Origin of the sequence: Coleofasciculus sp. E1-EBD-02, assembly GCF_040218245.1 — a bacterium.
Classification (GTDB): Bacteria; Cyanobacteriota; Cyanobacteriia; order Cyanobacteriales; family Coleofasciculaceae; genus Coleofasciculus.
Window position 1 is genome coordinate 1 of record NZ_JAVJQN010000080.1, and the last position, 48,647, is coordinate 48,647.

The following is a 48,647-nucleotide window of genomic DNA, read 5'->3' on the forward strand; positions in this document are numbered from 1 at the left end:
ATCCACCATCGCTTTCACTTCTTGGTCAATCACTTCTGCAACTTGGGGACTGATTGAACGGCGCGGGCTGCCTATTCCAGCTAGGAACTGAGATTGGGGCTTGTCAAAGGCAATCGGTCCTAGTTTATCACTCATGCCATAAATTGTGACAAATCGTTCTGCCATATCTGTCGCCTTCTGGATGTCATCACTGGCACCTGTCGAGACTTTGCCAAATACCAATTCTTCGGCTGAACGTCCCGCCAGCATAATCGCAATGCGACCGCGAATTTCATCTTCACCGACTAAAAAGCGGTCTTCTTCTGGGAGTTGCAATGTGTAGCCTAAAGCACCAACACCACGGGGTACTATCGATATTTTCTCGACAATACCTGCTCCCGGTATCAGGGAACCGACTAAGGCATGACCCGTTTCGTGATACGCTACTATCTTTTTCTCTGTATCCGTCAGCACACGGGATTTTTTCTTCAGTCCAGCGATAACTCGCTCAATTGCTTCATTAAACTCTGCCATAGTCACGGTATGCAAAACCTCTGAATCTCTGCAACAGCAACAACAAGCGCTGACGGGTCAGGGAATTACGGTGAAACTGGGGTATTCTCTCACCCTGGGCGATGGGGATTTACCTGAATTGATTGTGGTGAGTCCGGGTGTTCCTTGGGATATCCCGGTTTTAATGGAAGCCAGGAATCGCGGAATTGATACGATTGGCGAGATGGAATTGGCTTGGCGTTATCTCAAGTCTTCTCCTTGGGTGGGGATTACGGGGACGAATGGTAAAACTACGACAACGGCTCTGATTGCGGCGATTTTTCAAGCGGCGGGTTTCTATGCTCCCGCCTGCGGTAATATCGGCTATGCGGCGTGTGAATTGGCGTTGAAGAAGCAGGGGAGCAGGGGAGCAGGGGAGCAGGGGAAGAGAGAATGCCTCTATTCCTAATTCCCAATCTCCAATTGACTGGGTGATTGCAGAAATTAGTAGTTATCAAATTGAGTCGTCACGGGATTTAGCCCCGACGATTGGGGTGTGGACAACGTTTACGCCGGATCATTTGAACCGCCACAAGACCCTGGAAAATTACTACACTATCAAAGCAACGCTGCTGTCGCGATCGCACGATCAAGTCTTTAATGGTGATGATCCGTATTTGCGTCAGTTGGGGACTACTCATTGGTCAAAGGCGCACTGGACAAGCGTCAAGGGTCGTGACACGACGCCTCGTCCCTGGGTGTATATTGAAAATGGCTGGGTGATAGTGGAATCTGAACCGATTGTTCCTGTGGATTCCTTGCGGATGGTGGGGAATCACAATCAGCAGAATTTACTCATGGCAGTTGCGGTAGCGCGGTTAGCTGGGATTGAGAAACAGGCAATTGTTGAGGCAATTACCAATTTTCCCGGTGTTCCTCATCGCTTAGAACATATTATCACCTGGCAGGGTATCGATTTTATTAATGATAGTAAAGCCACGAACTACGATGCCGCGCAAGTTGGATTAGCGGCGGTTGATAGTCCCGCTATTTTAATTGCTGGGGGTGAGTGGGAAAATCCTGTTCAACCAATCCAGCCAATGACTTGTCAAAATTTTTGAGCGGTGCTATTTTGAGTTAGGGTTATTGTGACTATCTGATGCCTATATTAATAATTTATGTAAAAAATAATAGCTATAATTGCCATATATGCTGTAATCTAAGCAATGGAAAAAATAACTATAAAACAATTAATTGCCAGCCCTCCTAAGTTCCCTAGGTTTGGACTAAACATAAATGACAGCAATGGTGTTAGCTGAAAATAAATTACTTCAAGAAATTGTCCAAAATGTTGAGCAAAATAATATTGCCGTTGCCGTTGAAAAAATACGTCAACAAGCAGCCAAATTTTGTCAACTTCCAACGAGTTGGCTACTCAACACAGCAGATGCCCTAGAAACTAAAAACTGGAGTATTTTGTCTGAAAGCTTTATCAACATGGATTTTATTGGTGAGGATGGTTATTTCTTAATCGTCGCACCGTACCAAATCAATCGAAAACGCCAAAAAAATGTCCGTTTAAGTGCACTTTACGGACAAATACACCCGAACGATGAGCCATCCATTGAACAACTCGAAAATCTGGTTCGGGAAAAATTTGGCACAGTGAGGGAAGGGATACCCATAAACCTGTCCTTTACTGAAATAGCCAGTTGCGGTAACGTCAGAGGTGAAGCGGGTGAAGCCTTCATTGTTCCCAATGGATGGTCGTTTACTGGGGGGGTTTCAGGTCCAGCATTAAACAATGCCAAAGAACAGCAACAACGTTTTTTAGGGCGTAGCCACAAATGTATCCGAACCGTCTTTGAAACTGAAACAGCTAATTTATTATTAGCGCCCTTAGAGGACGAGGTGAATAGTCAACGGTATCGCCATATGGACACTCAAGTTCATGAAGCTGGACATGGGAGTGGTTTGGGACTGGATTTCAAGATCAAGCAGAAGCTTTTGCCCGACTACTCCTATAGAGGTGTGGAGGAATGGCGATCGGATAGCCTCGGGTTTGAGTTTGCCGCTTGTATTTTACCACCAGAAGAAGCCGGGAAATTGGTCGCTGTCAATTTCTGTATTCGCTTTGGCTTAGATGCTCATCGGGCAGGAGGTATTGAAAAAGATGTGGATGTGTATGCGAGTCTAATTAGCTTGGAACATCTTTTTAAAAATGATGCTGTTTATATTACTAAAGAGGGTCAACTGGCTTTGCGAAATTTGAGTTATCCTGGGTTACTACAAGCCGTGGAACTTCATCGTGCCAAAGCATTATCTCTAACCCGAAGAGAGTTAAACCTTAAAAATCCTACAGGTATTTTTTCTCTGTACCACATCGACATTCATCCATCGACTCAATCAGTCTTGCAGGGGCTGGTTCGGGAACGGTGTCAAGGAATTTGGACTGAGTTACAGTAATTAATTTACCCTTTTGTGATAGAGTAGCCACAGGTGATTTATCTTGACAGGGTACAGTATTCAGTCCAGCTCTAGCTATGACCGGGTTATCTAGGAGCGTTGAATTGAGATCAGATGTCTAAACAAAAAATTGTTATTACAGCTACCTTTACCAGCGAACCCATTGAGGATTCACTGTCCTATTGGCTCAAAGAAATAGGCGTTGGTTATTCAATAGAGTTTGCTCCTTACAATCAGGTTTTTCAAGAACTGCTCAATCCAGCCAGTCTTTTAGCCAGCAATCAAAATGGCGTTAATGTAATTTTGGTTAGGTTTGAAGACTGGGAAGGAACATTTGGACAAAACGCAACTCAAATCGAGCAAACCATCAAGGATTTTGGCAGTGCTTTGAAAACAGCACAGACGCGATCGCGCAATCCCTATTTGGTCTGTATCTGTCCCCCCTCGCCAACGACTGATCCAGCGGTTGAAGGGTTGCATGAAAGAAGGCAAGACCTGTTAGCAGAAAACATCAAGAATTTAAATAACATACACCTGATCAAAAGTCAAGACTTGACCCGAATTTATCCGGTTAAAGACTACTATGATCCCTATGGTGACGAACTCGGACATATTCCCTACACACCCACCGGGTTCTGTGCCTTGGGGACGATGCTGGCGCGAAAACTATTGGCGTTGAAAACCTCTCCCTACAAGGTGATTGCCCTTGACTGTGACCATACTCTATGGCAGGGGGTTTGTGGGGAGGATGGCGTTGCTGGCGTAACCATTAATTCCTCATTTCGAGCTTTACAAGAATTTATCATTGAACAGCAAAAATCCGGAAAGTTAATTGGTTTGTGTAGCAAGAATCAAGCCGAGGATGTCTTTGCTGTTTTTGACCAACATCCCGATATGTTACTCAAGCGAGAGCATCTTGCCAATTGGCGGATTAACTGGCAATCGAAATCCGAGAATTTGAAGTCTTTAGCGGCGGAATTGCAACTGGGTTTAGATAGCTTTATCTTCATTGATGATAACCCGGTTGAGTGTGCTGAAGTTAGGGCAAACTGTCCAGAAGTCCTGACCCTGCAACTTCCTCAAGAGTGCGATCGCATCCCGCAATTTTTACAACATAGTTGGGCGTTCGACCAACTCCAAACCACTCAAGAAGACGAACAAAGAACCCGTCTCTATCAACAGAATATTCAGCGCCAGCGTTGGCAAGAAGAGGCTCTTTCCTTTAGGGATTTTATCGCCCAACTGAACTTAGAGATCGAGATTTCTCCCCTGGAAAGCGGACAACTGGCGCGGGTGGCTCAACTGACCCAACGGACGAATCAATTTAACTTAACCACAATTCGACGATCTGAAGCCGAAATTCAACACCTTTGTGATTCAGGACAATTAGACGGTCGAGTGGTTCAAGTAAAAGACAGGTTTGGTGATTATGGTTTAGTGGGTCTATTGTTAGTTGAAACTCAAAACCATGCACTATTGGTCGATACATTTTTGCTGAGTTGTCGGGTACTGGGTCGCGGCGTAGAACATAAAATTCTGGCTTATCTGGGAACTCTTGCCCAAGAAAAGGGCGTAGAACGAGTCGAGCTTTTCTATAAACCCACCCCAAAAAATCAACCCATTTTTGATTTCCTGGCTGAGGTTGGCAAAGAGTTTCAGCGGGAAAGAAATGGAGGGTGGTTATTTGAATTACCAGCTAATATAGCCTCTGAAACTATTTTTATCCCGGTCAGTGATGCAAATGCCAAAACGGAGAAAACTAATCTCAACTTAGGAGAAAACGCTTCAAGAGTCAATCCGGCAGCAAGTAGACCCTTAAGTGCAGACTTCTTTGAAGGCATTGCTCAGAACTTATACAGTCCTGAACTCATTCTCCAAGAGATTACCTCTCAACAACAGCGTCAACGTCCTCAATTAGAGATAGAATTTGTCGCCCCTCGGACTCCGATAGAAAAGGTCATTGCCTCTCTATTTGCCGAAGTCCTCACTCTTGATCAAGTGGGGATTAATGATAACTTCTTTGACCTCGGCGGTGACTCGATTCGGGGGGCAATTTTAATCAATAAACTGCAAGCCCAATTAAACGAAATTATTCATTTCGTCGTCTTATTTGATACGAAGACAGTTCAAAGCCTAGGCGCTTATCTAGAAGAAAACTACCCCCAAGCTGTAGCCAAATTAGTGGGGAAAGAAATTAACGGAATTAGTGAATTACCACAAGCGCGAATTGATGCAGCTAAAATTGGGCAAATGCGATTACTGATTCCCCCTCTGGCTGCGCCAGTCGATGAGGATGGGAGCAAAAATCCACCTGCTGTCTTTATCCTTTCCCCTCATCGCAGCGGTTCTACCTTACTCCGGGTGATCCTGGGCGGAAATCCACAGTTGTTCGCGCCGCCAGAATTGGAACTGCTCAGGTTTAATACACTTGGGGAACGAAAAGCCGCATTCTCTGGACGTTACAGCTTCTGGATGGAAGGGACAATTCGCACGATCATGGAAATTCAGGGATGTCCTCCCGAAGACGCGATCGCACTCATGGCAGAATTAGAAGGGAAAAATCTCACCACCAAGCAATTCTATCAACTCCTACAGCAATGGTTGGATGATGATCAAATCTTAGTAGACAAAACTCCCTCTTATTCCATCGACGTAGAAACCCTCAAACGCGCGGAAATCAACTTCCAAAACCCACTCTACATCCATCTGGTGCGTCACCCCTACGCCACAATGCGTTCATACAAAGCCGCCAAAGTTGATCAAATTTTTCCCTATCAACATCCTTTTAAGCCACGAGAACTCGCTGAACTGGTTTGGTTGATTAGTCATCAGAATATTCTCGAATTCTTGCAACAGGTTCCTCAACACCGTCAGTATCAGGTGAAATTTGAAGACTTGGTGAAACAGCCGCAAACAACTGTAGCGGGAATTTGCCAATTTTTGGGAGTGGAATTCCATCCAGATATGTTGCACCCGTATAAAGAGAAAAAGCAGCGCATGACTGATGGCATTTATGCCCAATCGAGAATGTTGGGGGATGTGAAATTTCACGCCTATCAGGGCATTAATCCTAATACCGCAGACAGTTGGCAGCAGTATTATACCACTGACTTTTTAGGCGATATAACGTGGCAATTAGCACAGTCTTTGGGGTATGTCAGAACGAGCCATGGGATTCCTCAGGTTAGCCGGAGAAATCCAACCGAATCTCAGACGTTCCCGGTTTCATTCGCCCAGCAACGGTTATGGGTTTTAGCGCAGTTGGAGCCGGACAATCCTTTTTACAATATGTTTAAAGCGGTTCGTCTGAATGGGCGTTTGGATATAGAGGTTTTAGAACGCAGTCTCAACGAGATTATCCGCCGTCACGAAATTCTGCGGACGACGTTTAGTGCAGTGGAAGGAACACCTGTACAAGTCATTGCTCCCCAAGCAAGCCTAAACCTTTCAGTTGTCAACTTACAAGGATTCTCTGGACAAGAACAATTAGAACAATTACAACTCGTTGCCACCCAGGATCAATTACAACCTTTTGACCTCACCCAAGGATTATTACTGCGAGTCACGTTGGTACAACTTCAGCCAGAGTCGTATGCCTTGTTATTGACTATGCACCACATTATCGGTGATGGTTGGTCACTGGGGGTATTGCTCAAAGAATTGTCAAGTTTGTATCGAAGTTTCTTAGTGGGTGAAGCTTCTCCTCTGGCAGAATTACCGATTCAATATGCAGATTTTACGATTTGGCAACGCCAATGGTTGCAGGGGACAGAATTACAACCCCAAATTAATTACTGGCAGCACCAATTAGCCGATGCACCTCCTCTATTGGAACTGCCGACAGATAAGGTTCGTCCCTCCGTGCAAACGTTCCGGGGTCAGTGTTTTTCCTTCCACCTTGGTGCCAAATTAACCGCATCCCTGAAAGAACTCAGCCAAAAGTCAGGAACGACCCTGTTTATGACATTGATGGCGGCTTATGTGACGCTACTATTCCGTTACAGTGGTCAAGAAGATATTCTGTTGGGAACACCCATCGCGAATCGAAATCATCAAGATATCGAAGGGTTAATTGGCTTTTTTGTCAATACCCTGGTGATGCGAACTCGACTCGAAGGGAATCCCAGTTTCTCTGAGTTACTAACGCAAGTCCGTTCGACTTGTCTAGATGCCTATGCCAACCAAGATGTTCCCTTTGAGGAGATTATCGAAACATTGCAAATCGAGCGCAGTCTCAGCCACAGTCCTCTATTTCAGGTCATGTTTGCCTTGCAAAATGCTGGGATGGATCAGCTTAAAACACCGGAGTTAGAGATTACTTCCTTAAGTCTAGATAATGTTAATGCCAAATTTGACCTCACCTTACAACTGTGGGAAACTAACACAGACCAAGGAAACTGCCTACAAGGGTTTTGGCAATATAACACCGATTTGTTTGATCAAGACAGAATCGTTCGCATGACGGGTCATTTTCAGACGTTATTAGCAGGAATTGTGGCAAATCCTGAAGAATCAGTCGGGACATTGCCCTTACTAACTGAGCGCGAACGTCATCAATTGCTTGTGGAATGGAATGATACTCGTACACCATACCCTGATACCTGTATCCATCAGTTATTTGAGGAACAGGTAGAACGGACACCCAACGCCGTGGCTGTGGTATATGAGGATGAGTCTCTGACGTATCAAGAGTTAAATAAACGTGCCAATCAATTAGCCAATTATCTACAAAGCTTGGGAGTCACGACAGAAACATTAGTGGGGATTTGCGTTGAGCGATCGCCACAGATGATTATCGCCATGCTGGCAATTCTCAAAGCAGGTGGTGCTTACGTTCCTTTGGACTCCAGCTATCCTCAAGAACGTTTGGCTTATATGCTGAATGATTCTCAGGTATCAATCTTGCTTACTCAAGAACAGTTAGTCGCGCAGATTCCAGAAACCAACGCTCAAGTTGTATGTTTAGATACTGACTGGGAAAAAGTTATTAGTAAATCTAGCCAGGAAAATTACACCAGTGAGGCATCAAATCATAATCTAGCTTATGTCATTTATACCTCTGGTTCCACAGGAAAGCCGAAAGGAGTTTGTTGCAATCATCTTGGTTTTGTTAACCTTTACACAGATTTTCAAACCCAAAAACCTCTGGGGGTCGGTGATCGCTGTAGTTTATGGACAAGTTTTAATTTCGATGTCTCAGTTTATGAAGTATTTTCATCACTTTTGTCAGGATCTACACTACATATTGTACCAGAATATGTACGTCCGGATGCAGTTTTTTTTACTAATTGGATGCAGGATAAAAAAATTTCTAGTGCGTACATTCCACCTTTCATGCTAAACAACTTTTCCGATGGTTTAGAACAATTGTCCAATCGGATTTATTTACAGAGATTGTTAGTCGGAGTGGAGCCAATTAATGAGGCGTTGCTCGTATCAATAAGTCAGAGAGTTCCGGGAGTGCAAATCATCAATGGTTACGGGCCCACAGAAACAACAATTTGTTCAACCCTATACCCAATTGAGCTTCAAAGTGCTAGGAACAGAAATACGCCAATTGGTAAACCTGTACAAAATACAAAAATTTATCTGCTGGACAACCAGATGCAGCTAGTTCCTGTTGGTCTAGTCGGGGAAATTTACATCGGGGGTTCGGGTTTAGCACGCGGCTATCTCAACCGCCCCGAGTTAACCCAAGAGAAATTTATTCCCAATCCTTTTAGTGAGGAGCCAGATTCGAGACTCTATAAAACAGGGGATTTAGCCCGTTATTTACCCGACGGCAACATCGAATATTTGGGACGCATTGACAATCAAGTGAAGATTCGGGGTTTCCGGATTGAACTTTCAGAAATTGAGGTGGTTCTCACTCAACACCCCCAAGTCCGCGATGCCGTTGTCATAGCTAGAGAAGACAAGGCAGGAATTAAGCGTTTGGCAGCCTATGTGATTCCCGAAGGAAAACAGCCCAGCAGTGGCGAGTTGCGATCGTTCCTCAAGGACAAGCTCCCCGACTATATGATACCTGCATCCTTCACCGTTCTAGAAAGCCTACCGTTAACTCCTAATGACAAAGTAGACCGTCGTGCCTTACCCGTACCAGAATTTGAGTTCAATGACTCGACTGACTTTGTTTCTCCTCGCACCCCGGCTGAGAAAGTTTTGCTAGGAATTTGCCAAGATGTTTTACGATTAAAAAAGGTTTCCATCCACGACAACTTTTTTGAATTGGGTGGAGATTCAATTATGGGAATTCAAATTATCGCTAGAGCCAAGCAAGCCGGATTAGAATTAACTCCTAAGCAATTATTGGCACATCAAACCATCGCCGAATTAGCCGCCGTCGCCGGTACAAGCCAGGGAATGCAAATCGAACAAGGATTAGTCACCGGTGAAGTTCCCTTAACTCCAATTCAACATTGGTTTTTTGAGCATAATTTAGCTGAACCCCATCACTTTAACCAATCATTTTTGCTCTCGGTTCCCTCGGAATTCCAGCCAGAAGTCTTAGAAAAAATCTGGCAGCAATTGCTAGTTCAGCACGATGCCCTACGTTTACGATTTACCCAAGTTAACCACCATTGGCAACAAATTCACTCAGCCCCAAGCGATGGCTTTACCGTTACCCAAATTGATTTATCCACAATCCCAGACTCTGAGCAACAAGCAGCCATTGAAGCCACCGCCAATTCCTTACAGGCGAGTTTAAATCTAGCCGAAAATCTGGTACGAGTTGCCTTTTTTTGGTTAGGGGTTGACAAAAAGGCGCGATTACTGATAGTCATTCATCACTTAGTAATTGACGGTGTTTCCTGGCGGATTTTGTTAGAAGATTTGCAGACCGCTTATCAGCAAATTATTCAAGGCAAAACGATGCAACTTCCAGCCAAAACCACATCGTTCCAAGATTGGGCAAACTATCTGGTAGACTATTCCCAGTCCGATCTATTAAAATCTGAGTGGCATTATTGGTTGAATGCATCCCAGACTTCAATTTCCCCAATTCCGGTAGACTATAAAGGAGGAGAAAATACGGTAGCCTCGGCGAGTACGGTATCGGTATATTTAGATGAAGCACAAACTCAGGCACTCTTGCAAGATGTGCCAAAAGCTTATAAAACTCAGATTAATGATGTCTTGCTGACTGCCTTAGTGCTGGTTTTGAGCAAATGGACTAACTCTAAGTCTGTGCTGTTCAACTTAGAAGGTCATGGGCGGGAAACTATTGTGGAGGGTGTAGACTTATCCCGTACCGTCGGATGGTTTACGACAATTTTTCCAGTAGTTTTAACTGTTCCCGCCATAGACACAAACAATATCGGAAATACTTTAAAGTCCATTAAAGAACAATTACGGACAATTCCTAACAAAGGGATTGGCTACGGCTTATTGCGTTACCTGAGTGGAGATACAGAAATCTCCACTCAACTACAGACAATTCCACCACCACAAATTAGCTTCAATTATCTCGGTCAATTTACCCAAGTGATGAATCAATCTTCTCTGATGCAATTGGCAAATGAATCTAGTGGAGAAAACCATAGCTTACAGGGAAAACGTCCTCATCTAATAAATATTAATGCCATCATTACTAACAAACGGTTGCAAATCGATTGGCAATACAGCACCAATGTTCATCAACCGAGTACCATTAATAAAATTGCCAAAGAATTTATCGAAACACTGCAAACTATCATTGTTCACTGTTCATCTCCTGAAAATCTAGGTTATACTCCGACAGATTTTCCATTATTACAAATTAATCAACTCGAACTTGATCAATTATTAGAAAACTTATGAAATCAGAACCCAGCAAAATGAACAAAGAAAATATTGAGGATATTTATCCCTTATCTCCCCTGCAACAAGGGATGCTGTTTCATAGTTTGTATGAGCCTGAGTCGGGCGTATATTTTACCCAAGTCAGTTGGTCTTTGACTGGGAAGTTGGATGTACCAACCTTTGAGCAAGCTTGGCAGAAAATTGTAGAAAAATATTCAATTTTTCGCACAGCTTTTATTTGGGAGTCTTTGAGCCAGCCAGTGCAAGTCGTGTATCGAAAAATAAAGATTAAGGTCGAAACCGATAACTGGCAAAAGCTATCTCCACAAGAGCAACAAAAGCAATTAAAAGTGTTTTTGGCTTCTGAGCGTCAAAATGGATTTCAACTGTCTCAAGCTCCCTTGATGCGCCTACATCTGATCCAATTAGAGCAAAATAGTTATCAATTTATTTGGAGTCATCATCATTTATTGCTCGATGGCTGGTCATTACCTTTGGTGATTAAAGAATTTTTGGACTTTTATCAAGTAATTGACCATGGGAAAAGTTTCCCAGAAAAACCAGCTATCAGCTACCGCAATTATATTGCTTGGCTACAGCAACAAAATCAAGAATCGGCGGAAAAATTCTGGAGACAAAAACTTAAAGGGTTTACTACACCCACGCCTTTAACAGTGGAGAAACGGCAAAGAAACCCAGAAACGAGCAACATCAGCTTTGGTGAACAAGAACTCCAGTTTACCGAGTCAACAACAGCCGCCGCCCAGTCTTTTGCACGACAGCATCGCTTGACCCTGAATAATTTGGTACAAGCCACCTGGGGATTATTACTCTCTCGTTACAGTCAAGAAACTGATGTCGTTTTTGGTGCAACTGTATCGGGGCGTTCGCCATCTATTGCTGGTATCGAATCGATGGTGGGGCTATTTATCAATACTTTACCCATGCGAGTTCAAGTTTCAGCAGATACCCCAGTGCTGGATTTATTAAAAGATTTACAGCAACAGCAAATTGAGTCCGATCACTATTCCTATAGTTCATTGATAGATGTTCAGGGCTGGAGTGATATTCCCAGGGGTACATCTTTATTTGAGACTATTGTTGTCTTTGAGAATTATCCAATTGATAATGCACTAAAATTACAAAATGACAGTTTTTCCATAAACAATCGTCGGGCTTTTGAACAAACAAATTATCCGCTAACATTTGTTGTTCTCCCTCGTCAGCAATTGCGGGTAAAAATTAGTTATGATACTAGCCGATTTGATCAGGCTACAATTGTTCGGATGTTGGGACATTTCCAAACATTGCTGGAGGGGATTATTGTCAACCCCCAGCAAATCATTTCTCAGTTACCTCTGCTGACAGAAGCTGAAAAACACCAATTATTAGTAGAGACGTTGCATGCAACGTCTCTACAGGTAAATGAATGTATCCATCAGTTATTCGAGGAACAGGTAGAACGGACACCCAATGCAGTTGCCCTCGTCTTTGACAATCAAAAACTGACCTATTTTGAGTTAAATCGTCGTGCTAATCAATTAGCCCAGTACTTACAATCTTTAGGCGTCGGTGCCGATGTACTGGTGGGGTTATGTTTAGAACGTTCTTTAGAGATGATAGTGGCAATATTAGGCATTCTCAAAGCAGGAGGGGCTTATGTGCCACTTGACCCAGATTATCCCAGTGAACGTTTGGGCTTCATGATTGAAGATGCTCAACTTTCGGTAATACTGACGCAACAGAAATTCGTAGAGACGTTCCATGGAACGTCTCTACCGCCCCAACATCAACCCCAAGTCGTTTGCTTAGATACCGACAGGGAAACCATTACTCAAAACAGCCAGTCTAACCCGAAAAACACCGCAGAAGCCAGTAATCTCGCCTACGTGATCTACACATCAGGTTCCACAGGAAAACCCAAAGGAGTTTTAGTCAACCACTCCAATGTGGTGCGTCTGTTTACTGCCACAGATGCAATGTATCACTTCAATGAAAAAGACGTGTGGACACTGTTCCACTCCATCGCCTTTGACTTCTCCGTGTGGGAAATCTGGGGAGCATTGCTATATGGTGGAAAACTGGTAGTCGTGCCTTATCTAGTAACTCGTTCCCCAGAATCGTTCTATCAGTTACTCTCTCAAGAGGGTGTCACTGTTCTCAATCAAACCCCTTCCGCCTTCCGTCAGTTAATTCAAGCCGAACAGTCACTGACAAAGACAAACAATTTGAAGTTACGCTGGGTAATTTTCGGGGGAGAAGCCTTAGAACTCAACAGTTTACAGCCTTGGTTTGAACGACACGGCGACATGACGCCTCAGTTAGTGAATATGTACGGGATTACCGAAACCACCGTACACGTCACAATTCGTCCCTTGAGTTTAGCCGATTTGGATGGGGCAGCTAGTGTGATTGGTCGTCCCATACCCGACTTACAGATGTATGTACTCGATCAATACTTACAGCCAGTACCCATTGGCGTTCCAGGTGAGATGTACGTCGGAGGTGCTGGAGTCACACGGGGTTATCTCAACCGCGACGAATTGACCACACAACGGTTTATCTCTAGCCCCTTTAACAACTCCACACTCTACAAAACGGGGGATTTAGCACGTTATTTACCCAACGGCGAGTTGGAATATTTGGGGCGCATCGACAATCAAGTAAAAATTCGGGGCTTCCGGATAGAATTGGGCGAAATAGAAGCATTACTAACCCAACACCCGGATGTTTGGGAAAGCGTAGTAGTGGTACGGGAGGATGAACCGGGTGACAAACGTCTAGTGGCTTATGCTGTACCCCAGTCAGAATCATCGCCTACCATCCAACAACTGCGACAATTCCTGGAAACGAAACTACCCGCCTATATGGTTCCCAATGCTTTTGTCATCCTGGAGTCGCTACCGTTAACGGACAATGGCAAAGTCAACCGCCGCGCATTACCGCAACCGGATTTAAGCGATCGCGAACACCAATACGTCGCCCCCCGAACACCCACCGAGGAAATGCTAGCTCAAATTTGGGGACAAGTGCTGAAAGTTGAGAAAGTCGGCATTAACGATAACTTCTTTGAACTGGGAGGACACTCCTTACTCGCCACCCAACTGGTGTCACGTATTCGTAATAGTTTTCAGGTAGAACTGCCTTTACGGGAGTTGTTCAACGCAGCAACAGTCGCTCAATTAGCCGATTGTATTGAGCAGTTGAAGCGACAAAGCCCAGAACTCACAGTTCCACGGATCTTACCCAGGCGCAAAAAAGGCAGTAATACTAGCTGAAGAAAGCGCGATCGCTCTTTTTCTGTGCAGCGACAAAACTTAAATCTAACTGTTCCACCCATTTGACCAAGGCTCATTCTTAAAAATGACTATAAAAATGAATACTGAAGAACCCCTCATCTCTACTGAAGAATTACCCCTATCCTATGCTCAACAGCGGCTGTGGTTCTTAGACCAACTCGAACCCAACAGCGCCCTCTACAACATTCCGATCAGGTTGCGTCTCGTCGGAACGCTCAATGTTGCCGCCTTAGAACAAAGCTTACAAGAGATTATTCAGCGTCACGAAGCCTTACGCACTAACTTTGTCACTGTTGATGGAGAACCGACTCAAGTCATCCACGACGAAACAACCTGGACTGTATCGGTTACAGACTTAACCCATTTATCAACCAACGAACAAGAAACGGCGGCAAAACAACTCACGCACCAACAAGCAATTCAACCCTTTGACCTAGCCAATGACTCATTAGTCAGAGCCAGATTAATTGTGTTATCTGAGACCGAACACTGGTTACTGATATGTATGCATCATATTGTCTCTGATGGCTGGTCAACCGGTGTGTTTGTTCAAGAACTCACAGCCCTATACAATGCTTATTCTCAAGGACAGCCTTCCCCATTAACGCCATTGCCCATTCAATATGCGGATTTTGCTATATGGCAAAGAGAGTGGTTACAAGGAGATGTCCTCGAAAGCCAACTGAGTTATTGGAGCAACCAACTGGCAGATGCACCCGCCTTATTAGAGTTACCCACAGACCGACCTCGACCGGCGGTGCAGACCTTCGCAGGGGCACATCAACGGTTTACTCTTTCTGCACAACTGACTAAAAAGCTAACCCAACTAAGTCAGGAACAAGGGGTAACGTTGTTCATGACATTGTTAGCCGCGTTTGATACATTACTTTACCGCTACACTGGGCAAGAAGACATATTGGTTGGCTCACCCATTGCTAATCGGAATCAGAGCGAAATCGAAGGGTTAATCGGCTTTTTTGTCAATACCTTAGTATTGCGTACTAACCTTGAAGGCAATCCCAGTTTTAATGAACTCCTGAGTCGGGTCAGGGAAATGGCGACGGAAGCCTACACCCATCAGGACTTGCCTTTTGAAATGTTAGTGGAGGCATTACAACCGGAAAGAGACCTAAGTTATACCCCTCTATTCCAGGTCATGTTTGTTCTCGATAATAATCCTTGGGATTCCATCGAATTAACCGGATTAACGGTCAATCCACGTCCAATAGAATGGGCGATCGCTAAATTTGATTTGTCTTTATCAATGCAGACGACAGCGAGTGGATTGGTGGGGGTATGGGAATATAATACTGACCTGTTTGATAGCAGCACTATCGAACGAATGGTAAATCATTGGGTCATCTTACTAGAAGGAATTGTTGCCAATCCTCAAGCTCCGATTTCCCAATTGCCTCTGTTAACGGAGGGTGAGCGGCAAACGTTATTAATTGATTGGAATAATACTGTAGAGACGTTGCATGCAACGTCTCTACAGGTGGATCAATATATTCATCAGTTATTTGAAGAACGGGTTGAACAGACTCCTGATGCCGTCGCCGTCATCTGGGAAAATCAACACCTGACTTACCGTGAATTGAATTGTCGTGCTAACCAATTAGCCCATTACTTACGTTCATTAGGTGTAGTTCCAGACACCTTAGTCGGGTTATGTGTGGAACGTTCTTTAGAGATGATAGTGGGTATTCTGGGAATCCTCAAAGCAGGTGGTGCATACATTCCCCTTGATCCAGCCTATCCCAAAGAGCGATTCACGTATATCCTCGAAGATACCCAACTGAGCCTTCTCCTCACTCAAGAAACACTACTCATTCAACTGCCCGACTTAGACGGAAAGGTAATCTGTTTAGATCGAGATGGGTCAGTCATATCTGAACAGATTACCACCAACCCAATTACAGCCGTTCAACCCCATAACCTGTCCTACATTATTTACACATCGGGTTCGACAGGTACACCCAAAGGGGTAATGATTGAACATCGATCACTGGTCAATTTTATCCTGACAGCCAGCCAAGAATACGGTTTTACATCAAAGGATAAACTTCTGCAATTTAGCTCGATCTGCTTTGATATATCCGTTGAGGAGATATTTACCTGTCTTTCAGTCGGTGCAACATTAGTCTTGCGAACGGAAGCCATGCTGAACTCCAGTGATGAGTTTTGGCGGTGTTGCCAGGAATGGCAATTAACAATAATCAGTCTTCCCACCGCCTATTGGCATCAGTTAGTTTCTGAACTCTACCCCCAAGATGACCGAATTTATCTGGCTCTCAAAAAGGTAATTATAGGAGGAGAAGAAGCGCAATTAGACAAAGTAAAGCGTTGGCAGAATAGTGTTGCCCATTTCCCTAATCCACCACAGTTATATAATGCTTACGGTCCCACAGAAGCAACCGTTGCGGCAACTTTATACCAAGTTGATTCAGTTGCTACCCATGTTCCAATTGGGCGGTCTTTGAGCAATATTCAGGTCTACATTCTAGACAAACATCTGCAACCTGTTCCCATTGGTGTACCGGGAGAATTACATATTGGCGGCGCCGGATTAGCGCGTGGCTACCTCAACCGTCCCGAGTTGACTGATGAGAAATTTATCGCCAACCCGTTTAGCACCGCTCCTGATTCCCGTCTTTACAAAACTGGGGATCGAGTTTGTTATTTACCGGATGGCAATATTAAATATCTGGGACGGATTGATAATCAAGTTAAAGTTCGTGGCTTCCGGATAGAGTTGGGGGAAATTGAGGCAGTTTTGGGTCAACATGATGCTGTCCAGGCATTCTGTGTGATTGTCCGCGAAGATAGTCCTGGGGATAAACGCCTCGTGGCTTACATTGTAACGCCATCCCAGGTGACACCGAACATCAGCGAACTGCGGCAATTTCTGAAAGCCAAGTTGCCCGATTATATGGTTCCTAGTGCGTTTGTGGTGTTAGAATCCTTGCCATTAACACCGAATGGGAAACTTGATCGTCGGGCATTACCAGTACCTGATTTAAGTGGACAGTCTGCGACTTATGTCGCCCCACGCACTCCCACTGAGGAAATGCTAGCTCTTCTTTGGAGCCAAGTTCTAACAGTAGAGAAAGTGGGTATTAATGATAACTTCTTTGAACTGGGAGGACACTCTTTACTCGCCACCCAACTGGTGTCCCGCATTCGCAACACATTTAAAATTGAACTGCCCTTGCGTCAATTATTTGCCACAGCAACCGTAGTGGAATTGGCACAAGCAATTGAGCAGTTACAGCAACAAAACTTAGACCTGATCGCCCCACCCATCTTACCCCGAACCGAGGAGAAACAATTACCCCTATCCTATGCACAACAGCGTTTATGGTTCCTAGAACAGTTTGCCCCCAACAGCGCCTTATACAACATCCCGATGGCTTGGCATCTCGTCGGCACACTGAATGTTGCCGCCCTCGAAGGGAGCCTACAAGAAATAATAGCTCGCCATGAAGCCTTACGCACTAACTTCGTTACTGTTGATGGAGAAGCCACACAAATTATCCCCAGGACAACAAATTGGAGTTTATCAGTTGTTGAATTAACCCACTTACCGACAATTGAAAAAGAAATTCAAGTACAAAAAATAGCCAAACAACAAGCCATTCACACCTTTGACCTAACCAGTGAACCCTTAATCAAAGCCACATTAGTGGTTATAAATGAAACAGAATACTGGTTATTAATAGGCATGCATCACATCGTCAGTGATGGCTGGTCAATGGGTCTGTTGATGCAAGAACTGGCAACCTTGTACGAGGCTTATACTCAAGGTCAACCCTCCCCCCTCACCCCACTGCCAATTCAATACGCCGACTTCTGTCTCTGGCAAAGAGAATGGTTGCAAGGAGAAGTACTCCAAAGTCAATTGAACTACTGGGAAGAGCAACTGGCAGGGGCACCGACTCTATTATCACTCCCCACAGACCGACCTCGACCCGCTGCCCAGAGTTTTGAGGGTGCAACTAAATCCTTTGAGGTGTCCTGGGAACTGACGAAAAAACTAACCCAATTAAGCCAGGAGCAAGGAGTCACCTTGTTCATGACACTGTTGGCAGCATTTTTGACCTTGCTGTACCGTTACACCGGGCAAGAAGATATGTTGGTGGGGACACCTATTGCTAACCGGAATCGGAGTGAAATAGAAGGGATAATCGGCTTTTTTGTCAATACCTTAGTGCTACGGGGCAACCTATCAGGGGAGCCAAGTTTTAGTGAACTCCTGGCTCGTGTGAAGAAAGTAGCAATGGAGGCATACACACATCAGGACTTGCCCTTTGAAATGTTGGTGGAGGCATTACAGCCAGACCGAGATCTGAGCCATCCCCCCCTATTCCAAGTAATGTTTATCCTCCAGAATACGCCGACATCTGAGGTAGAGTTAACCGGATTAACAGTCACTCCAGTGAAGGTTGAACGTGACATCGCCCCCTTTGATTTGACCTTAGGAATGGAGAATACGCCTTCGGGGTTAGTGGGTGTGTTTGAGTACAACACGGACTTGTTTGAAGCCAGCACCATTGAGCGGATGATCGGGCATTTTGTCAGATTATTAGAAGGGATTGTGGCTCATCCTCAACAGCGAATTTCCCAATTGCCGTTATTGACAGCAGGTGAGGAGCAACAGATATTAGTTGAGTGGAATGATACAGATGCCGAGTCTCCCGCCTCTTTGTGTATTCATCAGTTATTTGAACAGACGGTGCAACGGACTCCTGATGCAGTCGCCGTTGATTTTGACAATCAACAATTAACTTATCAGCAGTTAAATAAAAAGGCGAATCAACTCGCCCACTCCCTACAATCTCTCGGTGTGGGCGCAGAAGTTTTGGTAGGGATTTACCTAGAGCGATCGCTATCGATGATGGTGGCATTATTAGCCATTCAAAAAGCTGGCGGTGCTTATGTTCCTTTAGATCCAGATTATCCCATCCAACGATTAGCTTATATCTGTGAAGACTCAAAAATTAAACTCCTCCTCACCCAGGAGAAACTCCTCAATTCTTTACCGATAGAATCCGTCCAAGTCATCGTATTAGACACAGAATCCGAGGAACTAAACGCTCAAAGTCAAGAAAATCCCGTCAGTGAAGTCAAACCGGAAAACCTCTGTTGTCTGCTCTACACCTCCGGCTCAACTGGAAAACCCAAAGGAGTGATGCTGACTCATGCAGCATTAGTCAACCATAGCAGTGCCATCAGTGAAGTCTTTGGTTTAACCAATAAAGACCGGGTTCTGCAATTTGCCTCCTTAGGCTTTGACGTCGCCGCCGAAGAAATCTTCCCCACTTGGTTTAAAGGTGGCACAGTGGTATTAAGACCCACTCAAATGTTCCCGGACTTAGCCCGTTTTGCTCAATTTATCGAACAAGAAAAACTAACGGTTCTGAATATCACCCCAGCCTATTGGCATGAATGGACAGTCGCCGTATCTAAAGCCGAAGCAACAATCCCAGAAAGTTTACACTTAGTCGCCGTGGGAGGGGACAGCGTTCTGCCCGAAACCGTGAGACTGTGGAAGAAATTAGTAGGAGAGCGAGTCAATTGTCTGAATGTTTATGGTCCGACAGAAGCTTCAGTAACAGCCGTTGTCTATGATTTACTCAATCCCCAATTAGAACAAATCAATAATGTTCTGATTGGTCGTCCCATTGCCAATACCCAAACCTATATCCTCGACCCCCATCTGCAACCTGTCCCCGTGGGCGTGATTGGCGAATTACATTTAGGTGGGGTGCGTTTGGCACGAGGCTATCTCAACCGCCCAGAATTAACAGCAGAAAAATTCCTAGCCAACCCCTTTAAAGATGAAACAGGTCATCGCATCTACAAAACCGGAGACTTAGCCCGTTATCTGCCTGATGGCAACATTGAATGCTTTGGACGCATCGACAATCAGGTAAAAATCCGAGGGTTCCGGATTGAGTTAGGAGAAATAGAAGCGGTACTCAACCGAAATATCCATGTCCAGACATCCTGTGTGATCCTGCGGGAAGATACCCTAGGGGATAAACGCTTAGTTGCATACATCGTCGCCCATGAGCAACGACACATCCCAGCAATTAGCGAACTGCGTCAATACCTATCCAATCATCTGCCACTGTACATGGTGCCAAATGTCTTCATGTTCTTGGAGTCCCTACCCCTGAGTGCCAACCGGAAAGTAGACCGTCGCGCCCTACCTAAACCCGATAGAGAGAGTGAACAAAGGAGTGAATATGTCGCACCGAGCAATCCTATGGAGGAAATGCTAGCTCTTCTTTGGGCAAAAGTCCTGAAAATAGAACGAGTCGGCATTCATGATAACTTCTTTGAGTTGGGGGGACATTCCTTACTCGCCACTCAACTGGTGTCCCGGATTCGTAATAGTTTCAACGTAGAACTGCCCCTGCGGGAATTGTTTGGCGCCGCCACCGTAGCTCAATTAACTCAGGTGATTGGGCAATTACAGCAGCAGGATTCAAATCGGGCAATTCCCGCCATATTACCCAAGGTCAATGATGTCGAGGCACCATTGTCCTATGCACAACAGCGTTTATGGTTCCTCGACCAACTAGACCCCAACCGTGCCACCTACAATATCCCGATGACGTTGCGTCTTCTCGGAAGGCTCAATGTGGCGGCATTAGAACAAAGCTTACAAGAAATTGTTCAGCGTCATCAAGCCTTACACACCAACTTCATTGCCGTTGATGGACAACCCCGCCCAATTATTAAAACAGGAACAGATTGGACTGTCTCAATCATTGACTTGCAGCATTTACCGACAAGCGAACAAAAAATAGAGGCAGAGAAAATCGCCCAAGAACAAACAACTCTTCCCTTTGACTTGGCAAATGATTCATTAATTCGGGCAACATTAGTTCGGTTAAATGAAACCGAACAGTGGTTGTCGGTATGTATGCATCATATTGTCTCTGATGGCTGGTCAATGGGTGTGTTTGTGGAGGAATTAACTGCCTTGTATGAGGCTTATGTAAAAGGGAGTCCTTCTCCTTTAACTCCACTGCCGATTCAGTATACAGATTTCGCAGTATGGCAAAGACAGTGGTTACAGGGAGAGGTACTGCAAAGCCAATTGAATTACTGGCAACAACAACTGGCAGATGCCCCCGAGTTGTTAGTGCTGCCCACAGACCGACCCCGACCGGCGATGCAAACCTTCGTCGGTGCCTATCAAAAGTTTACGCTTGCGGCTGAACTTAGCCAAAAATTGACGGAGTTGTGTCAAGAACAAGGGGTAACGTTGTTTATGATGCTGTTAGCCGCATTTGATACCTTACTGTATCGTTACAGCTCCCAAACAGACATTTTAGTAGGAACACCAATTGCCAACCGGAATCACAGTGAAATCGAAGGCTTAATCGGTTTCTTTAGCAACACGTTAGTGATGCGGAGTGATTTGTCTGACAATCCCAGCTTCAGTGAATTACTGACTCAGGTGAGGCAAACCGCAATGGATGCCTATGCTCATCAAGACTTGCCCTTTGAGATGCTGGTGGAAGCATTGCAGCCAGAAAGAAACCTGAGTCATACACCTGTATTCCAGGTGGCGTTTGTGCTACAGAATACGCCCATAGCCGAAGTGGAGTTGAGTGGGTTAACCATCAATGAAGTGCCGATAGAAAATGCCATAGCCAAGTTTGATTTAACCTTAGGAATGCAGAAAAATGATACCGAAATCGAGGGAGTTTTTGAGTACAACAGGGATTTGTTTGATGCCAGTACCATTGAAAGGATGGTGGGTCATTGGGTGACACTACTGGAATCCATTGTTGCCTATCCTCAAGAGCGAGTGTCTCAATTACCAATGCTCACAGAAGTTGAGCAGCAGCAATTATTGGTTGATTGGAATCAGACTCAGACAGATTATCCTCAATCCAAGTGTATTCATCAGTTATTCGAGGAACAGGTAGCGCGTAGCCCCAAGGCTGTAGCCGTGGTGTTTGAGCAGGAACAATTAACATACGAGCAGTTGAATTGTCGTGCTAACCAGTTAGCTCATTACTTACGCAGCCAAGGGGTAAGACCCGATGTGCTAGTGGGATTATGTGTGGAACGTTCCCTGTCCATGGTAGTGGGATTATTGGGGATTCTCAAAGCCGGTGGAGCTTATGTTCCCCTTGACCCAGAGTATCCCACTGAGCGTTTGAACTATATGCTTGAAGATGCTCAAGTTTCGGTGTTACTCACCCAACAACAATTCGTAGAGACCTTCCATGGACGGTCTCTACCGCCACAGCATCAAGGGAAATTGGTTTGTTTGGATGATTTAGAACTGGATAATTTAGACCTCGCTCAAAATCATCACGATAACCCCAACAGTGGCGTTCAACCGTTCCATCTGGCGAATGTGATTTACACCTCTGGTTCCACAGGCAAACCCAAAGGAGTAATGGTTGAACATAGCGGATTGTGTAACTTAAGTCAAGCTCAGATTCAAACGTTTGGCTTACATTCACAGAGTCGCATTCTCCAGTTTGCCTCCCTCAGTTTTGATGCCTCTATCTGGGAAGTGGTTATGGCTTTGACAGCAGGAGGAACACTTTATCTAGGAACCCAGGACTCTCTGATGCCGGGTCAACCTTTAGTTGAGCGATTACGAGATTATCATATTACCCACGTTACTTTACCTCCATCCGCATTGGCGGTTCTGCCAGAGGAGGAACTTGCGGCACTGCAAACGATTATTGTTGCTGGAGAAGCTTGTTCTCCTGAACTGATCAAAAAATGGTCGGTGACTCGAAACTTCTTCAACGCTTACGGACCAACTGAAGCCAGTGTCTGTGCCACAATTGCCAAATGCAATGGCGATGAGAAAATCTCCATTGGTCGCCCCATTGCCAATACACAAATCTATATCTTAGACTCGCACTTACAACCCGTCCCTGTTGGTGTACCGGGAGAATTGCATATTGGCGGTGCGGGGTTAGCACGGGGTTATCTCAACCGCGACGAATTGACCGATGAGAAATTTATTGCCAATCCCTTTAGCAATGAACCGGATTCTCGACTGTACAAAACCGGAGACTTAGCCCGTTACTTAAGAGATGGCAACATTGAATTTTTGGGACGGATTGATAATCAAGTGAAAATTCGGGGTTTCCGGGTGGAGTTGGCAGAAATTGAAGCCACCTTATCCCAGTTGCCAGAAGTCCGCGAAGCAGTTGTTCTGGCACGGGAAGACCAATCCAATGATAAGCGTCTGGTGGCTTACGTTGTTGGGCAAACAGAAACACCATTGACCAGTAACGAATTCCGTCAATTCTTGAAAGCAAAATTACCCGATTACATGATTCCCAGTGCTTTTGTGCTGTTAGAAAATATCCCCCTAACCCCCAATGGCAAAGTAGACCGCCGCGCATTAAAAGCACCTGATGTCAGCTCACTACAAGACCAATATGTTGCTCCCCGCACTCCAACAGAAGCAACCCTAACTCAAATTTGGTCACAAGTCCTAAAAGTTGAACCTGTGGGAATTAATGACAACTTCTTTGACCTTGGGGGACATTCTCTCTTAGCCACTCAAATAATCTCTCGTATCCAGGAAGCCTTGAGCATTTCCTTACCCTTGCGTTCTTTGTTTGAATCCCCCACAATTGCCCAGTTAAGTGAAGAAATCATCACTCAACTGGAAGCGGGTTTGACCTTGACCGTTCCAGAAATTGTACCCGTTTCCAGGAACAATGATATACCCCTGTCGTGGGCGCAGGAACGCCTATGGTTTGTACATCACCTCGAAGGAGACAGCGGCGCCTACACGATAGATATCACTGTCCGTCTCAAGGGGAATCTGAATATCAAAGCATTAGAAAAAGCCTTTGGGAAAATCGTACAGCGCCATGAACCCCTACGGACTCGGTTTGAGATGAAGGATAACAAGCCAATACAGGTGATAGACAAAGACATCACCCTAACCTTACCCGTGGTGGATCTGAGGAATCAGCCAGATCCCTGGAAACAATTGAAAGCATTGACCAAAGAAGCCGCCAGCCTTCCCTTCGACTTGGCGAATGACTCAGTGTTACGAGTGAAGCTGTGGCAAATGAGTCGTGATGACTATGTGTTGCTATTTGCCATTCACCACATTGCTGCCGATGGTTGGTCATTGGGCGTTTTAGTCGAGGAACTTTCAGCCTATTATCAAAGCTTTGTTACAGGTCATCCAGTAGAGTTACCCGAATTAGCCATACAATATGCCGACTTTGCGGTGTGGCAACGTCAGTGGTTTACTGATCAGGTGTTAGAGCGTCAGTTAAACTACTGGAAGAACCAGTTAAATGACGCCCCGCCACTGTTAGAATTCCCCACAGATCGCCCTCGCCCTGCCGTACAAACCTTTCGAGGTGGAACCGAACATTTTCAATTTTCCCCTGAGCTAACTCAACGCCTGAAAAAGCTATCTCAAGAGTCAGGAACAACTCTATTTATGACACTGTTGGCGGGTTTTGCCGTGTTAGCTTCTCGCTACAGTTCCCAAACGGATTTGGTGATTGGTTCCCCCATTGCCAATCGGAACCGCCAAGAAATAGAAGGGTTAATTGGATTTTTTGTCAATACTCTGGCATTAAGATTTGATTTATCTCAACAGCCCACCTTTGAAGACTTCTTAGCCCAAGTCCGGGACGTGACTCAAAATGCTTATGACCATCAGGATCTGCCCTTCGAGATGTTGGTGGAAGAGTTGAAAATCGAGCGACATTTGGATCGCCATCCCCTGACACAAGTGGTATTTGCCCTCCAGAACGCCCCCAGTTCTCCTTTTGATTTGCCCGGTGTAACGGTGGAAGGGATGTCTTCCGGACTGGATTCGGTGCGGGTTGACCTGGAAGTTTACTTATGGGATGAACCCGAAGGACTTGAGGGTTTTTGCTCTTACAATCGGGATTTATTTGATGGGGAGACAATTGGTCGCCTGATGCAACATTTTCAAACGTTGTTAATGGCAATTGTGGAAAATCAAAAGCAGCCTGTTACCTTATTACCGTTGCTCACGCCACAGGAACGTCATCAATTATTGGTCGAGTGGAATCATACTGTCTCCTCGCGCCATGGTGTAGAGACGCGCCATGGCGCGTCTCTACAGGTGAATCAATGTATTCATCAGTTATTTGAGCAACAGGTGAAACGGACTCCCGATGCCGTGGCGGTGGTATTTGGGGAGGAAGAACTCACCTATCAGCAGTTAAATAGTCGCGCCAATCAATTAGCCCATTACTTACAATCTTTGGGTGTGGGTGCCGATGTTCTAGTCGGGTTGTGTGTGGAGCGATCGCCAAAGATGCTGATTGGATTACTGGGCATTCTCAAGGCGGGGGGCGCTTATGTTCCCCTTGACCCAGACTATCCGCCTGAACGGATCAGTTTTATGTTATCTGATAGTCAAGTTTCCCGACTCGTCACTCAACAGCACCTCCTTTCTCAACTCCCTCAACATCACGCTCAACCTGTCTGTTTAGAGAGTCTTTCCCTTGACCAAAATAGTCAAGAAAATCTGACGGGCGTCGTCACCGCTTCTAACTTAGCCAATGTAATTTATACCTCCGGTTCTACCGGTCAACCCAAAGGGGTGATGGTAGAACACAAGGGATTGTACAATCTTGCTCTGGCTCAAATTGAAGCCTTGGGCGTACACGAAAAGAGTCGGGTTCTCCAGTTTGCTTCCTTGAGTTTTGATGCTTGTATCTCGGAAATCTTGATGACATTGGCAGCCGGGGCAACCCTTTATCTAGGCACAAAAGATGCTTTAATGCCAGGTACACCGTTAATTGAGAGACTACGCCATTACCGCATTACTCATATTACCCTACCCCCATCAGCACTGGCAGTTTTGCCCCATGAAGAACTGCCGCAACTGCAAACGATTATTGTCGCCGGAGAAGCTTGTTCGCCTCAACTGATGAAACTTTGGTCAGTGGGACGAAACTTCTTTAACGGTTATGGACCCACTGAAGCCAGCGTCTGTGCCACAATTGCCAAATGTGAGCCAGATGACGAGAAAGTAACGATTGGTCGTCCGATTACCAACGTCCAAGTTTACATTTTAGATGAACAGTTACAGCCAGTACCAATTGGTGTAGCTGGAGAACTACATATTGGTGGCGTGGGAGTCGCACGGGGTTATCTCAACCGCCCGGAATTGACACAAGAGAAATTCATCCCTAACCCCTTTAGCAATGAACCTGATTCTCGCCTCTATAAAACCGGAGATAAGGCGCGTTATTTAACAGATGGAAATATTGAATTCTTAGGACGCATCGATAATCAAGTGAAAATTCGCGGCTTCCGGATTGAGTTAGGGGAAATTGAAGCCGTACTCAACCAAAGCCCCCTGGTACAGGATGCGGTTGTCGTTGCCCAAGTTGACAGCAACGGTGACAAAAATCTAGTCGCTTACCTGGTTGGTGCTCTGAAAAACCAAGCATTACCCCATCAGGTGGCCCAATGGGAAAGGGAGTATGTCAGTGACTGGCAAATGCTCTATGAACAGGCTTATGGCCAACCTCAAGCTGCGACAGATGACTCGGATGTCACGTTCAATATTAGCGGTTGGAATAGCAGTTATACTGGGCAACCGATTCCGGCACAGGAAATGCTCGAATGGGTGGAAAGTACCGTTAGCCGGATTCTGTCTGTGTCGCCCCAAATTCTCTTGGAAATTGGTTGTGGCACCGGTTTACTCCTGTCTCGGATTGCGCCCAACTGCCAGGAGTATTGGGGTGCTGATTATGCCAGTGCCGCCTTACAACAAGTTGAGCAGATTTGTCAACGTCAGGGTTTACAACAGGTGCGATTGCTGCACCAAATGGCGGATGATTTTACCAACATCCCTCCAGCCAAATTCGACACGGTTGTGATTAATTCAGTTGTTCAATATTTCCCCAGTGTCGAGTATTTGCTACAGGTTTTAGATGGGGCAATGGCAACCCTTGGTCAAAGCGGTACTATCTTTGTCGGGGATGTGCGGAGTCTGCCCTTACTCGAAGCCTATCATGCTGCCGTGCAGTTATCTCGATTACCAGGGGACACCCCAGTTGAGCAATGGCAACAACAGGTGAATCAAAGTGTTACGGCTGAAGAAGAGTTGGTGATTGACCCCAGCTTTTTCATCGCTCTTTCCACCCGTTTTCCAATGATTACGGCGGTAGAGATTGAGCCAAAACGGGGCTATGCACAGAATAATGAGTTAACTCAATTCCGCTATGATGTCACCCTTCATATCGGCGGTGAGGTTTCCACTCCGGTTGAGACTTGGTTGAACTGGCAATTAGACTCCCTGTCAATTACACAAGTGGAAAATCAACTCAAAATCGAGCAGCCAGAAGTCTTAGGGATTCGCGGTGTACCCAACCAACGGGTACAGCAAGCCTTACAGATTTGGCAATGGTTGGAAGAGCCGCCAGGGGTGGAGACAGTTAGCCAACTACGGCAATTACTCCCACAACAGCCAACGGTGGGAATTAATCCAGAACAGTTTTGGCAACTGGGTGAAACTCTTGGCTACCAGGTGCATCTGAGTTGGTGGGAGAGTAGCACTGATGGGGGTTATGATTTGGTGTTGTGTCGTAATCGTGTCACTCCCATTGGGTTTTGGCAGCCGGAGACGGTAACGGCTAAACCTTGGAGTGAGTATACCAACAATCCCTTGTATGGTAAGTTAGTTCAGAAATTGGTACCACAGGTGCGTCAGTTTTTGCAACAAAAGTTGCCTAATTATATGATGCCCCAGGCGTTTGTGCTGTTGAAGGCTTTGCCTTTGACACCGAATGGTAAGGTTGACCGTAAAGCACTGCCAACTCCAGATACAGCTACCCGCCATCTGTCTACTGGCTTGGCTTTACCCCGCAACCCGATTGAGGCTCAACTGGTTCAAATCTGGAGTGAAGTTTTGGGGATTGAGAGGATTGGGATTAAGGAGAATTTCTTTGAACTTGGGGGTCATTCCTTGCTGGCGACTCAAGTAATTTCTCGGTTAAGTAATCTGTTTGAGGTAGAATTGTCTTTACAACATTTTCTGGAGTATCCCACGGTGGCGAGTTTGGCCCAAACGATTCAGGTGCTTTCCACGGTACAAACGGGTCAACCTTCTGTCACTGAACTATCAGATGATTATGAAGAAGGCGAATTGTAATATAAAGGACTTACGCTGGTACATTTATGGTGACAATGGTGCGTTAGCCCAGCGTAACGCACGATGGCGGCGTGATCCACTTAAAATAGGGCTTTGTTTGTAGTGAGAACTTTAGTTCTTTAACGCCTAGCTGGAGAGGGCTGAAGCCCTCACTACGTACCAAATCTATTATGCCGAAATACAGACTAACTCAAGAAAAAGTCGAAAATGCCAATCAATTCTATCTAACCTACAATGACGGGATTACGTTTAATGTGCAAAATGCCTACAATTGCCTGGGAAATGGCATGGTGATGGCAACAAAGTTTCTCTGGGAGGTTGAATGCGTGGGCGATTAGTCTAGATGCCAGCAAATGGCAAGCTGATGGACTTTTTGAAGCCAAAAGTGAACCGCGCAAATTAGACATGATTCAAAACCAAATTTGGGAGGCAATTGGCAGATGAAAGTCGTAGAGTTTTTGTCTTACTTAAACCGTTTAGATATCAAACTTTGGCTGGAGGAAGAGAAACTCAAGTATCACGCGCCCAAGGGGGCAATGACACCGGAAATTAAGCAAGAAATCGGCACGAGAAAAGCGGAAATCATTTCCTTTTTTCAGCAAGCCAATGCCACCGCCAGAGCGACTGAATCAGCGATTGTGCCGATGTCACGGGATAATCTGATTCCTCTATCTTTTGCCCAGCAACGACTCTGGTTTCTGCACCAACTCTCGCCCGACAGTCAGTCTTACAATATGCTGGAGGCGCTGCGGTTAAAGGGTACCCTTGATCTTGTGGCACTAGAGAAAAGTCTGAGTGAACTGGTGCGCCGTCATGAAATTCTCAGAACCACGTTTCCCATGGTAGACGGAGAAGCCATTCAACAAATTGCTGCTCCTACGGCTTTAACATTACCTATCCAGGACTTGCAGGGGTTGTCTGGCGACGAACAAACGGCTCAAATTGAACAACTGGTGAAGTCTCTTGCAGCTGAGTCCTTTGATTTGGCGAGTGAACCCCCAATACAATTTACCTTGCTCAAACTCAGTGCCCACGAACAGGTACTCCTGTTGAAGATGCACCATATTATCTACGATGGTTGGTCGATGAATATCTTCTTCAGTGAGTTGTCTGATCTCTATAGAGCCTTCTCTCAAGGACTCCCCTCCCCACTTCCAGAATTACCGATCCAATATGCTGATTTTGCCTTATGGCAACGTCAGTGGCTCACCGGAGATGTTCTGGAACGCCAACTCAATTACTGGCAGAATCAGTTGGCTGATGCTCCTCCGGTTTTGGAATTACCGACGGATCACCCTCGTCCCCCCGTTCAAACGTTTCAAGGTGCAGCTGAATGTTTGCGACTGAATCAGGAGTTAACTCAACGCCTGAAGCAACTGAGCCAGGATTCAGAAACCACGTTGTTTATGACGCTGCTGGCGGCTTTTTTTGTCACTCTTTCTCGTCATAGTAATCAGTTAGATTTGGTTGTTGGCTCTCCCATTGCCAACCGCAACAACAAGAGTGTTGAAGGGTTAATTGGATTTTTTGCCAATACCCTAGCATTAAGGGGGAATCTCTCTGGCAATCCCAGCTTCAAAGACTTCTTGGCTCAAGTCAGGCAAACTACCCTGTCAGCCTACGCTCACCAAGACTTACCCTTTGAAATGTTAGTCGAGAAGTTACAGCCGGAGCGAGATTTGAGTCTAAATCCCTTGGTACAGGTGATGTTTTCGCTCCAGAATGCTTCCCAATCAGAGGGCAGTTTGTCAGATTTAGCGATGGAGAGTATGCCTTTGCCCGTTGATGTTAGAGCTAGATTTGACTTGGAAGTCATTATTTGGCAGATGTCAGAGGGGTTAGAGGGCGTTTGGTCCTATAACAGTGATTTATTTGATGGGGCAACTATTACTCGGATTGGTCAACATTTTCAAACCGTACTCCAGGCAGTTGTGGCAAATCCCGAAGTACGAGTTGCTGAAATATCCCTGTTGAGTCCAGCCGAACGGGATCAGTTGTTAGTGGAGTGGAACAACACTCAAACGGACTATCCTCAGGATAAATGTATCCATCAATTATTTGAGGAACAAGTAGAACAGAACGATAATGCGATCGCACTCGTGTACGATAATCAACACCTAACTTACCGTGAATTAAATTGTCGTGCCAACCAATTAGCCCGCTATTTACGTTCCTTGGGTGTGGGAGCTGATAGGCTGGTGGGGTTATGTGTGGAACGTTCCTTAGACATGGTGGTGGGACTGTTGGGCATTCTCAAAGCAGGTGGAGCCTACCTGCCACTTGACCCCGATTATCCCCAAGAACGCTTAAGCTTCATGCTAGAAGACACTCAGGTGAAAGTGTTGTTAACTCAAGCCAAATTCCTAGCATCCCTACCCCCACATCAAGCACATACCGTCTGTTTGGATACTGACTGGCAAACGATTAACCAAGCTAATCCCGATAATCTCAACAACACAGTCAGTGCGGAAAATTTAGCTTATGTAATTTATACCTCGGGTTCTACAGGTCAGCCTAAAGGTGTCGAAGTAGTTCATCGTGGCGTTAATCGTCTTTTGTTTGGCGTAAACTACGTTCATCTAGATGCAACACAAAGATTTCTACAGATGGCGCCAATTTCGTTTGATGCCTCCACATTCGAGATTTGGGGTGCTTTGTTACACGGGGCTAGATGCGTTCTGTTTCCCGAAAATATTCCGACGGCTGAAAATCTCAGGGAAGAAATCCACAAACATGGCATCACCATCTTATGGCTGACGGCGGCTTTATTTAACTCTATTGTGGATAACGATCCCCAAGCCTTGTCAGAAATTCAACAACTACTCATTGGTGGAGAAGCCCTTTCGGTGATTCACGTTCAGAAAGCACTTGACACTCTGCCATTGACAACAATTATTAATGGATATGGTCCGACAGAAAGCACGACGTTTACCTGTTGTTACCCAATTCATCGACAACTGGAGATGAAGATAGAGTCAATTCCCATTGGTCGTCCGATTGCGAACACACAAATTTACATCTTAGACGAGTATATGCAACCTGTCCCTGTGGGCGTACCTGGAGAATTACACATTGGGGGTGCAGGATTAGCACGAGGCTATCTCAACCGCCCTGAGTTAACCCAAGAAAAATTCATCCCTAACCCGTTTAAGAATTCAAAATTCAAAATTCAAAATTCAAAATTATATAAAACCGGAGATTTAGCGCGTTACTTAAAAGATGGTAATATTGAATTCTTAGGACGCATTGATAATCAAGTTAAAATTCGGGGTTTCCGGATTGAACTGGGGGAAATAGAAACGGTACTGAGCCAGCATGAAGCGGTACAAGTTGCTTGTGTCATCCTTCGGGAAGATACTCCAGGGGAAAAGCGTATCGTTGCTTATGTCGTGCCACAACCCAAAGTAACAGTCACCAGCAGTACACTGCGTCAGTTCTTGACCCATAAACTCCCCGGTTACATGATACCATCGGCGTTTATGATTCTGGACTCTTTGCCCCTCACGCCGAATGGTAAAGTAGACCGCCGCGCCTTAAAACCACCGTCTAACCGTAGTGACTCGGATACATTTGTTCAAGCCCGTAACCAATTAGAATTGCAACTGGTGCAACTTTGGTCTAAGGTGCTTAAAGTTGACAAAATTGGGGTACAAGATAACTTTTTTGAACTCGGTGGTCATTCCCTGCTCGCCTCCTACTTAATTACTCAAATTAAGCAGCAGTTGGGCAGAGAGATTCCTTTAATCACGCTGTTTCAAAACCCCACCATTGAACAGTTAGCGACAATCATTCAAACCGGATCAGATCACTCAACTCCGTCTTGTTTAGTCCCAATTCAACCCCAGGGGTCAAAATCACCGTTCTTCTGTGTTCCCGGTGCGGGAGGTAGACCGTTTTACTTCTATCACTTAGGACGTTATTTAGGAGAATATCAACCGTTCTACAGTTTTGAAAACAATCTGTATCAGGAATTAGGATCGATTACTCGAATTGAGGATATTGCTACTATTTACATTGAAGCCATGCAAGCTGTTCAGCCCCAGGGACCCTATTTTTTAGGCGGACATTCCTATGGGGGAAATGTTGCGTTTGAAATGGGTAAACAGTTGTATAAACAGGGACAGGAGGTGGCTTTACTGGCAATCATTGATTCTTCAGCGCCAACGTATAAGGATAAGCAAATGCTGATTGATTATATTAATTGGGATCACGCCAGGTGGCTGGCTGAGGTGAGCAAGGGAATAGAAGTTTATTTAGACAAAGCTGTAGATATTTCCTACGAAACTCTCCAGCCCCTAACAGTGGAGGAGCAACTCAACTACGTTTTACACTATTTCAAAATGGCTAATATGCTACCTCCGAATGCGGAAACAACACAGCTAACCAATATCGTACAAGCTTATAAAACTAGCTGTTTATGTCTGGTTGATTATGACCCCCAAGAGATGTATCCTGGTAGACTGACGGTTATACGCGCAAATGAGGATCTGCAGGATGATCCGAATCGTGATCTAGTATCTGACAATGAAGATTTTTCCTTGGGGTGGAGCGAGTTTTGTACGGAACCTGTGGATATCCAGTTTGTGTTGGGAAATCATATCACAATTACGGCGGAACCTCATGTTCAGGTTTTAGCTGAACAGTTAAAAGCTTGCATTGAGCAAGTATAATTAAAGTAGAGACGCGCCATGGCCCGTCTCTACGAATTATTGATGATAAAAATGGATAAAACCGAATTCATCACACAATTTGATCAGTTAATTCTCAATCATGAGACCAGAAAAATATATGGTGAACATGAGTTTTTCAATGTCGGCTATTGGTTGCCAGAGACTCAGAATCAAGAGGAAGCCTGTTTTAATCTAACGGAAAAACTGTTAGAATTTATTCCAGAGAAAACAGGAAAAATCTTGGATGTGGGCTGCGGGTTAGGCGCGACGACCAATTATTTACTGAAATACTACTCCCCTGCTGATGTAGTAGGCATCAATATTTCCAGCCAACAACTTGAAAGATGTCGAGTCAATGCACCAAACTGCAACTTCATGGAAATGGATGCGGTTCAGATGAAGTTTGAGGAGAATCAATTTGATCAGATCATCTGTGTTGAAGCTGCCTTATACTTTAATACCCGGGAAAAATTCCTCAAAGAAGCTGGGCGTGTGTTGAAGCCTGGAGGTAATCTCGTCCTGGCAGATATTATCAGTGCAACGACGGAATATTTTGGTAATTTGGTCATTACTGAAAATACGGTCAAAGATATTGAAGCCTATCAGAATCTTTACCAAAAAGCAGGATTCGATCAGGTAAAATTGGTGGAGGCTACAGAGGAATGCTGGAAAACACACTTCCGACATCTAAAATCTTGGATGGAATCACAATTTCAGGCAGGAGAAATAGATGAGGAAACGTGTAAATTTAATGTCAATGCCATAGATAATTTGCTAGGAGTCGATTCTGCCGCGATAACTTATGTGTTGGTTTCGGCGAATAAGTCAGCCAATCCAGTTTAAATTGAGAATCAAAAGTCAACCCCTAACAAGTCAAATTTTAAACAATGTTTCAGTCACTAACAGGGAAGAAAGTAGTCATTATTGGCATAAACTCAGGACTTGACCTAGCCATTGCCAAAAAACTAACAGAAGTGGGAGCATCGGTGGTGCTTTCACACAACTCACAGGACAAATTGGATCAAGCCATGGAGTCCATTTCTGGAGAAATTGAGGCGAAAACAGTTGACATTTGGAATCAGGATTCGGTCAATGCTTTCTTTGAGCAAATCGGCAACTTCGATCATTTAATTGTCACCTCTATGGGAGACAGAAATATGCCGCGATCGCTCTTAGCCGAAATGACGACAGAAACGGCTCAAGGTGCGATGAATAAATTCTGGGGGACGTTCTTTGCTGTACGTGCATCACTAAAAACTATAGCCACTGACGGCTCGATTACACTAACATCTAGTGTCTCCATATACAAATCTTCAAAAATGGGGGGGATTTCCGCGATCGCAGCCGCAAATGGTGCAGTTGCTGTGTTTGGGCGCTCGTTGGCGTTAGAAATTTCACCGATTCGAGTCAACGTGATTGCCCCTGGATTGGTAGAGGATACAAGTATCTGGAGTTCTCAAAGCGAATCTGAGCGCTCTGACTTAACCAAGTGGGCGATCGCTGCCTTACCGGTGAAGCATCTTGGGCAACCCGAAGAACAGGCACAAGCCGTGCTAAGTTTGATCACGAATCCTTATATTACAGGGGTTGTTTTGCCTGTGGATGGCGGTGTCACCATGGTGTAAAGTTACCCACGGACTGTGGGGAACCCAAACAGGTAGGGGTTTAGTAACCAAACCCCTACCTAATCGAAAGACTTTTTATTTTCATAATATATTATGTTCCAGCAAAGTGCTCAAACTCAATCCCAAACCAATATTTTTTCTGACTTTGCTCGATTTTGGGAAGATGTAAAAAAAATTGCCGAGCCGTATTGGTATCCAACCCAATCAAACGAAAGAGCATTCTCAGAAGTGATTCGTTCATGGGGAATGCTAATTCTATTGGTGGGATTAATAATTTCCCTCGTAACTGCAAGTGCTTTTAATAGTTTTGTCGGTCGCTATTTGGTCGATAGTCTACTTGAAGATAAAGATTATTCTGCTTTTACGAATAATTTATTACTCAATATCGCAGGGCTTACCCTAGTAACCTTGTTAATAGGAATCTCTAAATTTGTGAGAAAACAAATTGCCCTTGATTGGTATGAATGGATGAATACTCAAGTCTTAGATAAATACTTGAGTAATCGTGCTTATTATAAAATCAACTTCCGCTCCGATGTTGATAATCCCGATCAACGTATAGCCAAAGAAATTGAACCGATTACCACTAGCGCTCTCAGGTTTTCAGCGACTTTCCTAGAAAAAATATTGGAAATGGGTACTTTCTTAGTCATTATTTGGGTAATTTCCCAGCAAATTGCTATTATAATGCTAATTTATACCATCATAGGCAATTTCATTGCGGCTTACTTAAATCAAGAATTAACCAAGATCAATCAAGAAGAGATTGAATCGAAAGCTGACTATAGCTATTGTCTGGTTCATGTTCGCAATCATGCTGAATCAATCGCTTTTTTTCGGGGAGAAAAACAGGAATCCAATATAATTAAACGTCGATTTAAAAGTCTTGCCAACATAATTGAACGCAAGATAAATTGGGAGAGAAGTCAGGATTTTTTCAGCAGAGGATATCAATCTGTTATTCAAATCTTTCCTTTTTTAGTGCTAGCACCTTTATATATCGAAGGTGAAATTGATTTTGGACAACTGGGGCAAGCTGCACTAGCTTGTAATATGTTCGCTACTGCACTAGGAACCGTAATCGCTGAATTTGGTACTTCTGGGCGATTTTCTAGTTATGTTGAACGTTTATCTGAGTTTGCAAATGCCTTAGAAGAAGTGAATCAAAAATCCGAAAAGGTGAGTAGCATTCAAACCATAGAAGAAAACCGACTAGCGTTTGAAAATATGACGTTACAAACCCCTAACTCTGAGCAGGTGATTGTGGAAAACTTATCACTGGCGGTTCAACCTGGAGAGGGACTGTTAATTGTTGGTCCAAGTGGTCGAGGTAAAAGTTCTTTATTGAGAGCGATCGCGGGTTTATGGAATACGGGAACGGGTCGTCTAATGCGACCTTCTTTAGAAGACGTTTTATTTTTACCCCAACGTCCTTATATCATCTTAGGAACGTTACGGGAACAATTACTCTATCCGAGTACAGAGCATCAGATGACTGACGCAGAACTTGAAGAAGTTTTACAACAAGTTAACCTCCAAAATGTGCTAAATCGAGTCGGTAGTTTTGACATAGAACTTCCTTGGGAAAATATCTTATCCTTAGGAGAACAGCAGCGTCTTGCATTTGCCAGACTGCTCGTTAATAATCCCAGTTTTACTATATTAGATGAAGCAACAAGTGCCTTAGATTTGCACAATGAAGAGACTTTATATCACCAGCTACAAGAACGACAAACAACGTTTATTAGTGTTGGACATCGACAAAGTTTATTTAATTATCATGAAAAAGTTCTGGAACTTTTAGATGATTCTCGTTGGCGCTTGGTTGACATTAACGATTATGAGTTATCAGCAGACACGGCGGTTAATTCTGTTTCAAGCTCTGAAGTTGAACCAGAGGATGTTCTGAATCAGGATGATTCTGTTCAATCTGAAACATCGGTAGAGACGGAGACAGATTTCGGACTGTCTCATAGAGAAATGCGGAAATTAACAAATTATGCACTGAGTACGATCAGAAATAAAGCCAGCAAAGGAAAAACTATTATGGCTAATGATGGATTCACTTACCGCTACAATAAAAATAATGGCATCTTTAAATGGTTTAGGCATACAGAGGAAAAGTAGGACGTATGCTCAGAGATTGCACCTCAGGTTAAACAGGCGTATTAAAAAAAGTCCGTCTCCTTGTCCGACATCTTTTATCACCTGACAGGGGGTTGACTTTATTAATGATAGTAAAGCCACGAACTAAGTAGCCCTGATAAACTCTGTGGATTTACTTTCACCACTATCGCTTATTTATTGTATTTTGAGCCCCGTAATTGTTTCTTCTTTGTCTAATTCTTTGATAATACATTTAGACTTGCTAAGTTTAATAATTTCATAAGTTTCTGATACAAACACAGAAGTAATCTTTCCCACAAAATCTGCTGCAGAAATTTTAACAACTAGCGGAACCTTGAAGTTAAAAATAGATTGTGGAAGAGTTTTAACGTTTAAGAACAATCGTCCTTCCCTTACGTGCCATACACCCGTAAATTGATTGCCCGTTATAAATTCTAAAGGCTTAGATAAGAATAAGGTTTGAATCCGAGTTTGCTCATAAGTCATATCATTTTTAAATTCAATGGACAGTTTTTCCCATGATGTATTAAAACGCCATTTTCCCACGAGTAATTTTTCTATTTCTAAATCAGCAATATCAGTGTCGTTCATATCTACCTCTAACATTATTGGAGCAAGTCTTGTTTGTGTAATTGCCAGATTAATACCTGACCTTGTGCGCGTGTTTCCATTATCTGCATACCGATTTTTTCTAGCACCCGCTTTGAGGCTATATTATCGGCATCACATCCCGCCGTGACTCTTTGCACACCCGGTTGACAAAATGCCCAATTTACCATTGCTGGCGCTGCTTCTGAAGCATATCCTTGCCGTCGATAGGATGGCACAATCCGATAGCCGAATTCCAGTGAACCTGTGGGTGAACCTGTGGCATCTGGGATCATTTTCAGGAACGTGTTACCAATCAGGGTATTATCAGCTTTATGAATAATTAGGCGGAACCATTCCGTGAGTGAGGGATTTTTTTCTAGTATATCTGCAAGTGCTGGCAAAATTTCACTCAACTCGGGTTCAAACCAGTCCGGTAAAATTTTAAATGGCGCAATAGCGGCTAATTCAACCTGTCCAATCATTGTGGCTTTTACGATTTCCAGGGTAAAGGGGATCAACTCCAATCGGGCGGTAACAATATTTGCCATATTAAGTAGGTGGGGACAACTAAAGCTGACGGTGGGGAGCGTTATTTGTCAAAACACTGATTTCACGGATTTATTGTCCAGATGGGGGTAGGGAGGTGAGAGCTTATGCACACACTGATTACACAGAAAAGATTGATCTACATTAAAATGCTTAATGATAACCTGTAATTAACCGCTAAACTCTGACCCATTTCAATACCTTCGGGTCTTTGTTATAGCGGTAGGTAACGCCATTTTTCGCCCTCAGCGACTTGCCGCGGCTTGCCTTGCTTCTGATTGTGCTAATGGAATAGTTGGTTAATGCTTTCATTTCACTATGAGAAAGCCTCTCGGTTGTGTCTAGGTTGGGTGATGCTTCTGGCTGGCTTGGGACGTTGTTTCCCGAGGCATCATTTAGGTTAGGAGAATCCTCTGGGTTAGGGGCATCATTTAGGTTAGGAGAATCCTCTGCGTTAGGGGAATCTTCGATAATTTGCTCTGTTTCCGGGAGATTCGCCCTAATCGCTTTTCGCTGTCGATAATCCGCCATAGACACCAGTTGCCAACTAGATTCTTGTGCCAGTTCTAGCACCCATTGATGGTAACTGAACAGACTTTCTCGATGTCCAACACTGATAAATGTTGAGTGGGATTGTTGTAACTGTTGATATAAATTTCTTTCATTATTCAAATCCAACGCACTGGTTGCCTCATCGAGTATTGTGAAGCTGGGACGATTCACTAATAGTCGGGCGAAAGCAAGGCGTTGTTGTTCTCCCACGGATAATAGATTTTCCCAAGGGGCTTCTGTATCAAAACCCTCCACACGAGTCAACAAATGGTGCAGGTTAACCTGTTGCAAAACTTCTTCAAGTTCGCGATCGCTCATTTGACGATTCGTCCGAGGATAGAGTAACTGTTCCCGCAATGTTCCCAATATTATATAAGGACGTTGGGGCAAAAACAACATATCATTGAGCGGGGGGCGCACGAGACACCCTGTTCCTGCATTCCATAAACCCGCAATAGCACGTAATAGAGAACTTTTACCTCTCCCACTTGGACCAACAATTAATAACCCTTCTCCGGGTTGGACTGATAGTGATAAGTTGGTGACAATCGTTTGCTGGTAATCCGGTGTTTTTAAGGTAACATTATCGAAAGCGATGCGGTCTTCTTCTATCGTATTTATTCTACTAACTTGTTTCGGTTCCTGGATAACGGCGGTTAACCTATCCGAAAACTCGGCTAAACGATCAACGTAACTGGAAAATTGTCCTGACGAGCCAAATTCACCGATTAATTGTCCGAGAGCCTGAGAAAATAGTAAACTACATAAACTCGCTTGGCTGATTTCTCCATAGTCAATTTGATCGGTAATAAATAAAGGGGTGAGGATGAACATGGAAAACAGAGAAATAGCCGACTGATAGCCTCGGTTAAATATATCCTGACCCCTCTCCCAATTCAGTCGGCGTTCCGCTACGTTAATGAAATTACTAAATCGTCGCTCAATGATGTTTAATTCTTGATTTTCTCCCTGAAAAAAAGCGATGGATTCCGCGTGATTCCGAACATGAGTTAGGCAATAGGCGTAGTCGGCTTTACATTGAAGTTGCTCTTGATTAATTTTATTGAGTTCTTGGGTCAAATAAACGGCAATTAAGTTACCGATAATCGTATAAACAACTAGATAAATTGCGATTGTTTCCGATATTGTCCAGAGAATAGCGATAAATGCTGCCATTTCCAGGGTTTTTTCCAGAAATGTCGCTGAAAATCTCAGAGCGCTACTGGTAATGGGTTCGATTTCTTGGGATAGACGTTGATCGGGGTTGTCCAGATCAGAGCGAAAATTGATTTTATAATAAGCGCGATGGCTAAAATACTTTTGCAAGATATGATTATTGAGCCATTTGTACCAATCCAGAGCTACTCTTTTTCTGACATATTGCGAAAAGCCGACTAATAGCGTAACCACGACAATCAACAGAGTAGAAAGCCATAAGGTACTAATATATTTAGATAGATCCCTCTCTTCAATGATAATATCCAGGACATAGCGATTCCAGAAGCTGCCGAGAGCATTGACACTGACCAGAGAGACGATTAATAGGATCAAAAGCGCCAGCATTCCCCAAGCGCGAATCACTTCGGAAAAGGCTCTTGCTCCCGGTTCTGTGGGATACCAATAGGGTTGAGCGACGACTTTGAGCGACTGCCAAAATTTGGTGAACGGCAAAATCGGATTGGTTACGGTTTTGTCACGAAACACTTGAGCTTGCATAGTCGAAAACAATGGGTTTCACTGCTGAGGAAAAGAGCGCTACATTGTCAGGGGCGCAAGGAGGGTACCCCTACGCCACGTTATACTCAGCACAATTTGGCACGATCGCGAAGTGCTGCTGTTTTGAGTCAATCACTTACACCACCGTGCCATTTAACCGAGACGCTCACTGAACTGAGTGTTACCAGGCAATTAGTCTTCATCCACAATTTCAACGGTTCTTGGCGGTTGTACCTCTTGGGAATTGGTACTATTTCCGGAACTTAGATGGTGTTTAAGTTTGAGTTTGAGTTCCTCGGAAAGGGGTAAATCTTTAATTTCTTTGAGCAGAAATCTCACAGATTCGCTTTTGCTACGTTCTGTATAAATCCCCTTGAGAATCGCTTCAATTCCATATCCCGCGATCGCGTCTCCCACAATGGTACTCAATCCTAGCACCCCTAAACCGCCGACAATCCCTAGAGGACCTCCCAATACCGCGAGTAATGGGATCACAGCGGCAGAATTTCCGCCGGCGAGCGTTATGGCAATTACCAGAAGTGTGCCAGGAAGTCCTAAACCTGCAAGTTTTTTAACGATTTCATCCATTTGAGTTCCTTTAAATCCTTAAAGTATTGGTCAAAACACGAATTATATTCAGCTTACCAAAAGATTACACAATTCATCAATTTCTTGACTTTTTTCGATAACGACTCGCTGGGCTAAGGCTTTGAGCTGACGAATATTTTCGGATTGGGTATTGTCCATCGCTTCCAATTCACTGGTTAAGAATGTCTGAAACCGATAATAACATCGTTTTCCATCTTGGCTAGATGATTTCATCGACCGTTCTAATTGTCCGGCGACGACTTCACTACCCCCATCCAATAAAATGTTTAACAGGGGTCTTGCCCATTGCAACAGTCCCCAGTTTTTCGCCTCGTCATAGGGATAAATACTGGTTAAAGAACCTGTACCTAAGGAAACCAGCAATATCTCATCAGTATGGAGAATTTCTTGTCTTTTTTGCCAACTCATCTTCGCTTCCATAATGGCTAACTGGGCTGGATTATTGGCAATCACGCCACCATCGACTAAGGTATAAAAGCCATTGGGATTATGGGTTGTGGCAACGTGATAGGGCGCAAAATAGGTGGGCGCGGCGCTGGTTGCCATCGCTGCATCGGTGAGGTTAAACCCGAGGCACAATTTGCGGAATTTTCTTGATTCTGTCTCTTCTTTTGCTAGTTTGCTGGTAAAAAAGATGGGAATTCGTTGTTCGAGATCATAGCTGGTGACAAAAATCTCTTTCAGGCACTGATCCAATGGCGTGTTGCCTAAATATTGTCTGACAATTTCCTCGCGTCCATCAGAGGCATATTTGGGTTGGGCAAGTAAATCCTCGATTGGACCCAGGATTTTTTCAAAGAATGGCTCATAAAAAATTTCTGCGCCATACTCAACATACATTTGAATGAGTTCTTCGGCACTGTATTTCGCCATCGGTGTACTATCTGATGCTTGTGCATCTAATCGCGGTTTAGTCAGTCCGAGTGCCAGAATTCCGCCAGTTGATGTGCCAGAAATTAAATCGAATAAACTAAAAATCGGCTTTTGGGTGCGCTTTTCTATTTCGGCGAGGAGGATGGCGGGAATAATGCCGCGAATTCCGCCGCCATCAATTGCTAGTATTTTATACTTAAAATTTGCTGTCGTATTCATTGTTGTTTGCGATTCCTCCTGGGTTAAATTTTGAGTGGGTTCCGGCTGTTGATTGGTGACGGAAATGTCAGTTTGATTGGTTGGCTCACTTTCAGTTTCCTCTGATTGAGGTTGGGGGGGTAAAGGTGTTTCCATAGTGGCAAGGTTATCCCTATCTTTCCTTGTCTCTGTTGTTTCCGACCCTTGAGGCTGCTGATTCCCTAATGTTATCTTAGTTTCGGGTAATAAATCCGGATTCGATAAGTGAGTAAGTAGATAAGGACTTTGGCATACATCCCAACGAGGATTACCATGGAATTTGCCCTGATAGCCATTTCCGGTTTGGTCTTTAACGGTTTTTCCTTGTCCTTCATTTAATCGCCAATAGGCGACTAATCCAGGTTCATTCCCGACTAGAGGCTGAACACGATGTCTCTGAATTTCCACCGGAGAACAAGCGCAATTCCAGACGCTAATATTCGCCAATTGTCCGGTAAAATAGATGCGATCGTGTAATGTTGCCCCTAGAGTCACCGAACTCGATGCGTTGTTTAAAGTTGACCCTGTTAAGGTTCCCTTATAGTCATGGTCATCCAGATAAATCCTTAACTCCCCTTGATTAAAAACCAAGGCAAAGAAGTGCCATTGTCCAATAGTTAATTCTCCATTGCCAAAAGTTTGGACAACCTGGTTAACCGTTTCATCAATGTATACATCTAGATTTCCATCTTCACTAATCCCCAACTCAAAATTATCGCTGTATCGATTGGACGCACGGGCGAAAAAAACATTGCGCGTCCCATAACTGGTGGCTTTATTGGTGAGTTGTTCAGGCTTTACCCATCCAGAAATCGTCAAGGCTGCACTCCCCTGAGCCAAAACACCACCCAGATCAGTCCTGCCAAAATTGATATAATCATCCTGGCTATCAAATGTCAGCACAAATTGAGTATCGTCTGTATTGATCACACCAGTTTCATCTCCAGGTTGCTCTATCAAATCTCCCGATCGAACCGGAAACCACTCATTTTTTAGTCGTGAGCAGAACCTCTGCAATAGCTTGGGAAATGGAAAACTTTGGTGGAAAAATCTCCATCCAGAAAAACTCCCCAACCGGGTTGACTTCCAGGAATACATACCGATTATCGGGAGTGACAATAATATCAATTGCTCCATAGTTTAAGCCAAAATACGCCATGAGTTGGAGCAGTTTTTTCTCGACATCTTCGGGTAAGGTGTAAGCCTGCCAATCTTTGGCTAAAGCTCTACCTTCTTTGCGCCAATCGTGAGTAGCTCCCTGCAAACGTTGGGAGTCGATTGCTGCTGTAAATACCCGGTTTCCTACAATCGTTACCCGCAATTCCTGCGCCTTTGGTACGTTTTCCTGAAACGTCATCGGACAAAAACGCAGTCCTTCCAGATGCTCTAGATCCTCATCGGTAACTGGATTGGTGAAAACAACTTGCTCTTCCCCCTGCTCACCGTAAATGGCGAATTGAGATAGCATTTTGGTAATTATTCCTTGCCCTTTACACTCTTGGGCAAATTGTTTAACAGCGGCTGAATTATTTGTGGTGAGGGTGCGTGGAGTATTTAATCCAACTTCCCGGGCAACTTGTAACTGAAGTTGTTTATTTTTAGCGAGTTCAACATTGGGTAGGCTGTCAAGTTTAAATCCTTGGATACTGGCAATCATTCCTTGAGCCGTGCAGCGAGTTTCCCGCAGTGAAGCGTCTCTAAATTGCTGATCCATGGTTTCGGGAATTTTGAGTCCATGTCTAATTCGTCGATACCAAACTGAGGATACTTCACTTAAATCGAGGGTTTTTTCCCCATCGGTAATAATGACTCGCTCAGAATCGCCGGAGTAAATATCGAGTTGAACTTCTGTGGGAAATCTGTCTGTGTCAAATCGAAACGCTTTTCCACCTTTATCAGCGATTGCCTCCATGACGAGAGGAATACTTTCGTTATCGTTACTGTAGGTAATAATTAATACTGTCATTGGTTATTCGTCATTGGTCATTGGTCATTGGTCAGGGGTTGTTCCAGACGTAGCAGGCTACGTCTGGAACATGGAAATTAGGGTGTGGAAATTAGGGTGTCTGCGATCGCGCTGGAAATTGGCAAGTCTAAATCTCGCTCCAGCATTCCCCATTCGCCGATAGGATTAACTTCCAAAAAGACATACTCTCCGGATGGAGTAAGGATGAAGTCTAAGGCGCCAAAGAAAAGCCCAAATTTACCCATAAAGGCTTGGAGCCGACGCACTAATGCTTCCGGAAGCTGATGATGTTCCCATGCACCAGCCTCAACTCCAGGACGACGCCAATCTACTGTAGCTGTTTCATATACCGACGCTTTTAATCCCCCGACAAATACATTACCATTGACATAGACCACCCGCAATTCCATCTGCTTGGGAATTTGCTCTTGAAACACCATGGGACAATAGCTTAGTGACTCAGCATCTTCCAAGTCTTCTGGTTTCACCACGCTGGTATAGACAAAGAATGACGTGGCTTCCATACTCCGGGAAAGTGATTTGAGTAACTTACTCACCATTTTTCCCTGAACCTGTTGGAAAAACTCCCGTGCAGATTCGGCGTTATTGGTAACTAGAGTTTTGGGGATAACAAAACCCACTTCCGAGGCGACTCTTAGTTGGCGCAGTTTATTGTTAGCAATATTAATCCGTTCTAAATTATCCACCCAACGGGCATCTCGGAGACTGTCCCAAAACCCATCCAATGTGGCTAGGGATTCGTTGACGCAGGCTTTTTGATATTCTGGCGCTAATGCTGAACCCAGTTGTGGCTCCCAAATCCGGCGCATCCACACCGCTTTTACCTGCTCTGTCTGGATAGATTGTCTGCCATAGTTGATTGTGTGATACTGTTTATTGTGATCAAACTGCGCTGTGAGTTGCACCTCTAAAGGAAACTTATCTGTGTCCAAGCGAAAGGGTTGCGCCCCTTTTTTTGACAGGGCTTTTGCGACTCTATCTATGGTGAAGAAATCCCCACTATGAGTGATTAATAAAACAACGTCTGGCGACAGAGACATAAAAATGGTGTTTAAGGGTTTTCGATGATGTAGAGACCGAACATGGACAGTCTATTTGGGTTCAAAATTGAATCGGTTAGGTTCTGCAAGTATTGATCAACCCCCTTACAAATAACCAGTGATATGAGAAAGCGCGATCGTTTCCATTTAAGCTTTTAATAGACGGAAACGATCGCGCTTCCTAGAGTAGCTTTAAATTCGATCACCCAACACTTTAAAAGAGCGTCTCTACAGCTACTCCCTTGATTATCCCAGCCAGATAGCGAGACTTAGTACTCTTCCCAATCCGAAGGAAACTTCAGTGTAGTCACTGGAGCCTTCTCTGACGGTGCTGGGGCTTGGGCTTCTAAGAAGCGAGCGAAGAAAGGCACAACTTGCAGTTCTTTGTTTTTCGACATACTATTCTCCTTGAGGTATTTTTGGTGCGTTGGGAGTAGTGTTTGGTTATTGGCTTACCCAACACTTTAAAAGAGCGTCTCTACAGCTACTCCCTTGATTATCCCAGCCAGATGGCGAGACTTAGTAATCTTCCCAATCCGAAGGAAACTTCAGTGTAGTCACTGGAGCCTTCTCTGACGGTGCTGGGGCTTGGGCTTCTAAGAAGCGAGCGAAGAAAGGAACGACTTGCAGTTCTTTGTTTTTCGACATACTGTTTTCCTGGGGTAAATTTATGTCAACAATTTCATAGTAAATCATTAATTGAATTAAGGGTCAAGGACAGTTAGGACAGTTAACCAGAATTTTCAACTCGGCTGTTTTTTGCGGAAATCCTTTTTAATTCGTACCCTGCTTAATGAAATTTTCATCTATTGACCCCAGACTGTTAAAAAATATTTAATTCTATTGACATAGATGGAAACTAATGCTGATATAAGTGTCTATTTGATTCGTACAACTCAAGTGAAGAAAAAGTGAAGAAAAAAAATCAAGAGCATCGCTTGAGAGTTAGACAAGACAAAGGTTTCACAACCACCAAGGGATTCGTAAATAATCTTCCTTCGTTGTACAAATGCTCTAAACGTGCTATATATAATAGGCGAGACAACAAGGACAGTTAAGACAGTTTATTCTGCCTAGGATTTATGAACAATAGGTTATAAAAATGAACATTTCACTCAGGTGTGACAGCTCGAAACTGATAATCATATAGAATGATTCAACATGAAACGACGACGGGGAGTGATTTTGACGCCTGTCGGACTCAAGCGGTTACAGGCAGGGATACAGGCGGTAGAAATCGCCGAAAATAACGGCAATCGCTTGACTCTAGAGGAACTCGGCGATCGTATCAACCTATCCACAAAAACCTTGAGTCGCTTGTGGTCTCTCAATACCGCTGTTGATCAAAGAACGCTCAAGCTTTGTTTTGCCGCCTTTGACCTGCAATTACACCCAGAGGATTACACAACTTGCAGTGAACCAGACGCCAAACATCGAGGAGAGGGGTGGGAGGAGGCGTTCACTCAAAACCCTGAACTAAAGAACCCACTCACACCCCAATTGCCCTACCCTGATGGTCCGGTTTCCTTGAACTCTCCATTGTATATCGAACGCCCTCCCCTGGAAACACTGGCGTATCAAACCCTCGTGCAACCCGGTTGTGCGATTCGGATTTGCGCCCCAAAACAGATGGGGAAAAGTTCCCTAATGCTGCGATTATTAGATTTCGCCCAAACACAGCACTACTCCATCGTTTATTTAGACTGCAAGCAGATTTGTCCAAGCTGGTTGAGTGACATCAATCGCTTTTTGTGGGGATTTTGCTCACACGTTGCCAAACAACTGGGAGTTAATCCAGACTTAGAGAGTTACTGGCATGAATGCCTTGGCTGTAAATTAAGTTGCAGCTTCTACTTCAAGGATTACCTGCTCCAGGTGATCGACAGTCCAGTCGTGCTGGTACTCAATGAACTCGATCGCCTATTCAACTATCCTACATTGTCTCAGGAATTTTTTTCACTGTTGCGATCGTGGTATGAAGAAGCACGAGGAGATGAAATTTGGCAAAAGCTACGGCTGGTGCTGGTTTATTCGACTCAAAAAGATGTTCCTGGGGATAGTAAGCACGCTTCATTCAATTTCGGTTTGCCAATTTACCTGCCAGAGTTTACCCCACTCCAGGTGCAAGATTTAGCCAAACGACACGGTTTGAACTGGAGTTCTGGCAAAGAAGTGACTGCACTAATGAAATTTTTTGGCGGACATCCTTATTTAATTCGCATGGCTCTTTATCATATTTCCACTCGAAGACTTTCTGTGGATCAACTCCATTCCCTACATTGGGATGAACAACTGCATCAATATGCATAAGTTTTTAGTGTCGGGACAATTCCTGTCACCTCACCTATCCCCTGCGATCGCGTGTTGGGGTTACTGCGAAACCACGTCCGGGTATTGGCAGAATTTGGCGCGATCGTCAAGTAGAGATGTAGCATGCTACGTCTCTACAACCCAATCGGGTTAAAACATTCAGGAAACGGTTAAATCAACTTCAAAGGAGATATCATCATGATCCATATCACCGCCACCATACCAATCTTCAAAACCAAACTTGTTCTCACCCAGTAGACTGACATGATCTTTGCCATTAGGATTAGCACCTAAATAGGAAAAATAGGCAATGGGATCATTCCAGCCAAGGTCCGCCTCCTTGTCCTGCTCCTGTATTTCCTTCAAACCGACTATTGCGAATCTCAATTTTGCCCTGGGTATTGCTATTAGTTGTAGCTGAAGCACCATCGGTGAAAATTGCTCCCCCATAGCCTTTTGTATGGGGACTAAATGAACCGCCGGGAGTGGAGTCATTCTCGGTAAACGTCGAATTTTCGACAGTCAATCCCCCTAATACGGTGTTAATTGCCCCACCATTGATTCCAGTATTTTCCGTAAACTCACTATCTTTGACGGTGAGAGAACTTAACCAATCCTTTATTTTGTTGAGATTTTACAACAACGGTAGACTTGACTGCTAACATTATAATTATCTCTTCAAATAGACAATATAATTGCAGTCCAACTTAATTTATATAACAAAAAAGCATGATTAGTCAATTTTATCGGGGACAAATGAATATTTATAACAGTAGACACATCGATTAGGACTTTCGGCACCATAGAGACGTTCCATTCAAGGTCTCTAGATAAATAATGTGTCCTAACCGCTGTGGTTGAATTGGTTTAAACTAATTACACAAATTAATAATCAATTGAGTGTTTCATGTAACACTCAATTGCTCCCATGAATAAATTTGAATGGCTGCAAAAAAACTTACAAGTCATCCAGTTGCAAAGGTTCTCGTATTTGTTGTTGGAATAACTGCTGTTGTAGCGATGGCGGCTGTTGCAACATTCGTCGGATTTCTTGTTCGGCTTTCTGTTGCAAGTTTTCAGTTTGAGCCGATTCTAATTGTAAAAATAAATACAAAAGGGGCTGTTCTCGCTGAAGGCGTTGTTGAAATTGTCCCAGTTGTGACGGGTTGGTGAGTTGATCAATACTGGAGGGAAGTTGTTGCTCCGATAAGGGTTGCGCTTTCGCGGGTAGCGTCCAACTCAGTAGGGTTAAACTAATTGTTGCTGCCAGAAGTTTAAAGGAAATGTTTGTAGTCAGCGCTTTAGCGATTCTGGCACTAAAGTGTCTACTACGAACCCAGCTTAAGTCAGCGACATTCATTTTAAGAGTCATGATGCTCCCACCTTGTTTGATGTCAACGAAAATTATTCGATGACCTTCGTCATTATACATGATGACCTTCGACATTATACATGTAGAGAGGTTCCCAGGGAACGTCCCTACAAAATTGGTAGAGACGTAGCTGATTACCTAATTCATCGTCGGTAATAATTCCTGATGTTCCGGCAGTTTTCCGGTTCTTAACCATTCATCGAGTCCCTTGGG

At 44.3% G+C, this 48,647-nt stretch carries 22 protein-coding genes and 3 pseudogenes; 11 read left to right on the top strand and 14 right to left on the bottom strand.

Annotated elements, in window-relative coordinates; genetic code table 11:
- Positions 1-519, bottom strand: a pseudogene (locus tag RIC07_RS13275) (ATP-dependent zinc metalloprotease FtsH); the annotation flags it as partial.
- On the opposite strand from RIC07_RS13275, the pseudogene RIC07_RS13280 reads away from it, so the two are divergent.
- The 10 genes and pseudogenes from RIC07_RS13280 to RIC07_RS13325 form a co-directional block, all read left to right on the top strand.
- Positions 479-1,541 (top strand): annotated as a pseudogene (locus RIC07_RS13280) (Mur ligase family protein); the annotation flags it as partial. The pseudogenes RIC07_RS13275 and RIC07_RS13280 sit on opposite strands and share 41 nt — an antisense overlap.
- A gap of 226 nt (positions 1,542-1,767) precedes the next feature.
- A complete protein-coding gene (locus RIC07_RS13285) occupies positions 1,768-2,937 on the top strand; it encodes a DUF6014 family protein (protein ID WP_446394953.1) in 1,170 nt (389 codons plus the stop codon).
- A 114-nt stretch (positions 2,938-3,051) separates the two neighbouring features.
- Positions 3,052-10,737, top strand: coding sequence for an amino acid adenylation domain-containing protein (locus RIC07_RS13290; RefSeq protein ID WP_446394954.1), 7,686 nt, complete (start codon positions 3,052-3,054; stop codon positions 10,735-10,737).
- Positions 10,734-13,997, top strand: a complete 3,264-nt coding sequence (locus RIC07_RS13295; protein WP_446394955.1) for a non-ribosomal peptide synthetase — start codon at positions 10,734-10,736, stop codon at positions 13,995-13,997. The genes RIC07_RS13290 and RIC07_RS13295 overlap by 4 nt, the downstream gene beginning before the upstream one ends.
- A gap of 97 nt (positions 13,998-14,094) precedes the next feature.
- On the top strand, positions 14,095-28,179 hold the full coding sequence (locus RIC07_RS13300) for a non-ribosomal peptide synthase/polyketide synthase (RefSeq protein WP_446394956.1): 14,085 nt from the start codon (positions 14,095-14,097) through the stop codon (positions 28,177-28,179).
- A gap of 170 nt (positions 28,180-28,349) precedes the next feature.
- On the top strand, positions 28,350-28,517 hold the full coding sequence (locus tag RIC07_RS13305; RefSeq protein ID WP_446394957.1) for a hypothetical protein: 168 nt from the start codon (positions 28,350-28,352) through the stop codon (positions 28,515-28,517).
- Positions 28,518-28,619: 102 nt separating this feature from the next.
- On the top strand, positions 28,620-32,849 hold the full coding sequence (locus tag RIC07_RS13310; RefSeq protein WP_446394958.1) for an amino acid adenylation domain-containing protein: 4,230 nt from the start codon (positions 28,620-28,622) through the stop codon (positions 32,847-32,849).
- Positions 32,850-32,900: 51 nt separating this feature from the next.
- Positions 32,901-33,692: a class I SAM-dependent methyltransferase gene (locus tag RIC07_RS13315; RefSeq protein WP_446394973.1), complete on the top strand. Its 792-nt coding sequence runs from the start codon at positions 32,901-32,903 to the stop codon at positions 33,690-33,692.
- A 44-nt stretch (positions 33,693-33,736) separates the two neighbouring features.
- On the top strand, positions 33,737-34,474 hold the full coding sequence (locus RIC07_RS13320; protein WP_446394959.1) for an SDR family oxidoreductase: 738 nt from the start codon (positions 33,737-33,739) through the stop codon (positions 34,472-34,474).
- 93 nt (positions 34,475-34,567) lie between these two features.
- The gene (locus RIC07_RS13325; protein ID WP_446394960.1) at positions 34,568-36,601 is read left to right on the top strand and encodes an ABC transporter ATP-binding protein/permease; all 2,034 of its coding nucleotides are present in this window, start codon (positions 34,568-34,570) and stop codon (positions 36,599-36,601) included.
- A 174-nt stretch (positions 36,602-36,775) separates the two neighbouring features.
- Here RIC07_RS13325 and RIC07_RS13330 read toward each other — a convergent pair whose 3' ends face one another.
- From RIC07_RS13330 to RIC07_RS13370, 9 genes are all read right to left on the bottom strand, one after another.
- A complete protein-coding gene (locus RIC07_RS13330; RefSeq protein WP_446394961.1) occupies positions 36,776-37,207 on the bottom strand; it encodes a hypothetical protein in 432 nt (143 codons plus the stop codon).
- Entirely contained in the window at positions 37,207-37,740 is a 534-nt protein-coding gene (locus RIC07_RS13335; protein ID WP_446394962.1) for a GNAT family N-acetyltransferase, read from the bottom strand. Before RIC07_RS13335 ends, RIC07_RS13330 begins: the two co-directional genes overlap by 1 nt.
- 175 nt (positions 37,741-37,915) lie before the next feature.
- Positions 37,916-40,006 (bottom strand): ABC transporter ATP-binding protein/permease, encoded by a 2,091-nt coding sequence (locus RIC07_RS13340; protein WP_446394963.1) that lies wholly within the window; start codon positions 40,004-40,006, stop codon positions 37,916-37,918.
- Between the two features lie 192 nt (positions 40,007-40,198).
- A complete protein-coding gene (locus RIC07_RS13345) occupies positions 40,199-40,594 on the bottom strand; it encodes a hypothetical protein (protein ID WP_446394964.1) in 396 nt (131 codons plus the stop codon).
- Between the two features lie 48 nt (positions 40,595-40,642).
- Entirely contained in the window at positions 40,643-42,685 is a 2,043-nt protein-coding gene (locus tag RIC07_RS13350; protein WP_446394965.1) for a patatin-like phospholipase family protein, read from the bottom strand.
- A 25-nt stretch (positions 42,686-42,710) separates the two neighbouring features.
- Positions 42,711-43,691: an MvdD family ATP-grasp ribosomal peptide maturase gene (locus tag RIC07_RS13355; RefSeq protein ID WP_446394966.1), complete on the bottom strand. Its 981-nt coding sequence runs from the start codon at positions 43,689-43,691 to the stop codon at positions 42,711-42,713.
- Positions 43,692-43,768: 77 nt separating this feature from the next.
- Positions 43,769-44,752 (bottom strand): MvdC family ATP-grasp ribosomal peptide maturase, encoded by a 984-nt coding sequence (locus RIC07_RS13360; protein ID WP_446394967.1) that lies wholly within the window; start codon positions 44,750-44,752, stop codon positions 43,769-43,771.
- Positions 44,753-45,021: 269 nt separating this feature from the next.
- Positions 45,022-45,150, bottom strand: a complete 129-nt coding sequence (locus RIC07_RS13365; RefSeq protein WP_446394968.1) for a microviridin/marinostatin family tricyclic proteinase inhibitor — start codon at positions 45,148-45,150, stop codon at positions 45,022-45,024.
- A gap of 121 nt (positions 45,151-45,271) precedes the next feature.
- Positions 45,272-45,400, bottom strand: a complete 129-nt coding sequence (locus RIC07_RS13370; protein WP_446394969.1) for a microviridin/marinostatin family tricyclic proteinase inhibitor — start codon at positions 45,398-45,400, stop codon at positions 45,272-45,274.
- A gap of 513 nt (positions 45,401-45,913) precedes the next feature.
- On the opposite strand from RIC07_RS13370, the gene RIC07_RS13375 reads away from it, so the two are divergent.
- Positions 45,914-47,062, top strand: a complete 1,149-nt coding sequence (locus RIC07_RS13375; RefSeq protein WP_446394970.1) for an AAA-like domain-containing protein — start codon at positions 45,914-45,916, stop codon at positions 47,060-47,062.
- Here RIC07_RS13375 and RIC07_RS13380 read toward each other — a convergent pair.
- The 4 genes and pseudogenes from RIC07_RS13380 to RIC07_RS13395 all read right to left on the bottom strand — a co-directional run bounded on the left by RIC07_RS13380 (position 47,050) and on the right by RIC07_RS13395 (position 48,434).
- Positions 47,050-47,187, bottom strand: coding sequence for a hypothetical protein (locus RIC07_RS13380; protein ID WP_446394971.1), 138 nt, complete (start codon positions 47,185-47,187; stop codon positions 47,050-47,052). The genes RIC07_RS13375 and RIC07_RS13380 overlap by 13 nt on opposite strands.
- A gap of 34 nt (positions 47,188-47,221) precedes the next feature.
- The gene (locus RIC07_RS13385; protein ID WP_446394974.1) at positions 47,222-47,491 is read right to left on the bottom strand and encodes a DUF4114 domain-containing protein; all 270 of its coding nucleotides are present in this window, start codon (positions 47,489-47,491) and stop codon (positions 47,222-47,224) included.
- Positions 47,385-47,666, bottom strand: a pseudogene (locus tag RIC07_RS13390) (hemolysin); the annotation flags it as partial. The gene RIC07_RS13385 and the pseudogene RIC07_RS13390, both read right to left, overlap by 107 nt.
- 354 nt (positions 47,667-48,020) lie before the next feature.
- On the bottom strand, positions 48,021-48,434 hold the full coding sequence (locus tag RIC07_RS13395) for a hypothetical protein (RefSeq protein ID WP_446394972.1): 414 nt from the start codon (positions 48,432-48,434) through the stop codon (positions 48,021-48,023).
- Positions 48,435-48,647 lie beyond the last annotated feature (213 nt).

Excerpts from the sequence above, each read along its gene's own strand:
- RIC07_RS13285 (WP_446394953.1), top strand. The coding sequence starts at position 1,768 with ATGACAGCAATGGTGTTAGCTGAAAATAAATTACTTCAAGAAATTGTC.
- RIC07_RS13355 (WP_446394966.1), bottom strand. The coding sequence starts at position 43,691 with ATGACAGTATTAATTATTACCTACAGTAACGATAACGAAAGTATTCCT.
- RIC07_RS13340 (WP_446394963.1), bottom strand. The coding sequence starts at position 40,006 with ATGCAAGCTCAAGTGTTTCGTGACAAAACCGTAACCAATCCGATTTTG.
- RIC07_RS13345 (WP_446394964.1), bottom strand. The coding sequence starts at position 40,594 with ATGGATGAAATCGTTAAAAAACTTGCAGGTTTAGGACTTCCTGGCACA.
- RIC07_RS13300 (WP_446394956.1), top strand. The coding sequence starts at position 14,095 with ATGAATACTGAAGAACCCCTCATCTCTACTGAAGAATTACCCCTATCC.
- RIC07_RS13305 (WP_446394957.1), top strand. The coding sequence starts at position 28,350 with ATGCCGAAATACAGACTAACTCAAGAAAAAGTCGAAAATGCCAATCAA.
- RIC07_RS13320 (WP_446394959.1), top strand. The coding sequence starts at position 33,737 with ATGTTTCAGTCACTAACAGGGAAGAAAGTAGTCATTATTGGCATAAAC.
- RIC07_RS13385 (WP_446394974.1), bottom strand. The coding sequence starts at position 47,491 with ATGGTGCTTCAGCTACAACTAATAGCAATACCCAGGGCAAAATTGAGA.
- RIC07_RS13310 (WP_446394958.1), top strand. The coding sequence starts at position 28,620 with ATGAAAGTCGTAGAGTTTTTGTCTTACTTAAACCGTTTAGATATCAAA.
- RIC07_RS13370 (WP_446394969.1), bottom strand. The coding sequence starts at position 45,400 with ATGTCGAAAAACAAAGAACTGCAAGTCGTTCCTTTCTTCGCTCGCTTC.
- RIC07_RS13395 (WP_446394972.1), bottom strand. The coding sequence starts at position 48,434 with ATGACTCTTAAAATGAATGTCGCTGACTTAAGCTGGGTTCGTAGTAGA.
- RIC07_RS13375 (WP_446394970.1), top strand. The coding sequence starts at position 45,914 with ATGAAACGACGACGGGGAGTGATTTTGACGCCTGTCGGACTCAAGCGG.
- RIC07_RS13365 (WP_446394968.1), bottom strand. The coding sequence starts at position 45,150 with ATGTCGAAAAACAAAGAACTGCAAGTTGTGCCTTTCTTCGCTCGCTTC.
- RIC07_RS13335 (WP_446394962.1), bottom strand. The coding sequence starts at position 37,740 with ATGGCAAATATTGTTACCGCCCGATTGGAGTTGATCCCCTTTACCCTG.
- RIC07_RS13290 (WP_446394954.1), top strand. The coding sequence starts at position 3,052 with ATGTCTAAACAAAAAATTGTTATTACAGCTACCTTTACCAGCGAACCC.
- RIC07_RS13315 (WP_446394973.1), top strand. The coding sequence starts at position 32,901 with ATGGATAAAACCGAATTCATCACACAATTTGATCAGTTAATTCTCAAT.
- RIC07_RS13380 (WP_446394971.1), bottom strand. The coding sequence starts at position 47,187 with ATGCTACATCTCTACTTGACGATCGCGCCAAATTCTGCCAATACCCGG.
- RIC07_RS13360 (WP_446394967.1), bottom strand. The coding sequence starts at position 44,752 with ATGTCTCTGTCGCCAGACGTTGTTTTATTAATCACTCATAGTGGGGAT.
- RIC07_RS13325 (WP_446394960.1), top strand. The coding sequence starts at position 34,568 with ATGTTCCAGCAAAGTGCTCAAACTCAATCCCAAACCAATATTTTTTCT.
- RIC07_RS13295 (WP_446394955.1), top strand. The coding sequence starts at position 10,734 with ATGAAATCAGAACCCAGCAAAATGAACAAAGAAAATATTGAGGATATT.
- RIC07_RS13330 (WP_446394961.1), bottom strand. The coding sequence starts at position 37,207 with ATGTTAGAGGTAGATATGAACGACACTGATATTGCTGATTTAGAAATA.